At 67.8% G+C, this 44,200-nt stretch carries 33 protein-coding genes (1 of these 33 cut by a window edge); 15 read left to right on the top strand and 18 right to left on the bottom strand.

The window, feature by feature from the left end; all coding sequences use genetic code 11:
- Positions 1–185 precede the first annotated feature (185 nt).
- The 10 genes from LZ199_RS29520 to LZ199_RS29475 all read right to left on the bottom strand — a co-directional run bounded on the left by LZ199_RS29520 (position 186) and on the right by LZ199_RS29475 (position 18,365).
- On the bottom strand, positions 186–1,514 hold the full coding sequence (locus LZ199_RS29520; RefSeq protein ID WP_253997117.1) for a SpvB/TcaC N-terminal domain-containing protein: 1,329 nt from the start codon (positions 1,512–1,514) through the stop codon (positions 186–188).
- A 29-nt stretch (positions 1,515–1,543) separates the two neighbouring features.
- On the bottom strand, positions 1,544–3,142 hold the full coding sequence (locus LZ199_RS29515; protein ID WP_253997116.1) for a putative metal-binding motif-containing protein: 1,599 nt from the start codon (positions 3,140–3,142) through the stop codon (positions 1,544–1,546).
- 303 nt (positions 3,143–3,445) lie between these two features.
- Positions 3,446–3,898 (bottom strand): hypothetical protein, encoded by a 453-nt coding sequence (locus LZ199_RS29510; RefSeq protein ID WP_253997115.1) that lies wholly within the window; start codon positions 3,896–3,898, stop codon positions 3,446–3,448.
- Between the two features lie 40 nt (positions 3,899–3,938).
- Positions 3,939–4,268, bottom strand: a complete 330-nt coding sequence (locus tag LZ199_RS29505) for a hypothetical protein (RefSeq protein ID WP_253997114.1) — start codon at positions 4,266–4,268, stop codon at positions 3,939–3,941.
- Between the two features lie 732 nt (positions 4,269–5,000).
- Entirely contained in the window at positions 5,001–5,435 is a 435-nt protein-coding gene (locus LZ199_RS29500; protein ID WP_253997113.1) for an SMI1/KNR4 family protein, read from the bottom strand.
- A 174-nt stretch (positions 5,436–5,609) separates the two neighbouring features.
- Positions 5,610–6,341 (bottom strand): methyltransferase, encoded by a 732-nt coding sequence (locus LZ199_RS29495; protein ID WP_253997112.1) that lies wholly within the window; start codon positions 6,339–6,341, stop codon positions 5,610–5,612.
- A gap of 237 nt (positions 6,342–6,578) precedes the next feature.
- The gene (locus tag LZ199_RS29490) at positions 6,579–7,385 is read right to left on the bottom strand and encodes a barstar family protein (RefSeq protein WP_253997111.1); all 807 of its coding nucleotides are present in this window, start codon (positions 7,383–7,385) and stop codon (positions 6,579–6,581) included.
- A 697-nt stretch (positions 7,386–8,082) separates the two neighbouring features.
- Positions 8,083–15,144: an RHS repeat-associated core domain-containing protein gene (locus LZ199_RS29485; RefSeq protein WP_253997110.1), complete on the bottom strand. Its 7,062-nt coding sequence runs from the start codon at positions 15,142–15,144 to the stop codon at positions 8,083–8,085.
- Between the two features lie 30 nt (positions 15,145–15,174).
- Positions 15,175–16,716, bottom strand: a complete 1,542-nt coding sequence (locus LZ199_RS29480; RefSeq protein ID WP_253997125.1) for a putative metal-binding motif-containing protein — start codon at positions 16,714–16,716, stop codon at positions 15,175–15,177.
- A gap of 287 nt (positions 16,717–17,003) precedes the next feature.
- Positions 17,004–18,365 (bottom strand): amino acid permease, encoded by a 1,362-nt coding sequence (locus LZ199_RS29475; RefSeq protein WP_253997109.1) that lies wholly within the window; start codon positions 18,363–18,365, stop codon positions 17,004–17,006.
- A 251-nt stretch (positions 18,366–18,616) separates the two neighbouring features.
- On the opposite strand from LZ199_RS29475, the gene LZ199_RS29470 reads away from it, so the two are divergent.
- Positions 18,617–19,804, top strand: a complete 1,188-nt coding sequence (locus LZ199_RS29470; RefSeq protein ID WP_253997108.1) for a DUF6183 family protein — start codon at positions 18,617–18,619, stop codon at positions 19,802–19,804.
- Positions 19,805–19,813: 9 nt separating this feature from the next.
- Here LZ199_RS29470 and LZ199_RS29465 read toward each other — a convergent pair whose 3' ends face one another.
- On the bottom strand, positions 19,814–20,131 hold the full coding sequence (locus tag LZ199_RS29465; protein ID WP_253997107.1) for a hypothetical protein: 318 nt from the start codon (positions 20,129–20,131) through the stop codon (positions 19,814–19,816).
- Between the two features lie 140 nt (positions 20,132–20,271).
- Here LZ199_RS29465 and LZ199_RS29460 point away from each other — a divergent pair, with 140 nt between their 5' ends.
- Together LZ199_RS29460 and LZ199_RS29455 are read left to right on the top strand one after the other, a co-directional pair.
- Entirely contained in the window at positions 20,272–20,892 is a 621-nt protein-coding gene (locus tag LZ199_RS29460) for a DedA family protein (protein WP_253997106.1), read from the top strand.
- Positions 20,893–20,960: 68 nt separating this feature from the next.
- Positions 20,961–23,126, top strand: coding sequence for a hypothetical protein (locus LZ199_RS29455; protein WP_253997105.1), 2,166 nt, complete (start codon positions 20,961–20,963; stop codon positions 23,124–23,126).
- A 1-nt stretch (position 23,127) separates the two neighbouring features.
- Here LZ199_RS29455 and LZ199_RS29450 read toward each other — a convergent pair whose 3' ends face one another.
- Positions 23,128–26,271: an ABC transporter substrate-binding protein gene (locus LZ199_RS29450; RefSeq protein WP_253997104.1), complete on the bottom strand. Its 3,144-nt coding sequence runs from the start codon at positions 26,269–26,271 to the stop codon at positions 23,128–23,130.
- 65 nt (positions 26,272–26,336) lie between these two features.
- Between LZ199_RS29450 and LZ199_RS29445 the strand changes: the two genes are divergently transcribed.
- Positions 26,337–27,362 (top strand): lasso peptide biosynthesis protein, encoded by a 1,026-nt coding sequence (locus LZ199_RS29445; RefSeq protein WP_253997103.1) that lies wholly within the window; start codon positions 26,337–26,339, stop codon positions 27,360–27,362.
- A 20-nt stretch (positions 27,363–27,382) separates the two neighbouring features.
- Here the strand turns inward: LZ199_RS29445 and LZ199_RS29440 are convergent, their stop codons facing one another.
- Complete coding sequence (locus tag LZ199_RS29440) at positions 27,383–28,408, bottom strand: arginine N-succinyltransferase (protein WP_163868957.1); 1,026 nt, start codon at positions 28,406–28,408, stop codon at positions 27,383–27,385.
- 356 nt (positions 28,409–28,764) lie between these two features.
- Between LZ199_RS29440 and LZ199_RS29435 the strand changes: the two genes are divergently transcribed.
- Positions 28,765–29,751: a polysaccharide lyase gene (locus LZ199_RS29435; RefSeq protein WP_253997102.1), complete on the top strand. Its 987-nt coding sequence runs from the start codon at positions 28,765–28,767 to the stop codon at positions 29,749–29,751.
- A gap of 79 nt (positions 29,752–29,830) precedes the next feature.
- Here the strand turns inward: LZ199_RS29435 and LZ199_RS29430 are convergent, their stop codons facing one another.
- The gene (locus LZ199_RS29430) at positions 29,831–30,586 is read right to left on the bottom strand and encodes a hypothetical protein (RefSeq protein ID WP_253997101.1); all 756 of its coding nucleotides are present in this window, start codon (positions 30,584–30,586) and stop codon (positions 29,831–29,833) included.
- Positions 30,587–30,715: 129 nt separating this feature from the next.
- On the opposite strand from LZ199_RS29430, the gene LZ199_RS29425 reads away from it, so the two are divergent.
- The 4 genes from LZ199_RS29425 to LZ199_RS29410 all read left to right on the top strand — a co-directional run bounded on the left by LZ199_RS29425 (position 30,716) and on the right by LZ199_RS29410 (position 33,665).
- Complete coding sequence (locus tag LZ199_RS29425; RefSeq protein ID WP_253997100.1) at positions 30,716–31,180, top strand: MarR family winged helix-turn-helix transcriptional regulator; 465 nt, start codon at positions 30,716–30,718, stop codon at positions 31,178–31,180.
- Between the two features lie 252 nt (positions 31,181–31,432).
- Positions 31,433–31,927, top strand: coding sequence for an Hsp20/alpha crystallin family protein (locus LZ199_RS29420; RefSeq protein WP_253997099.1), 495 nt, complete (start codon positions 31,433–31,435; stop codon positions 31,925–31,927).
- 120 nt (positions 31,928–32,047) lie between these two features.
- Positions 32,048–33,277, top strand: coding sequence for a hypothetical protein (locus LZ199_RS29415; RefSeq protein WP_253997098.1), 1,230 nt, complete (start codon positions 32,048–32,050; stop codon positions 33,275–33,277).
- 61 nt (positions 33,278–33,338) lie between these two features.
- Positions 33,339–33,665, top strand: coding sequence for a hypothetical protein (locus tag LZ199_RS29410; RefSeq protein WP_253997097.1), 327 nt, complete (start codon positions 33,339–33,341; stop codon positions 33,663–33,665).
- 1 nt (position 33,666) lies between these two features.
- Here LZ199_RS29410 and LZ199_RS29405 read toward each other — a convergent pair whose 3' ends face one another.
- Positions 33,667–34,611: a haloalkane dehalogenase gene (locus LZ199_RS29405; protein ID WP_253997096.1), complete on the bottom strand. Its 945-nt coding sequence runs from the start codon at positions 34,609–34,611 to the stop codon at positions 33,667–33,669.
- Positions 34,612–34,678: 67 nt separating this feature from the next.
- On the opposite strand from LZ199_RS29405, the gene LZ199_RS29400 reads away from it, so the two are divergent.
- Positions 34,679–35,617, top strand: a complete 939-nt coding sequence (locus tag LZ199_RS29400; RefSeq protein WP_253997095.1) for a LysR family transcriptional regulator — start codon at positions 34,679–34,681, stop codon at positions 35,615–35,617.
- Between the two features lie 83 nt (positions 35,618–35,700).
- Here the strand turns inward: LZ199_RS29400 and LZ199_RS29395 are convergent, their stop codons facing one another.
- Complete coding sequence (locus tag LZ199_RS29395; RefSeq protein WP_253997094.1) at positions 35,701–37,143, bottom strand: hypothetical protein; 1,443 nt, start codon at positions 37,141–37,143, stop codon at positions 35,701–35,703.
- A gap of 155 nt (positions 37,144–37,298) precedes the next feature.
- Between LZ199_RS29395 and LZ199_RS29390 the strand changes: the two genes are divergently transcribed.
- The 5 genes from LZ199_RS29390 to LZ199_RS29370 all read left to right on the top strand — a co-directional run bounded on the left by LZ199_RS29390 (position 37,299) and on the right by LZ199_RS29370 (position 42,678).
- Positions 37,299–38,822, top strand: a complete 1,524-nt coding sequence (locus LZ199_RS29390; protein ID WP_253997093.1) for a pyridoxal-dependent decarboxylase — start codon at positions 37,299–37,301, stop codon at positions 38,820–38,822.
- 167 nt (positions 38,823–38,989) lie between these two features.
- Entirely contained in the window at positions 38,990–40,582 is a 1,593-nt protein-coding gene (locus LZ199_RS29385; protein ID WP_253997092.1) for a serine hydrolase domain-containing protein, read from the top strand.
- Positions 40,583–40,641: 59 nt separating this feature from the next.
- Positions 40,642–41,925, top strand: a complete 1,284-nt coding sequence (locus LZ199_RS29380) for a TIGR04013 family B12-binding domain/radical SAM domain-containing protein (RefSeq protein WP_253997091.1) — start codon at positions 40,642–40,644, stop codon at positions 41,923–41,925.
- Between the two features lie 61 nt (positions 41,926–41,986).
- On the top strand, positions 41,987–42,325 hold the full coding sequence (locus tag LZ199_RS29375; protein ID WP_253997090.1) for a hypothetical protein: 339 nt from the start codon (positions 41,987–41,989) through the stop codon (positions 42,323–42,325).
- Positions 42,326–42,426: 101 nt separating this feature from the next.
- The gene (locus LZ199_RS29370; RefSeq protein ID WP_253997089.1) at positions 42,427–42,678 is read left to right on the top strand and encodes a hypothetical protein; all 252 of its coding nucleotides are present in this window, start codon (positions 42,427–42,429) and stop codon (positions 42,676–42,678) included.
- A 3-nt stretch (positions 42,679–42,681) separates the two neighbouring features.
- On the opposite strand, the gene LZ199_RS29365 is transcribed toward LZ199_RS29370, so the two are convergent.
- Together LZ199_RS29365 and aceA are read right to left on the bottom strand one after the other, a co-directional pair.
- Positions 42,682–43,116 (bottom strand): hypothetical protein, encoded by a 435-nt coding sequence (locus LZ199_RS29365; RefSeq protein WP_253997088.1) that lies wholly within the window; start codon positions 43,114–43,116, stop codon positions 42,682–42,684.
- A gap of 200 nt (positions 43,117–43,316) precedes the next feature.
- Positions 43,317–44,200: the 3' portion of an isocitrate lyase gene (aceA, locus tag LZ199_RS29360; protein ID WP_253997087.1), read on the bottom strand. The gene runs 403 nt beyond the window's last position; 884 of the gene's 1,287 nt are visible here — the last part of the coding sequence; its start codon lies off the right edge, out of view; it ends in the stop codon at positions 43,317–43,319.

Here is a 44,200-nt window from a genome sequence, read left to right as displayed (position 1 = left end):
ACGGAGGGCGCGGGAGCCAACACCGAGAACGCGCGCTCCACCGCCGCCTTCACCAGCCGTTGCTGCTCCACCAGGTGCTCGTGGACCAGTCGTTCAATCTTCGATTCCAGCGTCGCAGTGGGTTTCGTTTGCATCCGCCACGGGTTGCACACCGCGACGACGGCCTCAACACCACCCCTGAACGGTTACGCCGGCATGTAGTCGAAGTCCCAGGAGCCCTGCTCCCAGTCAAAGCGAATGGGCGTCTTGCAGACGTCGCGGCCATCGCACTCGCGCAACTCGGTCAACAGACTGCGCCGACTGACGGCGCCGGGGTGGTACTGCAACTTGTAGGAGCGCAGCAGGACCGTGGAGACCGTGTTTCCACCTGGAGAGAGGCCCGGGCCTTTCATGTTGATGCGTGACAGCCGGAAGTCGCGTCCGACCTTCACGCCGGAGAGGTAGCCGGTGAAGGTATCGGGCCGGGACTCGTACTCGAAGGTGACCTCACGTCGTCCGTCTTCGGCGGTGACCGGCGTCGAACCGGGCTCCGGGTCGACGGCATCACCGCGGAAGCTGGAGTAGACGATGCGTGATGGTCGATGCCAGGCGACGGACGTCGCGTCAACGGCGGGCGCTTGGTCATAATACACATCCATTTGGTTGCCGAAGCGGTCCTTGATGGAGGCGAGCGCCCAGGTGATGGTCGCGACACCTGAGTCGGTCGTCTCGATGTTGCCTGTCTCGAAGATGCCTGTACCGAAGACATCATCGACGGTCTCTCGCTTGAATCCCCTGTGAAAGCCCCGGAGGAGTGCGTCATCTCGCGACGCTCCCTGGACCGTGGTCGCGCGCCCGTAGGTTCGGATGAGCCCATCGCGTCCACGCACCTCGAAGGTCTCTGGATTGGCGGGCATGTTGCTGTCGGGGATGCGGATGGTGGCGTAGGCATCCTGCTCCAGCTTGAATGCACGAGTGCCAGCAGGCGCCAACCGCGCGCCGTCCAGGCAATAGACTCGCTTGTAGAAGTCGAAAACCTGGTTATCCGACGGGAGCAGCCAATGGCGGAAGTCCACGGCCTGGAGGATGCCGTCGCGCGCGAAGGAGTTGGGGCAGAGGGTGATCTGAGACAGGCCTGCCAGATTGAAGCCTGGGCCGAGCAGTCCGTCACTGCCCTGGCTGTCATAGACGATGGAGAGTGAGGGTTGGATTCCCGCACGTCCCGGGGGAACCCAGAGCGGAATCGAGACGGCGGCCGAGCCGTTGGCCGTCACGTTCGCTGTGAAGGGGGTGATGCCAGGAGCTTCGGGCGTGGCGGAGGTGGTGGCGAGAATCGTGTCGGGGCGCAGCTCGAAGGGAATGGTGTCGAGCGCCGCACGGGCACGCACGACCTCCGCGGAGTTTCCCTCATTCGAGGGTGAACCTGCGGGCACGCAACTGCTCAGCAACTGCGTGCCGTAGAAGAACAGCGTGAGGTTCGCCGCGAAGCGCTTGATGCGTCCCGGAGGGCGCGGGGATTGAGAGTCGTGTCTCATGATGGATGTTCACGAAAGAAGAATGCGGGTTATTGGCAGAGGGACTGGTCGCAGACGTTGCCTTCGTCGGGCGACCCCGAGCAGTTGTTGTCGACTCCGTCGCAGACCTCGACAGCGCCTGGCTTCATGTCAGCCCGGGTGTCGTCACAGTCGCCTGGAGTCCGGGATGTATTCGCGGGCTGTCGACAGGCGCTCAGGGGCTCCCAGTTGGCGCCATGGCCATCATGGTCCTGGTCCGCGAAGAACTGGACCCAGGTGGACGTGTCGCTGGCGTCATCGGGCGAGCCATTGCAATCTTCGTCGAGGCCGTTGGCACAGACCTCCGCACGAGGCTGTCCTGGAACGCAGACACCATGGTCTCCCCATTCGCACACCTGCCTTGGAGGTTTGCCGTCCTCGGTCTCTTCCTCCCAGCAACCCATTGCGCATGCGGCAACGCTGCGAATGCAGGCACCGACGCCGCACGTCTTGGGCGGAACGTCGTCCACCTGCCCGTTGCAGTCGTTGTCGACCTGGTCGCAGGACTCCGTCTGGGGAGGACGCGGTGTACAGGTCTGCTCGGCGCCGTTGACGCAGGACTGGATGCTGGCCGCGCAGGCTCCCACACCACAGTGCTTCAGAGCACCTGGGCGCACCGCTGCGTTGGCATCGTTGCAATCCAGGCCGCTGGAGGACGTCCCGGCAGGCAGGCTGCAACTGGTTCCAATCGGAGCCCCCGCTCCATGCCCATCACCGTCCCCGTCGCGATAGAGCGTCAGCAGGACGCCTTCATCAGTGGTCCCATTACAATTGTCGTCCGCTCCGTTGCAGACCTCGGCTCGAGGCGTGCCCGGCTGGCAGATATTTGCTCCCCAGGTGCACACCTCAACGGGCGGTTTCCCATCGCGGGGCTCCTCCCACTCACAGTGGTTGGCGCAGGCCGCCACGGTTCGCTGGCAGAAGCCCACACCACAGGAGACCGGCGGCAGGTCATCCACCAGTCCATTGCAGTTGTTGTCGACCTGGTCGCAGACTTCCGTGGTCGCGGGCTTGGGGATGCAAGCTGACTCGGCACCGTTGACGCATGCCGGGATGCTGTTGGTGCATGCTCCAATCCCACAGGACTTGAAGGCGCCGGGCTTGATGGATGTCGAGCCATCGTTGCAGTCCGTGGCATCCGTGACGTAGCCGGCAGGCTTTCCGCACGCATCCTTCCAGTTGCCTGGGGCTCCGAAGCCGTCGCCGTCCGCGTCGCGGTAGTACCTCACCCATTGCCATAGGGAGGAATTGTTGTCGTCACAATCACTGTTGTTGGTGACCCACCCCTGGGCAAGGCAGCCTTGTCGTCCAGGGCCGGCGCCTTTCTGGTCTCCATCCGCATCTCGATAGAGGGTGAGGGTGACTCCCTCGTCGATGAGGTCGTCGCAATCGTTGTCGAGCCCATCACAACGTTCGGGCTCGCAGACCTCCGGCTGCGGTTCGCAGCCGTTGCAGCCCATGGGGACCGCGCTCGTTCCCGCATCCAGTGAGAGCGGTGTGGCTGCTGGCTGCGCTGCCAGCGTCGGAAGAGCCATGGTGATGGCGAGGAGTGCGAACCGACGGGCATGGAGGTGCCACTGCCGCGTGTCGGCACAGGAGGTTCGAGGCATGGTGGGCTTTCAGAGCTGGCGAGGAAATCGTCTCGCGAGACGTCTGGCTGCAGGCCGAACCTGCCCGGCTCCCGCCGGTGGAGGACTCAGCGGTCGCCAGATGCGCTCGCGGTGTCCACGTGTTCAGCAATGGACGTGCCGAGAGCTCTTGGGGGCGCGTGCCCACATTGCGGGCGGGCAGTCCGTCCACGGGGCTGGACGTGCATCCAGCCGGCGCTGGGTGGGCAAAGACCTACGCTGAGATCAGCTTGGCTCCTCTGGGCACGAATGGCTCATGACGGCCAATGCGCTGCCAGCGGGCAGTCAGGGGAGCGGCTGTCCGGGCCGGGCCCGCAGCAGGTCCTCACTGATGGACTTGAGCGCCGAGAAGCGGAGGCCCCGGTAGACGAGCTGCCCCGCGACGCGTGCCGCCGCTTCAGGGAGGTCGCTGAGCCGCACGGGGTCCGTTGGTGCGGCGGTGAGTTGATAGAGGCCACCGTGGAACGAGGAGTCGAAGGCGTAGAGCCCTCGCGCTGCCATCTGTTGCCAAGGGTCCCCAGGTTCGGAGAGCTGCCCAGGTTCAGGTACTGGCTCCGTGCACGGCGCCATGGACCGGATGACGGAAATCGCCTGGTCGTGTGCGTGGACGTCCTGGAGGAACTCGTCCGGCGCATAACCACCGCCCGCGGTGCTGAAGAAGCCTACGAATCCTTCCTGGTCGCAGGCCAGCCAGTCGTACTCAAACCCCTGAATGGAATCTTGGGTCTCTTGGGCCATGGGGGTCTTGTCGGCTGGCGTCGGGTTGGATTGGAGGGACTCAGCGTGACGATTCGGACCGCAGCGGGTCCTCGCGCAGGATTCGCTGGTGCCACTCCAGGGTCTGACGCAAGTGCCACGCCTCATTCTCCTCCAGGGTCAGGCCCTTCGGGATTGATGCATCAAGCTGCTGAGCTTCGCCATGGAGCTGCAGGAATGTCGCGCGCCACTCCCAGCTGTCGAAGCACGTCAGGTGGAAGCATCCATCGGAATAGGTCCACAGCGAATGTCCGCGTGGAATGAAGGCCGGGAACATTCTCAAGTCATTGGTGGACTTGAAGATGCGCTCACAGATGCGACACATGCTGTGTCCCGAGAAGAAGTGTGCCATGGCGGAAATACTCCCCAGCGTCACCTTGTAGAGAGCGTATCGGGCTGGGCGTGGCCCGGCTTCGTGCCTCTCTCACACTTAATGTGGTGCCCCTCGGGCGTAAAAGGGAAATGCGGCGAATTGCCGACCGACGCCATTGGGCGGGGAGGTCAGGTTTTGCTCCGTCGTCCCCCGTACCGAGCTGCTCTTTCAGCCGGTATGGTTATCGAATCGTGTTTGCATCCTCTTCATTGTACAGGTCGAAGACGGTGCCCTTGCCATACTTCTCCTGGAGAAGCACGTAGGCCTCGTCACCGTCGGTTGCCATCACGGTTACCGGTAGACCAGGCTGAGTCTGAGCGCGGCCCCCGAGCAGGATGATTGCTCGATACTCTCTCAAGTTCTTTTCGGTCATTGGGAGCCATCTACGAGAAGATTGAAGCGAGGACTCCTCGGCGCAGATGGGGGGCCTACGTACCTCCTTGCGTGTTCGAGTTCCTCTATCAACGTGCGGAGCTTCTCGAAGCGTGGCCAGGCTGCCACATGGGCCGAATGGAGTCGATTCCTCACGAAATGGGGGAGTGAGGCGCCAAGTGTCTCATTGATGGCCTCCTCACAGATGCCGCACTTGTTTCCGCGAATGAATGCCATGGCTACACCGGAGGCTACTTGGAGAGGAGAGCGGCGCACTTCGCTGGCGCTCACGTTGAGTTGATGGACCCGTAGCTTCTCGGGAGCTTGCATGCGAGGTGCTCAGAGCGCATAGCGGTCCGCGTACTCGGGGCGCAGCGTACCTCGATACCAGCCATCAAACGAGTCGAAGACCTGAGTTGGCTCACCCGTCCGCTGGCCGAACCAGGCAAGGCGCCCGTCAATCGGGTGAAAGGCGGAGAGACCGAGGCCGACATGGAAGACGACCCAGTCGGGCGGAAGTCCTGCCCTCCGACAACTGGAGGTGACGCCGTCGATGTCGTCTCCGGTTGCTGGCTCTCCAATGGGGGAGAGAAGCGTCTCCGTTTCAAACGCCTCTCCGCCTCCCGTCGACGACCAGAACCGCAGCAAGTCCGGTGGGACACTTCCGTGTCGCATGGCCCAGTGGCGGAGCGTGTCCTCGGGTAGGGGACTCCTCCAGCGGAACAGCAGGGGCCGCTTCACGGCATCTGTCTCGATGGCGCTGGTGGGACTCAAGGGGCTCCTCCCGAGGGCTGACCTGTAGCCCCAGCGACCAGCATACCCACGTGAGTCCAGGGCTGGGACGTGCTTCGACCTGGAACCCCTATATGGAGGTCGACACGGAGGAGGTGGGAGGCGCGGCCTGCGGCGCACGCCTGCCCTTCGCTCACGAGCGCCGTCGATAGAGCTTCAGCGCTTTGCCTCAGGCTCGAAGCGGGCAAGGAAGACCTTGAACTGCAATGAGACGAAGATGGGGCGCGGGGCCACCAGTGAGGTCCGTGCGAGCATCTCGAACATGGCCGCGTCGGACTCGATGGGGCGAATCTCCACCATGCGCTTGCGCCGATTCTCCAGCGCCTCGGAGGGGACTCCATGGGCCCGCAGCCGCCGGAACTCCACGTTCGTCAGCTCGGGGTCATTGCCGACGCGGCAACCCACGACGAAGGGCGCTCCGGGCTTGAGTCTTCGGGTCACCTCTCGCAGCAACTCAAGGCGGGCATCCGCTCCCTCCACGTGGTGCAGCACCCCCATCATCTGCGCGCCGTCGAAGAGTGGGCCGGGAGGCAGGGTCTTCAGCTCGCCCACGTGCAGGTGCGTCCGAGAAAGCAGGCCCTCGGTCTCCAGGCGCCTACGTGCGACATCGAGCATGGCCTCGGACGGGTCCACTCCCGTGAAGCGCCAGCCGGGGACATCGAAGCGCAGATAGGGCAGCAGCTCCGTGCCCGTGCCCATGCCCACGAAGAGCAGGGAGGCGGCCTCCTGCCCGTCGAGCTGGGCGGTCAGCGCACTGACACCGAGTTCATACATGGCCTGGGCGCCGGCGAGATTGATGGCGGCCTGGGCGTCGTAGTGGGCGGCGCGGTCGGCGCCGAAGCCCGGCACGATGTGGTGGGCGGAGTGCTCGGCGTGTTCATGGGCCATGACGTGTCCTCGATGAGCCCGCTGGAGGCGGGACATTGTTCGAGGATGCGCGTCGGGAGGCCAGGCCGGTAGGGCGGGGATTCAGGCCGCATCGGCGGATTGTCTGGCGAGTTCGGGCTCGCCGCCTTCATCCAAGGCTGGCTCCGGGCCGGCAGGCAGAGCGGCAGGAGAGGGGTGGCATGCCGAGTCGGAAGATGCCGGCCACCCACGCGCGAAGGGCCACTGAAGGCGCGATGGTCAGGACATTCGCGCGAGGTGCTTGCGCGCGACGGCCTCTGTATTCTCCTGGACGCCCAAGGCAAGGGCCTTGTGAAGGAGCGCCGCGCACGAACGAGCATCGTCGTACGGGATTCGTTCACCGGGGGCCATCCTGTTCAAGTCGAGCAGGATGAGGAGGATGCGTACGGCAGTCTCCCTCAGTCCGCGCTCTTCGTAAATGCAGAGGCTGGGGAGTGCTCTCGCAAGACGTGTCCGGTCCCAATGTCGCATCGTGAATGCCATCGAGAGCGCATTTGCGAGTTGACGCGTTGACCCGTCACGCTGCTCGACGATGCTCATCACGAAGTCGAAGCCCTCGGCCTTCAGTGAGGTGAACTCACGCTCGACTGGATAGGAAAGGCCGCCAGCCCTGGCCAGTTCCGCCTTGAGCCGTCGCCAGGGAGATCTGGGACGGAGGTCGCCGAGTGGCGCCAGGACCCGGTGACGACAGCTCCGCGGAAACACCACATCCAGCGAATAGGCCTCCCCAGGCCGCCAGCTCCGGGAGGCCTCCTCCAACACGCGCACGTAGGCACCGAGGTCTTCGGTGGAGAGGGTGGGAAGTTCGTGGTGGAGGAGGGAGATCTTTCCTGCGGGAAGCCAAGAGAGGTCCCTGAGCGCATCCGAGAGCGCGTCCCAGTTCTGCCCGAAGTAGGCTGGCAACCGGAGCGCTGCTTCGAGCGCGTTCATCAACTGCTGCTTGCTCGAGATGCCGGCGGAGATGCGTCCGACATGCGCCCCGGCGGGCTGGAGTTCTCCCGGCTTCTTGACGAAGTGAAGTGGCATGGGTGCGCTATCAGCTCACGTAAGAAAGCTCAGGATATTCCAGGCACCATGACTCCGTGCAACGTCCGGGCCATCAGGCCTCCTTGATGCGCCGATCCAGCGCCCGAAGTAGGCATCGCCGAATCTCGGCAAGATGGGGCGGACCGCGTGCGCCACGACCGCTCACGTGCGCAACGCATCGCGCGACTGGAACCCGGCCTCACAGGTAACACGGCGGGCCTATGAGTCGGTGAGATGACTTCGACTTTGAGGTCCTTCGCGTTCGCGTCCGTGCTCTCCCGTTCGCCTGTTCTGACTCAAGCAACTGCTCCGCATATCAGCCCGCTATTGGGGCCAACATGCGGAGCCAGAAGACCTTCTCCCTGTGAATGGCTCGCCCGGTTAAAGGGCCGTAAAAATGTGCTTGAGAATGCTCACCGATGCACCAAGAGGCATGACCTCCCTCTGACTTCATCGGCGTCGAGCGGAACTCTGGCTTCTACGGCCCGCAGCCCTGGCTTTCCTCTGCCCCCCATTCGCTCTGACTCAAGGTGAATAACGCCTTTTGAGTGCCCATCAACGAATAGTTCGGCTTCGCATGGAGCCAGCACGGATGGCAATCCCGATTGCAGGTGCCCCACGAACACCATCACGCCAGTGCCGAGCACGAAGACGTCTTCGACGCTCAACGTGAACGGAGAGATCTCGCGAGAAGTCTTCACAAACCGGCCTCCATCAGTTGCTGCAGTGCGGCTACATCCGGTCCACTGAGACCGAGCATTCGCTGATGCCGTATCATGAAGCTCTTCACATGGGTTTCAGCTTTTGGGACGCCAAGGCGCTCAATGATGCCTAGCCGCCACTGCGTCCCATGAAGGAACTCTTCGAGAACGGCGGCTTTACTAGGATTCTCGCGCAGAAGGATGTGCGTGAGGTCGGGCCCGCCGACGTTCGCTTCGGCCCCAATGTAGTCAAGGTAGCGAAGCTCTTCGCTCCCCGGGGTAGCAAAGTCGACCGTCCTGCCCTGACTCCGAATGCTGGATATCAGCTCGGGCGAGGCGCGTTCGACCCCCATCGCGAGGTTTGAGCTATTAAGCGACAGTCCCTTTGCGGACCGCATCGCCTTCGCCATGCCACCACGGGCAGTCCTTACGGCGCCTCGAAGGGAGGATGCGATTCCTCCTCCCGATTCGAGGGCGGAAAAAATGCTGGCGCCAGAGGCGAGCGTGTAGAAGGTCGCCTTCCCCGATGCGACGACGCAGCCGCCGACAGCGCCGCTCCCGCATGCCGACTTTGCATCCAGGACGCTCTGTCCCGCTGACACGAACGGGATGAACTCGTTGATGGCGAAGCTGGCCGCCGCGAGCTTGCTGACGGGCGCATACCTGTCATAGGCCTCCGAGGCCGCGACCATCGACTCGAGCTGTCCCTTGGCCATGGACATGCTGAGCCGGCAGTTGAGGTCGAACCCACACGGGACCTTGTCCGCGATGGTGTTCATCGCGCCCGAGGCAGTGGTCAGCAGCGACGTCAGGCCGGACCTGGACGAGCCCGAGCTCTGACCGATGTCGTTGCTGTGACGCGCATCGGGTTGGGTCCTCGTGTCGTCGAGGGACTGGACGCTGGGCACCTTGAAGTCGACGCTGGGCAGGTACAGGGACGGGCCCGGCATGGACAGGTGCCGCTCCAGCGCGCTCATGATGAAGCTCTGGTTCGACTGGGGCGCTCCCGTCCAGCCACTCCCCCACGTGCTCACCAGACTTCCCCCATAGGGCGTGAAGCCGCTGGGGTCGGTGTAGCGGGTGGGGTTGTTGAGCACGTACGAGTACGCGTTGTACGCCTGCGTGGAGCCTGGCTCGGCGATGACCGGGTCCACGCTGAGGAACTTCATCAAGCGAGGGTCGTAGATGCGCCCGCGCATGTTGATGAGACCCAGCTCGTCATCCTGCTCGTGCCCGGTGTAGCCCCTGCGCGCGCCCGAGTGGTTCGTCGTGGAGGCCTGGGCGAGGTTCGTCGCCTGGCGCTTGCCACCGAAAGGCTCGTACTTGATGCGCTCGAGGACGGTGCCCGAGGCGTCGGTGACGGTGTCGGGGCTGCCCTGTGGGTCGTTGAGGAAGTAGCGCGTGGACTCGGAAGTGGAGCCTTCGTTCCACGACAGCTCGGCGACGACACCCTCGGGGCTGGGGATGCTGACGATGTGGGTGACCGTCAAACCCTGCTTGCGGCGCTGATAGAGGCCGCCGACGTAGACGGTCTCCTCCAGGCCATCATCGGAGCGCTTGCGGACCCGCGTGCCGGAGGCGTCGTAGTCGAAGAGGACGGTGCCACTCGACGAGGTGATGTTCCCGGGCAGGTTGAAGGGGGTGTACTGCACCGAGCGCACCAGCGCGCCCTGGGCATCGCGAGTCGCGAGCTGGTTGCCGCGGTGGTCGTACTCGTAGGTGAAGGACTCGGCGCCGAGCTGGGCCTGCTTGACGGCGTGAGGTCCACCCGAGGTTCCGCCCGTGTACTGGAGGTTCGCGGAAGGCTCCCAGCCGGAGACGGGCGAGCGGCTGAGCATGTTGCCGAGCTTGTCGTACTGGAACTGGACGTCGAGCGTCTGGCAGTTCTGCTGCACCTTCCAGTGCTCGAGGCGGTCGAGCGCGTCGTAGGTGTACTTCTGCGTGACGCCGACCACGAGGTCATGACGCGCGGCGAGGTTGTCATTGGCCGTGTATTCGTAGGCCAGCCGCTGGACCTCGGTGAGGTTCTTCTTGGCCTCGGTGAAGCGCAGGCGTCCCTGGGTGTCATAGCGGAAGGCACGCGAGACACCGTTGCCGTAATGCGCCGTCTTGAGCCGGCCCGCACTGTCCTTCTCGTAGGCCCTCCAGTAGTTCGTGAAGTAATTGGGGCGATAGACGTTCGAGAGCTCACCCTGGTTCGTGTACGAGTAGCCAATCGAGAAGGGCTGGCCGTTGAGCTGCGCGGGGTAGGTGAGGCGACTGACCCGGCCGTAGTCGTCATACTCACGACCGAGGTCGAGCGTGGTGCCACCCACCTGCTGGGAGATGCCCGTCTCGCGGCCGAAGGCGTCGTAGAGGTAGCGGGTGTCGACGAGTCCGCCAGGGTTGCCCACCGGCGTGCGGCTCGCATGGGTCAGTCGGCCCTTTCCGCCCGGCCCCTCGTCATACCAATACCGGAGCGACTCCTGCTCGTTCGTGGCCACGACGACCCGGCCGAGCAAATCCCGCTCGAACGTGGTCGTGAGGCGACCGGCCGCGCCCACGGGAGCATCCGAGTGGCCCTTGAGTTCGCCGAAGGCGTTGTAGACGAAGAGCCGCGTCCCCGCGTTGGGGTCGGTCGTGCGCTCCAGTCGCCCCTTGGCGTCATAGAAGCGGGAGCTGCGGTGATTGGCCGGGTCGTCGGTGTGCTCCAGACGGCCGAAGGGGCCGTAGGAGTACGTCATGGTCGCTTCCTTGGCGGTTCCCACGGCCTCGGTGGCCTGGGTCATCAGTCCCCGGAAGTCGACCAGCGTCTTCTTCACCTGCCCGAGCGCATCCGTGGACATCGCCTGCGAGACGTAGGGCGCGGGCGAGACGTAGCTGAAGCTCTCGACGAGCCTGCCGGAGAGACCCGTGGTGCCATCGCCGAAGCGGCGCGCGGTGACGCGGTTGAGCGCGTCGTACTCGTGGATCTCCCAGGTGGGCTGTTCGGAGCTGGTCCGCGGGCTCTCCGTCCTCACCACGCGCCCGAGGGCGTCGTAGGTGAGCGAGGAGGTCACCGGCTGACCATCCATACGCGAGGACTCGGTCGTCACCGGACGGCCCAGGGTGTCGAACCGGGTGATGGTCTCATCCACCGTCCCGCTCTGGGTGGCGACCCGCGCCCGGTGCCGCGGCAGCGTGCCTCCCCACTCGTAGAACGTCTCGACGATGGACTTGTTCGCGGGGGCCACCGAGGGCCCCTGGTACAGCGGCGTCACGATGCGCTGACGGCCGAAGCCGTCGTACTGGAGGCGCACGTGGACACCGTTCGGGTCGGCTGTCTGGGCGAGGACGCCCAGGCCCGGATGGAAGAGGTAGCGCCAGGTGAGGCCCTCTGCGTCCGTGGTGGTGGCCAACTGCGTCTGGTCGCGGCTGTCGTAGGTCACGGACTCGCTGCGAGTGATGCCATTGGCCCCGTGCTGGGAGACCTTCTCGACGAGGCCCTTGGCGCCGCGGTCGAAGACCGTCTTGAGGTACGTCTCCGAGGTGGTGGCGGTCACGGCCTCACCGAGGAACGACGGCTCGTTCTCGGCGCTTTTGACCTGACCGTGCGACTCGTATTCCACGTGCTGCGTGCGAACGTTGGCGGCATCGGGCGGTCCCGAGCAGCCGACCCCGGGTGCCCTGGCGCAGGACATCCAGGACGTGGTGACGACCCAGGTGCCTTGGGACAGCCAGTCGGCGGTGTTGAAGTTCGGCGTCGTGATGGACGTCACCTGCTCGGTCGTCGCCGCGCCGTGGGTGAGCACGGTCTGCGACACCGGCGTGCCGTGGGCATCCAGTGAGGTGAGCGTCTCCGTCTCGGAGACCACCGTCGCGGAGCCGTTCTTGATTTCGCGACCCGTCTCGACGACGCGCGTGGCGTACTGCTGGTAGCTCGCGGTGTGGGGTTGGGTCGTGCGTGCGTACGTCCACTGACGCTTCGTCTCGAGCCGCGTGTTCGCGTCGAGCGGCACCTCGGTCAGCTCCTCCGTCGGAAGATGAGCCAGGGGCGCCATGGCCCTGCGCTCCGCCCCCTCCACCGAGGAGACGTTGTCGTAGGTCGTCGTGGTGCGAGTGCCCGTCGCCTCGTCGATGACGATGTGCTGACCGAAGCCCTTCCAGCCCAGGCCCCGCGTGTCGGAGAGCCCGGTGCGATAGAGATGCCGCCAGCTCCGCATGCGCTGCTCGTTGGAGTGGATGGACATGCGCGAGACGACGCGCATCGACTCGGGCGCCAGGCGCAGCCACGGCTTCGTCGTCGTCTCCGTGTAGCTCTTGGCGTAGAAAGGCTCGCTCGGTGTGACGGCGCCGTGCGGGTTCTCCTGGGAGAGCGGCGCGTACTCGAACGAGTAGCTCAGGCCGGAGTAACCCTGGTAGGTGGCGAGCTGGATGTTGCCGTGCACCCGCTTGAGCTCGTCCACCGGCTTCTGACGGCGCGCGATGCGCAGCTCGTTGCCCACGCGATAGGTGAAGTCCAGGACACCGTCGTTGTTGACGTCGACGACCTGCGACCACTCCTTGTTGTCCCCGCTGGGGACAATCGACAGGTTCATGAGCTGGGTGAACTGCCCCTGGGGACCCGCCAGCAGCAGTTGGACCGGCGAACCCTGCCGGAAGATGGCCAGGTCCACACGGCCATCGCCGTCGAAGTCGCCGTGCTCCGTCTTGGCGCCCAGCAGCACGGTGGTGAAGCTGCTGGGGAGCACCGTCTCCCGCACCTCGGCGAAGCCCTTGCCGGTGTTGAGTTGGACCAGGAGCTTGAGGCTGCTGTCGGTCGCCACGGGCTGACCCAGCGTGACTGCGTCCTGGAGGCCGTCACCATTCACGTCGATGAAGTCGAAGGTGAACGCGAACAGGTTCGGGAAGAACGGCGACCAGTTGGCGGGCTTGCGCAACGTGGTCCGTACGACGTGCAGCTCGCCAGCGGTGGAGGTGCCCGAGGAGACCTCCCGGAAGCTGACCGCATCCAGGTACGTGCTCCCGTTCGTGCCCAGGCCCACCAGGCTCATCTTGCCGGTGCCATCCAGGTCCGCCACGCGCACGCCGATGCGTGAACTCTGGTTGTAGACCGTCGGTGACTTGGAGTTCGCCCTGCTGGTCTGCACCGAGGGCGGCCGGAGGGTGGTGGGAATGGGTTTGTCGACAACGACACGACGCGTGATGGAAGGGTCCGGGATGGTCGGATTCTGGAGGTCGTCCTGGTGGCGCCCCACCCACACGCGCTCATTGCGCCGGTCACCATCCACATCCAGCCAGTACTGGGGATTCAGCTCGGTCCCGACGACATAGAGAGCATCGTTCTGGGGATCGACTTTGTGGCCGTACACGGGAGTGTAGAAGGGACTCCCGTCGAACAGGCCCCAGCCACACGAGAGCCCGACCACGGTGGAGCGGCCTGAACCATCCCAGTCCGTCACCAGGGGAAAGAGATTGCGGTCCGCGCGATTGCCACAGAAGTGGTTCGAGCTTCCGCCGCCGACAGGGTTCCCATCATTGTTGAAGTAGGGGTACCAGACGACGTGACCGCTGCTATCAGAGGGAGTGAGTGTGGTGGAGGTGGCGTCCGGATACTGCAACAACCGCATCCGGTCCTCCCAGTGCTGCACGGTGTAATCCGTGGGATTGTTGTAATCGTTCTCGTCCTTGAGGACGGAGCCCGTGAAGTACGCGAGGCCCTGACGGCCGGCGCCCAGGCCGAAGGCACTGAGCCCCGCGCCCGCCTTGGCATTGCTCACGTTGATGGTTGGCAGGTAGTCGAACTCCCAGGAGCCCTGCTCCCAGTCGAAGCGAACGGGCGTCTTGCAGACGTCGCGGCCGTCGCACTCGCGCAGCTCGGTCAGCAGGCTGCGCTTGCTGACGGTGCCGGGGAAGTACTTCAGCTTGTAGGAGCGCAGCGGGATTGTGGAGACCGTGCTCGCACCGGGAGCGAGGCCAGGGCCTTTCATGTTGATGCGCGACAGCCGGAAGTCGCGTCCGACCTTCACCCCCGAGAGGTAGCCGGTGAAGGTGTCCGGCCTGGACTCGTACTCGAAGGTGACCTCACGTTGGGCGTCCTCGACGGCGACCTCCGGTGCTTGGGTCTCCGGGTTGACGCCTTCGTGGCGGAAGCTGGTGTAGGTGATGCGCGACGGGCGATGCCAGGCGACGGAGTTCGCGTCGACGGCGGGCGCCTGGTCGTAATACACATCCATCTGGTTGCCGAAGCGGTCCTTGATGGAGGCGAGCGCCCAGGTGATGGTCACGACACTTGCGTCGATTGTCTCGATGTTGCCTGTCTCGTAGGTTTCTCCGAGGACATCGACGGTGCCTCTCTTGAAGCCCCTGTGAAAGCCCCGGATGCGCGCGTCGTCTCGCTGGGTCCCGGAGACCGTGGTCGTCTTGCCGTAGACGCGGATGAGTCCATCGCGTCCGCGCACCTCGAAGGTCGCCGGGTCGAGGTGGCTGTCGCCGCTGGGAATGCGGATGGAGGTGTACGAGTCCACCTCCGTCTTGAACTCATACGTGCTGGGACGCACCAGTCGCGCGCCATCCAGACAATAGACGCGCTCGTAGGCGCCGGGTCCCGACGGCAGCACCCAGTGGCGGACGTCCGCGGCCTGGAGCCTTCCGTCGCGCGCGAACGAGTTGGGGCAGAGCGTGATTTGAGACAGGCCCGCCAGGTTGAAGCCCGGACCGAGCAGCCCATCACTGCCCTGGCTGTCGTAGACGATGGCGAGCGAGGGTTGAATGCCCGCGCGTCCCGGGGGAGTCCAGAGCGGAATCGAGACGGCGGCCGAACCATCGGCCGTCACGTCCGCGGTGAAGGGCGTGATGCCGGGCGCCTCGGGGATGGCGGAGGTGGTGTCGAGAATCGTGTCCGGACGCAGCTCCAAGGGAATGTTGTCCGTCGAGGTGGACCGGGCACGTGAGGATTCCACGGCGCCATTGCGTTCCGAGGGCGCGCCCGAAGGCACACAGCTGCTCAAGAGCTGCGTGCCATAGAGGAGCAGCATGGTGTTCGCGGCGAACCGCTTGAGGCGTCCAGGGGGACGCGGAGAGCGTGAGTCGTGTCTCATGTGAAATGGACCAGGATGAGTCGAAAGGGGTTACTGGCAGAGGGACTGGTCGCAGACATTTCCTTCGTCCAGCGACCCCGAGCAGTTGTTGTCGATGCCGTCGCAGATTTCAGCGGCACCTGGCTTCGTGTCGGCCCGGGTGTCGTCACAGTCGCCTGGATTCCTGGACGTGTTCGGAGGCTGCATGCACTGGGTCGTCGCGTCCCAGTGGGTGCCGTAGCCGTCATGGTCCCGGTCTGGATAGAAGGTGGACCACTTCGAGCTGTCGCTCGAGTCATCGGCGACGCCGGTGCAGTCCTCGTCGATGCCATTGGCGCACGCTTCCGGAGTCGGAGTGCCCGGCGTGCACGTGCCGTACTCACCCCACTCGCAGAACTGCTTGGGCGGCTTTCCGTCCCCGACCTCGACCCACTCGCACAGATTGCCGCATGCAGGCGCGCTTCGCTGGCAGGCGCCCAGTCCGCAGGAGATGAGGGGAAGGTCGTCCACCTGCCCGTTGCAGTCGTTGTCTTCCTTGTCGCAGATCTCCTGATGCGGGGCGTACGGCGTGCAGGGCTGCTCCACGCCGTTGACGCAGGCCTGGACGCTCCTGGCGCAGGCACCGACGCCGCACTGCTTCATCGCTCCGGGCTTCACCGCGGCGTTCGCGTCGTTGCAGTCCAGGCTGTTGGTGGCGGTGCCGCCGGGCGCGCTGCACGCGCTGCCGAGCGGAGCGCCGGCGCCGTAGCCGTCCCCGTCGTTGTCCCGGTAGTACGTGAGCAGGACGCCTTCATCCACGGTGCCGTTGCAGTTGTCGTCCGTGTTGTTGCACGTCTCCGTGGAGGGAAAGCCCGGCTCGCAGGCGTTGTCTCCCCACGTGCACACCTCCTTGGGTGGCTTGTCGTGTCCGACCTCCACCATCTCGCAAGTGTTGCCGCATGCCGGAACGGTGCGCTGGCAGGCTCCGGTGCCGCAGGAGATGGGCGGAAGGTCATCCACCTGGCCGTTGCAGTTGTTGTCGACCCTGTCGCAAATCTCGGGGGAGGCCGCGTAGGGGACGCAGGCCTGCTCCACGCCGTTGACGCAGGCCTGCACACTCCGGGCGCAGGCTCCTACTCCACACTGCTTGTTGACTCCCGGCTTGACGGTGGAATTGCCGTCATTGCAGTCGGTGGCATCCGTGACGTAGCCAGCAGGGCGGCCACAGGCGTCCACCCAAATGCCGGGCGCGCCGTAGCCATCTCCGTCCGCGTCCCGGTAGAACCGCCCGCCCTGCCATACGGCGGCGTTGGAGTCGTTGCAGTCGTTGTTGTTGAGCGCCCAGCCCGGCTCCAGGCAGCCCTGCTGGCCTGCCCCCGTGCCATGCCCGTCTCCGTCCGCGTCGCGATAGATGGTGCGCCTGAGACCCTCGTCAATCTGGCCGTCGCAGTCGTTGTCCACCCCGTCGCAGTACTCCGGCTCGCAGTTGGGGTCTGGCTCACAGCCAGGGCACTCGGGAGGAATCAGCTGTGGCCCCTCCGGCTGGGAGCTGATGGCGGAGCTTGTCGCGGGGGCGGCGAGGGCGGCGGGTCCCAGGGCCAGCAGCGTGAGCACTGTCAATAAAGACGTGCTGAGACGCCACGGCCATGCGTGGGCCTCGGGAGTTCGAGACATGGAGAACTTTCGTGGTGAGCGAGGAGAGACTCGCGGCCAGGGATGCGGGTTGGGGGGCACCCCTCCATGGCGAATACGCAGCGACGCATCCAACCGGGTCGTGACATTCCGTCGATGCGGGCGTCGACGACACATCGGGACAGCGCGTGCGCGCGCTCTCGCCATGCGCGTGAATGCGCGGCACCGCGCGAGGAGCGACCAGGCAGGCGTCTTGTTTCAGCGGGGGACTACGGGTGCGGCTGTCGCCACTCCGGCCGTCTGCGCGCGTAGATCACGAAGGGCACGGCGGCCAGGGTGAACACGAGTCCTCCGAGTCGCGCCACATAGGCGATGGGTTGTTTCACCTGGAGCTGCTTGGGGGGCACGAAGCCCACGATGAAGGCCAGGGTGCAGGACACGATTCCCACCCAGGCAAGCAGGGGCAGGGCGGGGGCCCGGTAGCCTCGCGGGACGTCGGGGCGCGTGCGACGCAGCTTCAACGCCGACACGAACAGCAGCCCATACATGGGGATGTAGAGCTGTGTCGTCATGGCCGCGAGCGCCCAATAGACTTGATTGACGTCCTTCGCGACGAAGAACGCCAGGGCGAGCAGCGCCACCAGCACGGTCTGCGTGGCCAGGAGCGCCGTGGGAGTGCCATGGACGTTGGTGCGCTGGAAGAACGGCGGCAGCAATCCCTTGCGTCCCACCAGCAACAGGCTGTGATTGGGGCCCAGTATCCAGGTGAGCACCGTGCCCAGCGTGGCGAGCAGGAACAGCAGCGCGAAAACCGACGCCACCCGCTTCAATCCATACACAGACAGGTACGTCTCGAAGGCCTGGATGAGCCCCGCGCTCAAGTCCAGGTCCTTGCTCTGGACGGCCACGGCGACGCCCAGCGTGGAGAACACGAAGATGAGCGTGGCGAGCAGCGCCATCAGCACCATGGCCTTGGGGTAGCCATGGCGCGCGTCCTTCATCTCCCGGACGTGCACCGCGCTCACCTCCACGCCGCCGTAGGCGAGGAAGTTGCCCACCACCAGCACCAGTCCGCCGATGCCGGACCACGGCGGCAGGAAGTGACTCGCCTCCAGCGGCGTGGCCGACGCGTGGCCCCCCAGGAGGTACAGCGCCGCCAGCACCGTCAGCAGCACCGTGGGGAACACGAGTCCCAGCACCACGCCCCACACGGAGAACCGCGAGGCGTGACCGACGCCGCGTATGGCCACCGCCGCGCACAGTCCGAAGCCCGCGAGCACGAAGACGCCATTGAACGGGCCGCTGCGCGCCAGCTCCGGCGAGACGACGTACGCGAGGTTGCCCGCTGCGAAGGACAGCAGCAGGGGATAGAAGATGACGTTCTGCACCCACTGCTGCCATGCGGCGCAGAACGCCCACTTCTCCCCCAGGGCCTCATGGACCCACGTGAAGACACCTCCGGGCCAGGTGCTGCCCAGCTCCGCGGCGATGAAGGCCGCGGGCAGCAGGAAGACCAGCGCGGGGATGAGGTACAGCACCACCGAGCCCAGCCCGTACTCGGCCATCGCCGCGACGTTGGTCAGGTTGATGACGGCCGAGGCCGACAGCAGCCCCATCGCTGGCCAGTTCATCCCCTGACCAGGGCGGCTCGCGGGGGAATGGGGAGACGGCCCTGTCATGTCGGTCTACCTCTCGCCAGGGAGTTCCCAATGACGCTGCCGTGCGTCAAGGGAGCCACCTCGCACGACGTGCGCGATTGAATGTCCGGCCCACCGCGATGGGGTGTGCAGCGCGTTGCCTCGCACCCCGGGCAGTCCCGAGCGTTGGCTGTCATTCCTTTTCCGCGCCACCCCCGACGCCTGTTCCTCTAGGCTGCCCGGCCATGAATTCGACGGTGAGCGCGCTCCTCGACGAAGTCAGCACCTCCTCCGGCCTGAGGGAATTGCTCGCGCGCGTCGAGCGACTGGGCGAGCAGGGTGACTTCGAGACGCTGGTGGCGCTCGCCGCTGGACTCGAGGCGCGCCAGGAGTCCACGCCCTCCGAGGAGCGCTGGCGGCTGCACTCCCTCTCCGACCGGGTGGAAGAGGTGCTCGCCCGGAACGCGCGGCTCGAGAGTGCCCTGGCCCTGCTGGAGCTCGCACGCCAGCCCCGCGACTCGCGCTTCCAGGGACGGCACTCCTCCGCGCGACGGGCCCGAGACTTCGCCCACCTGCTGGCCTCGCACCGCTCCGCCGCGACGTTCGTCGAGCTGCTGGCGCGACGTCAGGGCCCCGACGACCTCAGGGAGGTGTTCGCCTGCGCCGTGCAGGAGCTTGTCCTTCGTGGCGCTGCCTTGGACCAGGAGCCACTGGTGCGCGAGCTGTGGGCGACGCTCGCCGACCAGGAGCATCCGCTGGCGGTACTTCCCTTGACGCGCATGCCCTGGGAGTCCGCGCTGGGGCGGGAGCTGGGCGTCGACGACCTCGCCTATGCGGTCGGCTCTCTCTCCGCTGCCATGTCCGGTGCTTCGAACGAGGATGACGAGGACGAGATGACCACGCCCAACGTCAAGCTGGTGGTGCGAGACGAGCCCGTGCCTCACGCGCTCGCCGCCGTCATCTCGGGACGGGGGGATGATGGCTTTCCCAGTCAGGTCGAGCAGCGCGTGCTGAAGCTGCGCCCCGCGCTCCCCCTGGCCCCTCCCGACAGCATCACCTCGCTGCTCGTCGACCTGGACCTGGAGCTGCTGCGCGGCGATTCGCCCGTGGACTGTGAGCGGACGAAGCCCGCTGAGCTGGTGCCGGAGCTGTTCTCGCTGGCGGCCCTGGGCGCGAGCGGGTGGCAGGGCGCGGAGGGCGCGGCGTACGGACGGCTCGCGCTGTGGCGCACGCTGGCGGGGCTCAGTGGCTTTGACGCACCGCTGGAGGCGTCGGCACTGTCGGCCCGGCTGAAGGGCTGCAGGTGGTACCGCTTCCAGGTGCCACGGGTCGACCCCTCGCGAGGGACTCCGTGCTTGGGTGTCGTCTGTCTGCGTCCCGGAGGCACGTCGCTCGCGCTGCTCGCGGTGCGTGACGAACCCGAGGCCCCGTAGGGCCATGCGTCACGCGGGCGTGTTCCTGCGCTTCCACAGGAGGAACGCGCGCTTCGAGGCGCGCCCCTCCGGGTCCTTCGGGTGGATGCGCTGCACGAGGTGCTCGTGCGTCAGCTCCGTGGAGATGAAGCTCACCGGACCGCTGCCCGTCGGGTGGTCCATGTCCCGGTTCCTTCGGACGACGTCCTCGAAGAACCGCAGGCCGTCCTCCGAGTCCTCGGTGAACCCCTGGTAGACGAGGAACCGCCACGCCTCCTCGGGATTCCCGTTGAAGTCGACGGCGTGCAGGGCCGCGGTGAGCCTGTCCCAATGGCGCGGAAGAATCATGGCGATGGGCGCGAAGCATAGCCGACGTCCTGGCACTCGCGCGCTCCTGGCTCTGTTCACCATCCACCACCAACGCTTTCCCCTCCGCCGGGGCCGCCTTATGACGGGTGTCTGGCACCCGGAGGAGGTTGTTCGCGCGGATGGTGGAATACATCGACCAGCTCATTGGAGCGCTCGGCCCGCTGGGGCTGTTGGTGCTGGGGCTGGCGGCGGCGCTGGAGTACGTGGTTCCACCCTTCCCCGGAGACACCATCACCCTGCTGGGGGGCGTGTACGCGGTGCGCGGCTCGCAACCGTGGCTCCTCGTCTTCCTCGTCGTGACGGCGGGCAGCGTGGTGGGCGCGGCCATCAACTACACGGTGGGCCACTGGCTGGCGGGGCGCTTCGATGCGCACCCGGGCCGCAGCTACTTCGGCATCACCCACGCGCGCCTGGAAGAGGTGCAGGCCCGGATGCGGCGCAACGGGCCGTGGCTGCTGCTGGCCAATCGCTTCCTGCCGGGCATCCGAGGCCTCATCTTCGTCGCCGCGGGCGCCGCGCGCATGCCTCGCGTCAACGTCCTGGGCCTGGGCGCGGTGTCGGCCATGGCGCACACGGGCCTGGTGCTCGCGCTGGGTGTGGCGGTGGGCGGCAACCTCGAGAAGCTGACGGCGCTGATGAGCCGCTACCAGTACGCGGTGGTGGGCCTGGTGGCGGTGGGCGTGGTGGCGGTGCTGGTGCGCATGTTCGCTCGGCGACGGGCGCCCGCCCCCGGGCCTTGAGTCCATGGGCGGACTGCCTTCCACGCCGACATTGCGTGGCCCCGGTCCGGCGCGGTTGAGTCACCTCCATGGCCTCGCGCATCCACCCAGGGACTTCGTTGCTCGTCGCGCTCGTGCTGTCCGTGGCGGGCTGCCGCTGTGGAGATGACCCGGGCACAGGAGGCGCGCGCCAGGGCTTCCGTCCCCAGGAGGAAGCGGTCGACTTCGGTCGCGCGCTGGAGGGCTCGCTGACGCGGCGTCAGGTGACGTTGCTGGCCACCGGGCGCGCCAGCGTCACGGTGCAGGCCTCGTCTGGCTCGCCCTTCACGGTGGACGTCGCCGAGGTGACGGTGCCTGGCAGTGGCACCGTCGCCGTCGACGTGGACTTCCTCGCGGGCAACGGCGCGGCGGAGGGCACGCTGACGCTGACGGGCGCGGGACGCACGGAGACGGTGCGCCTCACGGGGCTCGGCGTGAGGCCGCTCAACTGCGTCCCCTCCAGCCCCTGTCATGAATCGAGCTTCGACCTGGCCACCGGCACCTGCGTGGAGCGGGCGCTCGGGGATGGCGCCACCTGCATCCCCACCAGTCGCTGCCAGACGAACGGCCGCTGCGAGTCGGGCGCGTGCGTGGGCTCTCAACGCTCGTGTGACGACGACAACCCTTGCACGGTGGATGGGTGCTCGCCCGCCCTGGGGTGTGTGACGTCTCCCGTCGCGTGTCCGGTGCCGAAGAACCCGTGCAAGGTGGGCGTGTGCGACCGCGACAACGGCTGCGAGGAGGTGGACGCGAAGGACTTCATCCCGTGCGGCCCGGTGGACTGCAAGCAATCCAACCTGTGCTTCAGGGGCTCATGTCAGGAGTTGCCCACGCCGGATGGCGTGGTCTGCGCGCCCGCCACCGCGTGCCAGGGTGAAGGCACCTGTCAGGATGGCGAGTGCGAGAAGCCCGATGCGGGAGACCTTCCGGTCGACTTCAGCCAGGACCTGGGCGGAGCGCCCGTGGGCCAGCCCGCGCTGCTGGTCCAGGAGGGCTCCCTGTTCACCTCGGTGTGCGGCGGTGACGCGGGCTGCCGGCTCGTCTCCTTCACGCAGGGCGGCCTCTTGCGCTACGAGTCGCCCTATCCCGACGGAGGCTCCCGCACGCTGCTGGCCGCGTCGGATGCGGGCGTGGTGGTGCTCGCTCCGCAAGGACTGGAGTCCTATGCCCCTCGCGGGCCGGGCGCTCGACAGTGGGAGGCTTCGTGGGAGTCCATGGGGGCTGACGTGGACGCGGGAGCGTGGGTGGGGCATGTCGCGGCGGGGCAGGTCGCGCTGAACTCGAGCGGCGAGGTCGTCGCGCACGTGTCCTGGGGTCCCATGCCCGAGGAGGACCCGGACGGCGGCGTGGGGCCTCTTCCGAGGCCCAGTCGCGAGCGGTGGGTCTGGCTCTCCGGACGTGGCGAGGACGCGGGCTCGCTCGTGCGCGCGGGGCCCGTCGACCTGTGGAGAGGGGAGGCCCGCGTCGTGGTCGACGTGGAGGACACCGCCTTTCGCTTCACGGGGAACCAGCGGCTGGAGCGCGCCGACCTGTCGCCGGACGGCGGTACGCAGGTGACCCTCACCACGCTCGGGATGGATGGCGGCGTGGCGCAGGGCCTCGCGTCGCTCGCGGTGGCGGGGGGCCGGCTGATGGTGGGCGCGCGGGAGTTCTACGTCGCGGATGGGGGCTTCCAACAGGCCGTGGAGTGGGATGCGGGCACGCGCACGCTGACGCCGCTGGCCGAGCCCGCGCTGCTCACGGCGGAGGGCACCCCGGGCTATCTGTTCGCCCAGTCCTGCGACCGCGTGGATGGCCTGCCGTGCACGCCCGAGGAGCAGCGCACGGTGCTGCGCGCGGTGGACTCGGCGACGGGACAGGTGGCGTGGGAGGTGGACGTGCTGCCCTTCGCGACGGAGCCCGGCACGCTGCATGACGCGGCGCTGATTCAGGGCGGCGCGGTGGGCGTGCTCTCGGACACGGAGCGGCCGGATGGGCGGCAGGTGTGGCTCCAGCTCTTCGCGCAGGGCCAGAAGCTGGGGATGTGCCCGCTGCCGGGGCGCCCGACGGTGGTGGCGGGTGCGTCCTTCTTCGAGGACAAGCTGCTCGTCGTGCTGGAGCGCGACGGCGTGTGGAAGCTGGAGTCCTACGGCATGGGCCCCGGCATCCAGGTGGAGCCGCGCGGCTGGCCCCAGCGACACGGCACGCCGGGGAGCACGCGGCGCGAGTCGCCGTGAGTCACTCGGCGCTGTTCGGGTCCACCCACAGGTCCTCGTAGCGGACCTGCGGTGGCGTCTGGTGCAGGCGCAGGCCCTGCACCGTGGCGCTGGCCGCCGCGTGGACCCGCTCGTGGTACAGCGGGATGAGCGGACAGTCGTCGCGGAAGAGGTGCTCGGCGCGCACGTAGAGCTGCTGACGCAGCCCGGGGTCGATGGACACGCGCGCCTCGGCGGTGATGCGGTCCAGCTCCGGGTTGCGGTAGCCCAGCGGGTACACCGTCTGCGCGCTGGAGTGCAGCAGGAAGTAGAGGAACGTGTCGGGGTCCGGGAAGTCCGCCAGCCACAGCGTGCGGAAGGCCGGCACGCGTCCCTCGCGCAGCCGCGCCGAGTACTCCTCCGGCGCCATCTCCACGTGCTTCAACTCCAGGAGGCCCGCCTGCAACAAGGGGCGGAAGAGCACCGCGTCCTCGGCCGACGTGTCCCGCCCCGCCGGGTGGTGCAGGGTGAGTCGCAGCCGGCGCAGGCCCGCGTCGCGGAGCAGCTGCTCGGCGAGCGCCACGTCGGGCGCGGGCATGGGCCCCACCTCCGCGCCGCCCATCAGCTCCGGCGGGGTGAGCGTGCGCGCCACGCGGGCGCCCGGGTGGAACTGCTCCACCGCGCCGACGATGTCCATGCCCGCGCGCAGCGCGCGTCGCACGCGCACGTCGTCATAGGGCGGCTCGCGCAGGTTGAGGGCCACGAAGGCGGTGGAGGGCGTGGTGCTGGCCAGCACCTGGAAGGCCTCCAGGCCCGGCACCTCCACGTGCTCGGCGGAGAGGAAGGACACCAGGTCCGCGGCGCCCTCGCGCAGCCGCGTCATCGCCTCCTGCCGCGAGTTCACCAACTGGAACTCCAGCCGGTCCAACAGCGGCGCGCCCGTGCGCCAGTAGGACGGATTGCGCTCCAGCACCACGCGCTCCGGCTCCAGCGACATGACGCGGAAGGGGCCGGTGCCCACCAGCCTGCCATTCGAGTCCACGCGCGCCACCGCCGTGGGCGTCAGCGCCATCAGGTGCAGGAAGAACGCCTTGGGCTCGCGCAGCCGGATTTCCAGCGTGGCGTCGTCCAGCGCCTCGATTCCCGACACCTCGCGCGCCAGGCCCGACGTGTACTCGGGCGCGCCCTCCACGTCCTCCAGGAGGCTGCGGTCCGGAGAGCGCACCGCCGGGTCCAGCAGCCGCTCCAGGTGGCGCTTCACGTCGCCCGCCGTCAGCAGCGCGCCGTCGTGGAAGGTGACGCCCCGGCGCAGATAGAAGCGGTAGCGGCGCGCGGAGGGGTCCGCGTCCCAGCGCTCGGCCAGGTCCGGCTCCAGCCCGCCGTCCTCCAGGCGCACCAGCCCGGAGAATGCGCACGCGGTCAGCTCCGACAGCTGGTTCTCCACGCTGAACAGCGGGTCCACCGCCTGGCGGTTTCGCAGCGAGGCCGCCTGGTGCAGCACCACGCGCAGCATGCCGCCCGTGCGCGGCTCCGGCAGCCGGAAGCGGAAGACCTCCGTCTCCAGGCCCAGCGCCTCGTGGCCCAGCTGGTCCACCGTGCGCGTCAGCCCGTCGCCGATGCGGATGACCCGGCGCGCGTCCTCGCGCACCTGCGCCACCTCCTCGCGAATGGACGAGTCCGCCTTGGTGAGCACCACGTTGGCGGTGCGCAGCTCTTCAATCGCCGCGCTCAGGCGCACCACGGACTCCGACAAGTCTCGGCCCGTGCGCGCCTGGTCCTCCGCCTTCTGTGAAGCGCCATGGCCCACGCGGGCCATCTCCTGCGTCTGCCGCACCAGCTCGCGCGCGTGACCGGACTGCTCAATCGCCATGCGCGTGACGTCCTCCACGCGGCGGGCCACGCGGCGGCTGGCCTCCACCACCGTGGCGCCCTGGGCCTCCAGTCGCTGCGTCTCCATCACCGTGGCCTCCACGGCGCTGAAGGTGCGCTGGGTAATCGAGCGAATCTCCACCAGCGCCTCGGACGCGCGGTCTCCCAGGGCCACGCCCGCGGTGGCCTGCTCGCGGCCCTCGTGCACCAGCGCCACCGCCGTCAGCACCGCGTCGCGCACGCCGGACACCATGGCGGCGATTTCGCGCGTGGAGCGCGTGGTGCGCTCGGCCAGGTTGCGAATCTCGTTGGCCACCACGCCGAAGGGCCGGCCGTGCACGCCCGCCTGCGCGGCGATGATGGCGGCGTTGAGGGCGAGCAGGTTCGTCTGGTCGGCGATTTCCTGGATGACGTCGACGATGCGGCCAATCTCCGTGGAGCGCGAGCCCAGCGTGCCCATCAGCTCCGCGGCCTTGCGCACCGTCTCCTCCACCCGGTACATGCCCTTGACGCTGTCGGCCACCAGCACTTCGCCGCGCTCGGCCGTCGCCGTCACCGCGAGCGCCAGCTGGTTCGTCTCGCTGGCGCGGCGGCGCACGGAGTCGATGCCGCCCTCCACCAGCGCCACGAAGTCCTCCGCCTCGCTCGCGAAGCGCGCCAGCTCGTCACCGGAGGAGGCGATGTTGGCCAGCCGCTCGCTCATCGCCTGCATCAGCGACGTGGTGTGATTGGCGAAGTCGTTCACCTGCGACAGCGACTCCACCACCTGCTCCAGCCGCTCGGTCATCTCCAGGAGCGCGCCCGTCGTGTCGACGGCGAACACCTCCAACTGGTGCACGCGCTTGCCCACCACCTGGAGGCTGCCGCCCATGCCGCTGACGGAGTGCAGCGTGCGCTCCACCGCGCCGCCCTGGCGCCGCGCCGCCTCCAGCAGCATGCGGGCCTGCTCGCTCACGTCCGTGCTGGTGCGGTGCAGGTTCGCCGTCACCCGTTGCACCTGGGACAGCGCGCGGCGCAGCGACAGCACCAGGCGGCGCACGTCCTCGTGCCCCTCGTACTTGTGCCCGCCCGTGGTGGTGAGGTCTCCCTCCGCCAGCCGGGCCATGACGCGCCGACGCGCCAGCCGCCGCAGCGCCGCCCAGCGGAACCACGCCAGATACCCGCCCGTCAGGTACAGCACGGGCGTGGCCAGCAGGAGCGCCAGCCACGAGGACGCCACCATCTGCTGACCGCTCAACTGGAGGACACCCCCCAACACGAGCGCGGACAGCAGGCCGGCCGCCAGGCCGAACGCGAAGAGGTACCGTTTGGCGCCCATGGAAGGGCTGAGGCTACCCCGCCTTCTCGCGCCGGTCCGCAAAACGCCGCAGACTGGGGAGCCCCGTGTCCGTCCTGCTCGCCCTCCTCGTCCTCGGTCTCCCTGTGAATCCCGCCAGCCCTGAAAGCGGGGGTGGCGCCCGTCCCCCACGGGCCGAGGAGGCGCGCTTCGTCTTCTCCTGGCGCGGGGTGCCGGTGGGCACGGTGACGTTGACGCAAGCCGCCGGACGTTTCACGTATCAGAGCCGGCACCTGCACACGCGAGGAGGCGAGTACGGGGAGCGCAAGCGCGAGGCGACGTTGGAGGTGGACGCCGCGGGTCGGCTGGCGGGCCGGGCGGTGGTGCCCCAGTCGCTGTGGCTGTGGCGGGGGCCTCCCGCGCCGGGCTGCGTGACGGGGCGCGAGGAGCTGTCCGGCCGCGAGGGCCCCCACTGCGTCACGGGCGGCACGGCGCCGTGGGTGGAGGGCACGCTGCTCGGGGCTTCCTTCCGGGCGCGCTACGACGCGGGCGGGCGCATGGACATGCTGGAGGTGGGCGAGTCGCGCTTCACCGTGGCGGCGCCGGGCGAGCGGCTGCGGGCCCCGCCGGACCTCTTCGCCCAGGGGCTGCCCGTGGAGGGCGAGACGGGGGCGCTGGCCCTGGTGCCGCCACTGGAGGTGCCCTCACGCCTGGAAGGCATGACGCCCTGGACGGTGGGGGCGGCGCGGGCCCTGTCGGCGCGGGTGCACGCGGCGTTTCCGGAGAAGGGACCCGGCGCGGCGGACTGGAGCGAGGACGGTGCGGGCGAGGCCGGAGGCTGCCTGGCGCACGCGCTGCGCTTCGCGGCCTGGGCCCGGGAGAAGGGCGTGAAGGTGGCCCTGGTGCACGGGCTGCTCGTGGTGGACGGCGGACCGGCGCGGCCTCACGCGTGGGTGCGCGTGGCGCTGGTGGGCGGGGGCACGCTGGAATTGGACCCCACGTCGCTGGATGACGTCCGAGCGGACACGCACCTGTCGGTGGCGCTGGAGGACGCGCGCGGCCCGGCGCTGGAGGCCGGGGCACGGTGGCTGTCGCTCCTGCGCGGGGCGCACCGGGTGGTGCGCCGACGGTGAGGCCCGCTCGCGGAAGCGGGCTACTCGAAGGGGATGATGGACAGCTTCGCGCCCGCGTCGGCGCCGAGGATTTCCTTGGCGCGGGCGGGCAGGTAGGCCACCTGGTTGTCGAGCCGCGCCTGGCAGCGGACCGAGCGGAAGCGGTTGCGACCGGACTCCCGCTCGAAGGCGACGAGGATGTCGTCTCCCTCCAGTTCGAAGTCCTCGTCCGCCAGCTTCACGGTGCGGTACTTGCGCACCAGCGACACGTCCGCGGTGTTGGCCTCGAAGTGCGGCCCGCCGTCGAACGGGTCGATGCGCTCCACGTACCGGAAGCCGATGCGCTCCAGCATGCGCTGCACTCCGCGCGTCTGCGGCCCCACCTCGCCGAGCACCTTCTGCACGCGGTCCGGGAAGAGCGACGCGTAGATGTCCGACGCGGGGAACAGCTCCTTGATGAACTCCTTGTTCTGCCGGCTGAGGCGGTCCGCCTCCAGGTACGTCAGGCCGGTGAACTTCTTGCCGCACGCCTCCCACAAGAGGCTGCGCCCGTCGGGGAGCAGGGGCGGGAGCAGCTCCGCCAGCACGCGCGGGCGGAAGAGCCGCCGGTGCATGGCGAGGAAGAGGAAGCGCACATAGGACAGCTGCTTGCCGGGCTTGTCCGGCGTGGCCCGGTAGGGCGGGTCGACGACGAGGCCGCCGATTTCGGTGGGGCCCTCGTAGTTGTAGGCGATGGACAGCACCTTGTGCCTCAGGTGCCGCTCCAGGGAGGCGGAGTAGTGCTCCCGCTCGCTCACCTCGTAATAGATGTGCGGCGCCTCGTACGTCCCGTGCTGGGCGATGATCATCGACGTGCCGATGATGAGCCCGTTGCGCACGTCCTCCAGGACGAAGAGGTACTCCCGCTCGAAGGGGTTCTTCACCTTCCCGGCGAAGCTCTTCACCGACTTGTCGATGATGTTCTCGAGCGTCTCCTCGTTGTTCGGCAGGTTCACCGTGTTGAGCACGGCGGCGAGCCGCTTGAGGCCGGCCAGGTCGGTCTTCTGGACGTCACGCAGGACAAGCATGGGTGCACCCGGGACGCCCCTGGAATGGGCGCCGGAAGGGGTGGGGACCATACACCACACCACCTCTCGGCGGTCAGCCCGCGCTCGCTTGTTTCCTTTCGTGACGCGTCGAGTCATTAGGTGAACTGACCGCCCTGGCAGGCTCGCGTGGCGCTCTCCAGGGGCTCGCGGAGGTGAAACATTTATCAAACGTCCAACCCCCTGCCTGGATGCTCGCCCTGTTGTCAGGCGAGTGGGAACAACTCGAAGGGGGAATGAAGCCTGGAAGGGTTTCGGCTACGGTGCGTCGACCGTTTGCCTTCAAACCTTCGCAAGGACGCGTGCCTTTGAGAGTCTTTGTTCCTGGATTGCTTGCGATGTGGATGGTTCCCAGCCTGGCGTTCGCTGGAGTCGTGTGGCGCGGCGACTTCGAGACGGGCAACCGCTCACAGTACTCAGGCGAGCAGGTGGTCAGCTCCGACCGCCTGCTGGTGGTGACGAACCCGGTGGCGGAGGGCAAGTACGCGCTCAAGGTCACGGTGAAGCAGGGCGACGACCCCATCAACTCCAGCGGCAATCGCAATGAGCTCGTGTACCAGGGGCGAGAGAAGGAAGGCTCCGAGTACTACTACCGCTGGAAGGTGATGTTCGCGACGGACTTCCCCAGCGTGGACACGTGGCAGCTCTTCACGCAGTGGCACCACGACGGGTGCTGCGGCTCACCGCCGCTGGAGTTCTACGTGCGCGGGGAAGAGATTCGAATGGCGCTCAACTCCGACTCCACCATTCCGTGGCGCGGCAAGCTCCAGCGCGGCGTGTGGCACGAGTTCATCCTGCACGTGAAGTGGTCCGCCAAGGCGAGCACGGGCTTCGTGGAGCTGTGGCACAACAAGGAGAAGGTGCTGGCGAAGCGGAGCGCCGCGACGATGTACGCGGGCCAGAACAACTACCTGAAGCTGGGCCTGTATCGCAGCGACACGGTGAAGCCGGTGGGCGTGCTGTACCACGACGGTTTCATCCAGGCGACGACGCTGGCGGACGTGCTGGACACGACGCCCACGCCCACGCCGGACGCGGGCACGCCGACGGATGCGGGCACTCCCACGCCGGACGCGGGCACGCCCACCGTGGACGCGGGCTCCGACCCAAAGCCGGAGGAGCCCACGGACGCGGGCACGCCGCCTGGCACCGATGCGGGCACGTCGCCGGAGGAGGGACCTGGTGGAGTGCTGCCTCCCTCGGGGGTGTCTCCGGACAGCTCGGACGATGAGGCCGCGGGGTGCAACAGCTCCGGTGGGCCGCTGGCGGGGCTCGCGCTGCTGGGGTTGATGGGCCTGGCGCGAGCGCGTCGTCGGCGCTCGTGAGGCTCGTCCTGGAGCGCCAGGCTCAGCGAGGTGGACTTGGGGGCTTGTCGTTGAAGCTCCCGAGTCTCGGGGCCCAAGCTCACAGCTCCTGGGCCTGCTCGTACTTGCGCTCCAGGTCCCCGTCCTCGGTCTCGGGCCGGTTGCTCAGGTGCGGCTCGAGGAAGCGGCTCACGTAGTCCAGGCTGAGCCGCTTGGAGTCGGGCTGTTGCCAGGCGGAGAGCTGGAGCTTCGTCTCCGAGTCCTTCCACGTCTTCTCCAGCACGTAGTCCGACCTGGCGGCGAGCGCCTCCATGCGAACCCGCTCCTCGTAGGCGCGGTCGTCCCCGGTGGTCCTGGAGCGGCTCGTGCCTTCGCCCAGGCTCCGGTTGTAGGACTCCGCCGTGCGCAGGCGCTGCTCCGCGATTTCGACGGAGTCGTGCCGCGAGGTGGGCGCGCCGTACTTGATGCTCAAGAGCTCCGCGAGTGCATCGAAGTCCTCGCGCAGGGGCGCGTCGGTGTCGAAGCGCAGGGACACGGCGGCGAGCTTGTTCATCGTGAACTTGAAGTCCACCGTTGCCGGGCGGTCCGTGACGCGGGTGGCGACGCGGAGGTCGCCCTGGGACGACGTCGCCCTGGCCCCGGGATAGAGCGCGGCGACCTCGTCGGAGGACATGCCCCAACGGGTCTCCTGGAACCCGCTCTTGCTCCGGTAGTTGGCGAGCTCCTCGATGGCGAAGGCTTCATTGGAGGTGCGGATGGCCTCCCTGCGTTCCAGCAGTTGCTGATGGCGAGCCGAGGTTCCGCAGCCGGTGGCGAGCAGACACAGGGGGAGAAGTCCGGCGAGGGGGCGAAGCATCACGGGCTCCGGGTGACGAGGGTGCGCTTCCTGGACGCCACGGGTCCCCGGAAATTCACGGGAGTTTCGGGAGTGCGGGGAGAGGAGGTTTGTTTGACAGCCATCTGTCAATCAGACAGCCTTCTGTCCATGGCGAAATACACGACGGCCGGGTCGACCTTCACCGACCTGGTGCTCGAAATCTTCCGGAACAACGGCCTGCTGCTCGCGGCGGGGGAGCTCCTCTCCGAGCCGTCGGGGCTCACGAGCGCGCGCTGGCAGGTGCTGGGGGTGGTGGACCATGAGCCGACGCCGGTGGCGAACGTGGCGCGCACCATTGGATTGACGCGGCAGAGCGTGCAGCAGACGGCGGACGCGCTGGAGGCCGAGGGGCTGGTCGAGTACCAGGAGAACCCGCACCACCGCAGGGCCAAGCTCATCGCGCTGACGACGAAGGGGCGCGAGCGGCTGCGCGAGGTGGAGGCGCGCCAACTGGCGTGGGCGAACAAGGTGGGAGGCCGGGTGTCCGTGGCGTCGCTGAAGACCGCGCTGACGACGCTCCAGGATGTTCGCGAGGCGCTGGAGCAGGACGCTGACGCAGCCAGCGAGGCCTGAGCCGGAGTCTGGCCTCCCGGTTGCTCACGGACCCGCCCGGCGCGCGGTGACCCCGGCGGCCCGCCGGTCCTCGCGGTGGAGTTCACCCAGGGCTTCCTCCGGGGAAGCGGGCATCCTCCCGGTCCTCACCGCCCGGAGCAGGCGGCGTCCGGTGCCCTCGGGACGCCCGCTGGCCTCTTCCGCGAACTGGCACCCGCGCTCACCTTTCCAGTCGGTTCCGCGGAGCACGTCGGAACACACGGAGGTGGCGCGATGGCAATCATTCGAAGAGGCGAGTCGGAGAGAGGAATCACGGGACGACGCGGATGGGACCCGTTCGAGGCGATGCAGGACCTCATGCGGTGGGACCCGCTCAGCGCCCTTTCCCGAGGCACGAGAGACGTCGGACAGGGAGGCGAGTTCCTGCCGGCATTCGAGGTGAAGGAGACGAAGGACTCCTACATCTTCAAGGCGGACCTGCCCGGTGTCGAAGAGAAGGACCTGGACATCGCGCTCACCGGGAGCCGGCTCACCATCTCCGGACGCCGCGAAGAGGAGAAGAAGGACGAGGGAGACACCTACTACACCTATGAGCGCAGCTACGGCGGCTTCTCCCGTTCGTTCACGCTGCCGGACGGGGTCGACATCGACCATGTCCAGGCCGAGCTCAAGGATGGGGTCCTGTCCGTCGTGACTCCGAAGCGAGCGGAGGTGCAGTCGAAGCGCATCGAGTTGAAGGGCAAGGGTGAGGGCAAGGTGAAGGCCTAGCGTCCCTGTACGAACGAGCTGACTGGCGCCGCTCCCCGCGCGGGAGCGGCGCTCCACCGCTCCCATGGAACAATCCACACGCAGGGTGAATACAGGATGGGAGCGTGCGTCATCAGGCGCATGCCCGACATCTTGCGCAGCACGGTGCTGACCGCACTGCTGGCCACGTCCGCGACGGTGTGGGCCGAAACCCCCGAAGCTCCCAAGACCCCTGTCTCCCCAGTGCCGTTGATTGCATTGGTCCCCGGGAAGGTCCTCTATATCGATTCGCAGGGCTCCCGAACCCTGGCGGACTGCGAACAGGTGGAGGAGCGCCGGATGCTGGCCGGGCCCGACAAGGGCAAGTTGTTTCGGGAGACCGAGCCGTGTTCGCTCTGGTACCTCGCCGTGCACCCGCCCACGGGCCGCTGGGCGATGGGTGTCTCGGTCAGCGGGGATGTCGGTTCGACCCGGCTGGTGAGCATGACGCTGTCGGGCCGCAGGGTGGATGTGCCCACCGACAAGGCGGGCCGCGCCAAGGAGGGCAACCTGCTCGTGATGGGGGACCTGGAGGGCGTCGTGGCGGTCACCCCCGGAGCTCCGGCGCAGTGGACGAGCAACAACATCCAGCGCTCGCAGCGTCCCGAGCAGTTCATGGCCGACGGCTCTCGCGTGCTCGTCGCCAATGGGACGGTGACCACGGCGGACTGGTGGAGCTGGAGCTTCGGGCCCAAGCCCGAGGGCATTCACGTGTTGCCCATTCACGTGACGGACACCGCGAGCAACGACCTCGTCCTTGGGGAGTCGCGCACCGTGATGAGGCACGAGCGCGGCGGCGTGCGCATCGCGACGATGGACCCCACGGGCACGAAGCCTTGGAAGCTGGGGCCGCCCATGAAACAGAAGCGGAAGGGACTCCTGTCGCCCATGGTGCTGGGCGACTCGATGGTCTTCTACCGTGAGGGGACGCAGGACGAGGGCCTGAACTGCGAGGGGGCGGACTCGGCTACCTATCGTCGCCTCGATCTGCGCACCGGCCAGGAGAAGGTCTGGGGGACCCACGACACCTACTGCAGCGGCGGCGAGCTCCTGGCGGCGAGCTCGCGGCGCAAGACGGCGTACTTCATCCAGAGCCACTACTTCTCCACCGGCGTCTCCAAACTGTACGAGTACTCGCTCGACCGGGATGAAGTCCGTGAGCTGAAGGCTGAAGGCATGGAGGGGGTGCACGACCTCAGCGAGGATGGGCGGAACCTCATCCTGAACGCGCGAGGCGGTGTCATCGGCGTGTATGACAACGACACGGACGAGTTCACCTGGTTGACGGGCCTCGAGAAGGTCACCGACGCGGGGTTTCTCGACGTGCGCTGAATCGCGTGGACACGGACGCGCGAGATGGACCCGGGAGCGGGGCCTGGAGATAGTTGGCGCCATGGGAACGCAGGGTGATGCTCCAGCCGCTCCGGACATGGTGGCGCTCGTGGGTTGCGCGCGCCGCATGGCGGAGCAGGCTGGGGGCGATGATGTGACGGACGATGAGCTGCACCAGGTCATCGACCGTGTCCTGTTCGGCGCGAAGGATGGCTGGGCGTGCGCGTTGGAAGGCCTGCTGACCCGGACGGAGACCGCCAATCTCGTCCTGGCGCATCTCGAGTCCTGGCTCATGGACCGCACGGGACGGAGCTGGGATGCGACGATGTCGTTGGGCGGCGACTCGCTCGTGACGGAGGTCGAGCGGGCTTTGTTCGGCGCTTGGTGAGTCACCAACCGTGGCGGTCGAGCCAGCCCTGGAGGGCGCGGGCGATGTCGTCGGGCGCGTCCTCCGGCGCGTGGTGTCCCGCTGGGGTGAGCGGAACGATTTCGAGACCTGGGAGTGTGGTGCGTGCCCACTCGATGACTCCGGGTGCGCTGAGGCCGGCATCGCCGAAGGTCAGCAGGAGCGCTGGCTTCGCGGACGGATGCGCGAGCCACGCGTCGTAGCGCTCGATGACGGCGGCGACGTCGGCGGGCTCTCCGTCGATGGGAATCTCGCGCGGCCACTGAAGCATGGGGCGCCGTGACGCCGCGTCGGGATAGGGGGCGTAGTAGGCCTCGCGGGCGCTCTCGGTGAGGCCCGTCTTGACGCCATGGCCGAGCGAGCGCACGAGGAACTGGTTCTGCTCCAGCACCAGCTTCTCTCCGACGCCAGGCGTACGCAGCGCGCGGAACATCTGCTCACCCTCCGGCGACCAGTCGCTCCAGTGCATCGGCCGGAGGAACGTCTCGAAGACCACGACGCCGCGCACGCGGTCCGGATGCCGTGAGGCCCAGTCGAGCGCGAGCACTCCACCCCAGTCGTAGCCGACGAGCACGACGTCGCGCAGGCCGAGCGCGTCGAACCAGGCGTCGAGGTACCGCGCGTGGTCCCCGAAGCGATAGGCGATGTCGGGCTTGCCGGAGCTCCCCATCCCGATGAGGTCGGGCGCGAGGCAGCGCCCGCGGTCGGCGAGCTTTGGCGTCACGTTGCGCCACACATACGAGGACGTGGGGTTGCCGTGCAGGAACACGATGGGCGAGCCGGCTCCTTCCTCACGATAGGAGATGAAGGAGTCGAGGACGGGGACCTGGTGGGTGGTGGGCATGGGCGTGCGCTGGGGAAGGACAAGGGGAGTTGAGTGGCACGCGATGAGCGCGCCGGTGAGGAGCCAGCCGAGCAGTCTGTGCATGCGCCCAATATGTGGCCGGGGATACCTTCCTGGCCGTGATGGTTCGTGAGCAGTAACCTCACGCATCATGAGTATTCAGATAGGGGCCATCGACCTCAATCTCCTCCTGGTCCTCCACACCGTGCTCGCGGAGCGCAGCGTGGTCCGCGCGTCCGAGCGGCTCCATGTCACGCCGTCCGCCATCAGCAACAGCCTGGCGCGGCTCCGCGTCCTGCTCGGAGACCCGCTCGTGACTCGCAAGGGACGTGGCATCGTCCCCACGCCGAGAGCGCTCGCGCTGGCCCCCGCGATTGGCCGTGGGCTTCGGGAGATGGAGCTCGCGCTCCATGAAGTCCCTTTCGAGCCCCTGCGGTGCAAGCAGACCTTCACCCTGGCCGCCGCCGATGCGGGACAGCTCACGTGGGTGCCCCGCATCGCGGTGCTGGTGAGCAAGGAGCTGCCGAATGCGCACCTTCGCGTGGTCGGTATCGATTCCCTCGTCTCGCTGGGGGACCTGGGGTCGGGAGAGGTGGATCTCCACCTGGGCGTCGCGGGACAGGGGCCGGGTCTGCACACCGAGCCGTTGTTGACGGAGCGCACCGTGCTCGTGGCGCGTCGGGGACACCCGGTGCTGGGCAAGCGACTGTCGGCGCGGATGCTGGGAGGACTCCGACATGTCCGCGTGGAGATGGTGCCGGGCAAGAGCTTCCGTGACGCCGTCGGTGCCGCCTACGCGCGCGCGGGTATCCCCCGAGAGGTCGTCATGACGGTGCCCTCATTCACCGCCGCGGCGGCGGTGGTCGCCGCGACCGAGTTGGTCGCGACGTTGCCGGAGTCGCTCGTGCTGGAGCAGGGGACTCGCTTCACGGTGCAGGCGGTCGACGCACCCCATCCCTCACACTCCGTCAGAATCTCCATGTGCTGGCACGAGCGCACCCAGTTGGACCCGGCGGCGCGCTACTTCCGCGAGCTGGTGCGAAAGGGTGTCCTGCCGAGTGAGGAGGACCGCGCGGGAGCAGGACGCTGACGTGGGGTTGCTCGACCTGCGCTGAAGCGGCCCGGGCACGCCAGCGTTCGAGGTGCTGGCGTGCGGACGGGCGAGGCGCGGTGTCAGCGCTGCCCGGACTCCAGGCCCGGGCGGTCCTCGAAGAGCTGGACCCAGCGCCCGTCGAAGCCGCCGCTCGTCGGCGAATACCACGCGCCCGGCAGCCAGAAGCCGTGCTCCACGCCGTCCTTCGAGTCCGTGAAGCCCGTGTGCACGAAGTAGTCGTGCTGCCACCAGAAGGCCCCCGGCGAGGTGGTGTAGCCACTCGCGCTCGCCCGCGTCTGGCCGCGTGAGTCCGCCACGCTGCTGGCATAGGCGTTGTCGTGGAACGCGTTGGAGCCACCGCCGCCGAAGTCGGAGGCGCTGTCGTTCAGCTCGAACGTGCCGAGCAGCCACTTCTTCGCGATGTAGCCCTCGCGGTCATCCTCGTTCTCGATGTCGCGCGTCTGCGGGAAGAAGCGCTGCATCCCCGCGCTCACCTCCGCCTGGCCCACCTCATTGACGATGGGGCTCTCCAGCCAGAAGTCGATGGGGGACGTGTCCTTCCAGTGCGTCGTGTAGCCGCCGTATTGCCAGTGCGTGGGCAGGATGTCCGCCAGGTCCTGGAGTTCGTAGGTGATTCGCTTCACGCCGGGCCAGGTGATGGACTTCCCGTTGTCGTAGCGGCTGGCCAGCGCGTCCGCCGTCGCATACGTGAGCGCCTGCGCGCCAAACGCCGTCACCGCATCCGCGGAGCCCTCCGGCACGAAGGCATAGTGCACGTTCTTCCTGCCGTCGTTGTTGACCCCGGCCTCCGCCTTGCCCGCGCTCGCCATGCGGCCCGCGAAGAACGAGTAGGGGTCCGTGCAGAAGCGCAGCTCCTGCCCGTGCGCCGCCGCCAGCTTGTCGGACCACTCCGCCTGCCAGATGAGCAGATGCTTGCCCGTGGCCGTCTGCATGAAGTTGAGGTCCACGTGCCCCGCGCGGCGCACTACGTTGCGCTTGTGCTGCGTCACCACCGCGTACGCGACGGACTCGCCGCTGCCCGGGTTGCCGACGACATTCTGGACGAGCATCTCCACCCGCTCCCAGTCGTGGAGCTGGTAGTCCCCGGCCGCGTTCTTATCGAGCGCGTGATACACGTGGTAGATGAGGACGAGGTTCTTCCCACCGTCCATGAACTCGATGAGCGACGTGTAGAGCGTCGGGCGGATGCGCCAGCCGGAATACGCGCTGGGGCCCGTGCGAGACGCGTCGATGTACTGGGGGATTTGCTTCCAGTTCAGCTTGTTGTTCGAGAAGTTCCCATCCCGGTCGAAGTCGAAGTTCGTCACCCAGTCGTAGCCATGCCGGCCGTCGTTCCCGTTGCCGCGCTTGAGGATGACGGGCGCGTAGTACTGGAGGAACGCCTGTCGCTGGGCGCTCGTCAGAGACCACGCCTGCGCCTGGGCCTGCGTGGGCCAGCACAGCGCGACGAAGGTCAGCGCGAGTACGCCGTACAGGCCGAGCCCTCGAGTCAATCGATACATCGGTGCACGTCTCGTGGTGTCTGGAGTCATGCCCCCGAGCAAACCATGAGTCTTTCCATAACAATGTGTGGAAAACGTGAATAAGTCCGTTTCCCGAAAGGAGGGTGCCCTGGGTCGCGCTTGAAGCTTCACGGGGCCCGTGCCAGGAACCGCGCATGCGTGACGACTCGACGGGTGGTGATGGAGGCGTGCCCCACTTGAGCCCTGAGGAGTTCCGGAAGCTCGGCCACCGGATGGTGGACTGGATTGCCGACTATCAGGCGCGGCTGGAGTCCTTCCCCGTGCGCTCGCAGGTGGCGCCCGGTGGCGTCGCGTCGAAGCTGCCCGCGCATCCTCCCGAGGAGGGGCTCGCGGGGGAGTCCGGCTGGGAGGACATCTTCAAGGACCTGGAGGACATCATCCTGCCGGGGCTCACCCATTGGCAGTCACCGTCCTTCTTCGCCTACTTCCCGGCGAATGCCTCCGGGCCCGCCGTGCTCGGGGAGCTGCTGTCAGCGGGCCTGGGTGTGCAGGGCATGCTCTGGTCCACCAGTCCCGCCGCGACGGAGCTGGAGACGCGGGTGCTCGACTGGCTCGGGGAACTGACGGGCCTGCCCGACGACTTCCGCTCCACCTCCGCCGCCGGAGGCAGCGTCATCCAGGGCACCGCGAGCGAGGCCACGCTCGTCGCCATGGTGGCCGCGCGTGAGCGAGCCCGTCGTCACGGCGCGCCGGCCGACTCCGAGTGGGTGGCCTATGCGTCCACGCAGGCGCACTCCTCCGTGCTCAAGGCGGCCATGTTGTGTGGAGTGGCGCACGGCGCCGAGGACACGAAGCACGTGCGGCTCATCGAGACGAATGCCCGCTACGGGATGCGGCCCGAACTGCTGGAGCGCGCCATCAGTGAGGACCTGGAGGCAGGGCGCAAGCCTTTCTTCGTCTGCGCCACGGTGGGGAGCACGTCCTCCGGCGCCGTGGACCCGGTTCGCGCGATGGGCGAGGTGATGGCGCGCACGCCCGTACGGGCCTCCGGCGCCTGGCTGCATGTCGACGCTGCCTGGGCTGGCGCGGCGCTGGTGTGCCCCGAGCACCGGGACCTGCTCGATGGCCTGGGGAGGGTGGACTCGCTCGCCTTCAATCCGCACAAGTGGCTGCTCACCAACTTCGACTGCAATGCCTTCTACACGCGGGACAGGAAGGCGCTGCTCGATGCGCTCAGCGTGACGCCGGAGTACCTGCGCAACGCCGCGAGCACGAGCGGCGCGGTCATCGACTACCGCGACTGGCAGGTGCCGCTGGGTCGCCGCTTCCGCGCGCTCAAGCTGTGGTTCGTCCTTCGCCACTATGGTGCCCAGGGCCTGCGCGCCCACATCCGTGAGCATGTGCGGTTGGGCGAGTGCTTCGAGTCGTGGGTCTCGAAGGATGAGCGCTTCGAGGTGGCCGTGCCCCGCTCCTTGTCGCTGGTGTGCTTCCGCTTGAAGCCGCTTCCGGCAGAGACACCCCAGGCCACCGATGCGCGCAATCGGGAGCTGCTGGAGCGGGTGAATGCCTCGGGCAAGGTGTTCCTCTCGCACACTGTATTGCCGGCGGTGGAGGGGACACCTGCTCGCTACGTGCTGCGGATGGCCATCGGGGCTTCGACGACGCAGGAGCGGCACGTTCGCGCCGCGTGGGAGCTCCTCGCCTCCGCCGTCGGCTGACGTCCTCCGGGAACAGAGCCAAGGGGTTCGCGGTGCGAGGGGACACGTCGGTGTGTCCCTTTACATGGCGAAATGAAATGCATCGGAAGGCGGGTCGTTCTCTCGCCAGGCCACCGCTGCTGGTCGCGGTACCCCACACCCCATTCCTGGTTCCCCTGGAGTCTTCCATGTCACGACGTGCCCTGTTCCTGCCGCTCTGCGTGCTGCTGGCCTGTGCCCACTCCCAGCCTGTCTCTCCTCCAGCGCCCCCTGCCTCGGCGGAGCTCACTCCCGAAGCCACCGCCGCCATGACGCGGGCCTGGCTGGCCCGGAGCGAGGGGGATGCGGCGAAGGGATATGCCGAGCTACAGCAGGCCTGGGAGGCAGGTCACCAGTTCGAGGAGGTGGCTCGCGCCGCCGCGAGCATGGCGATAGCTTCGGGCGACACGGCCATGGCCATGACCTGGTTGGAGCGGGCCCTCGACAAGGGACTGTCCAACCCGGGGGGCCTGCTTCACGCAGAGGGGCTGGCCCCGCTGCGCACGCTGCCGGGGTACGACGCGCTGGTGGAGCGCGCTCGGAAGAACGCACTGGAGGCCCGGCGCGCTTGGGGCGTGGGCGCTGGACTGGAGCGGAGTTCTCCCAAGGAGGCCGGACTGTCCGAGCCCGCGTTGGAAGAACTGCTGAAGGCCGCTGAGAAGTCTGGCTCCGCGGGACTGGTGCTGCTGCGCCACGGCAAGCTGGTGGGGGAGTGGTACTTCGGCGGCGAGACGCATCGCATCGAGTCCATGTCCGCCACCAAGGGCATGGTGTCGCTGGCCATCGGCCTGCTTATCGACGAGGGGAAGATTCCGTCCGTGGACACCCCGGTCTCCGCCTTCTTCCCCGAGTGGAAGGGCGGCCTCAAGGGCAAGGTGACGCTGAAGCACCTGCTCAATCACACGTCGGGGCTGGCCGCGAAACGCACCGCCTACGACATCTACGAGTCCAAGGACTTCGTGCGCTACGCGCTGGACTCGGAGGTGGTGGACGAGCCGGGCAGCAAGCACGCGTACAACAACAAGGCGACCAATCTCATCGCGGGAATCGTGGAGCGCGCGTCGGGTGAGAAGATGGATGTGTATCTTTCGCGGAAGCTCTTCACGCCGCTTGGCATCCGTGACTTCCGCTGGGACAAGGACCCGTCTGGCAACCCCGTGGGCATGTCGGGCTTGCAACTGCATCCGGTGGACTTCGCCAAGGTCGGCCAGATGCTGCTCCAGGGCGGCACGTGGAAGGGCCAGCGCATCCTGAGCGCGTCGTACATCCAGGCGCTCGGTGGTGCTCCCACGCAGCCGCACACGCCGACGGCGGGACTGCTCTGGTGGCTCATCTACGAGGAGGGCATGTCCGTCACGCTCGGCAGCGACGCGCTGGAGCAGGCCCGTCGCAATGGCTTCCCCGAGGCTGCTGTGGCCCGGCTGCGTGAAATCGCGGACCGTCCCATTCCGCAGGGCGCGTTCTTCACCACCTTCGTGGAGAAGCTGGGAGACGCCTCGCTGCTTGAAGACTTCCTGGAGAAGTCCGCCCCCTACAGCTTCAAGCAGCAGGTGGAGGGCCCGCCGAGCGGCTTCGCGGCGATTGGCCAGGGCGGACAGCGCGTGCTGGTGCTGCCGAAGTACGACCTCGTGGCCGTGCGCATGTCGGACTATGACGGGCGCGTTCCCGAGGACGTCCTGGAGTTCTCCGAGTTCACCGGCAAGGTGCTCGACCTCGTCCGGCCCACGCCCGCCGCTCGCTGAAGCGCCTGCTCTCTCGGCGTCCTCGTGGACTGGGGCGTGTGGCATCATGGTGGGCGCTCATGGTGCCGCACCGTCCTGTCTCTCTCGTCCTCAGCTATCAGTACCCGGGCAAGTACGCCTTCACCGTGCTGGCGGGCGCCGTCGAGTCGGACCCGGCGCTCGCGGACGTGAAGCTGTTCTTCCCTCGCGACCGGGAGACGCTGCTCTCCACCGTGAAGGAGCGCGCGGACGCGGGGGACACCGTCGTGGCCGCGTGGTCCTTCTACTCGGCCAGCTTCGCCGTCTCGGCGGAGGAGCTCGCGTGGGTGCGTGAGCGACTGGAGGGCCGCTCCGTCCTCTGCATCGCCGGCGGGGTGCATGCGACGGCCGAGCCCGTCCAGACGCTCCAGGCGGGCTTCGACCTCATCGCGATTGGGGAAGGGGAGTACTCGCTGCGCGAGCTGCTCGGCCGCGTGCGGCGCGGAGAGGACCCGCGTGACACGCACGGCGTGGCCCACCTGAAGGACGGCAAGCTGGTGCAGCACGGGCGGGGCGAGGGCGTGAAGCTCGACGACTTTCCTCCCTTCGCCGCGCGCAACGCCATGTACGGCGCCATCGAAATCACGCGCGGCTGCATCTACGCGTGCCGTTTCTGCCAGACGCCCTTCATGAGCAAGGCGCGCTTCCGCCACCGCTCCGTGCCCAACATCGCGCACTGGGCCCGGGAGCTGCGGCGCTCGGGACGGCGGGACATCCGCTTCATCACGCCCACGTCCATGTCCTACGGCACCGGCGACGAGACGATGAACCTGGCCGCCGTGGAGGAGCTGCTCGCCGCCGTGCGCGAGGCCATGGCTCCCGACGGGCGCGTGTACTACGGCACCTTCCCCTCGGAGGTCCGCCCCGAGCACGTCACGCCGGAGGCGCTCGCGGTCCTCAAGCGCTACGTCCACAACGACAACCTCATCATCGGCGGCCAGTCCGGCTCCGAGCGCATCCTCCAGGCCACGCGCCGGGGGCATGACGTGGAGACGGTGGTGCGCGCCACGCGGCTCGCCGTGGAGGGCGGCTTCATCCCCAACGTGGACTTCATCCTCGGCCTGCCGGGTGAAGAGCCCGAGGACGTGGAGGCCACCGTCGTCCTCATGGAGCGGCTGGCGGAGCTGGGGGCGCGCGTGCACGGACACACCTTCATGCCGCTGCCCGGCACGCCCTATCGCGATGCCGCGCCGGGGCGGGTGGATGAGGAGACGCAGCGCAAGCTGGACAAGCTCGCCTCCCAGGGGCGGCTGTATGGCCACTGGAAGCAGCAGGTGGCGCTGGCGGAGGGCATCGCCTCGCGACGCAGGCCCCGGGCGGGCTAGCGTCCCCCTCGCGTCACTTCGTCGGGCCCGCGAGCGCCCAGGCGCTTAGGATGGAAACGCGATGTCCTCCGACGAGACCCCTCCCTACTGGTTGCTCATCTCCGTCCTCTTCAGCTCCCAGCCGCTGACGCCCTCGCTCGCCATGACGCTGCACCAGACGGCGTACGAGCTGCACGAGCGCGGAGAAGGCGCCAGGGACGTCGCCGGGGACATGCTGAGCGGCAAGGTGCGCAACCTGCGCAAGGACGTGGCGCTCGGCGGAATCGCCGGCCCTGCCTTCGAGGCGGATATCGAGACGGAGCGCGGCTCCGGCGTGGTGCGCTTCATCCTCACCCGCCAGGGCCTGGAGATGATGCGTCAGCAGCCCGCGACGCCGCCTCGCCCGAAGTACCTCAACTGAGGTGACGAAGGCCTGCTCGCCGGCTCCCTCGCTGCGCGAAGTGTCCGGTCATCCCCACCTTCGAGTCACGGGCTGAAGCCACACTCGAAGGAGCGACACCCATGGACCCGAAGGAATATCTCCAGAAGTCACTCGGCATTCCGCTGGACCCCGAGAAGCAGAAGGACCCGGAAGCGGATGGCGACCACGTCCCCGCCGAGGGACGCGCCGAGTTCCTCAACGACGTCGGTGGCCAGGACGGCGGCCAGCGCACGGAGGTCGGGCATCCGTATGACGGGGAGGGAGACCTGCAGCAGGGCCAGCGCGCCGAGTACCTCAAGCGCGCCGAGCGCAAGCCCACGAAGAAGCGCTAGCGACTACTCGCGCTCCAGCGACACCTTCATGCGGTTGCCCATGTGGAAGATGGAGTTGTTCAACGTCGCGGCCGACAGCTCCGCCAGCTCCGTCATCACCTTCTGCTCCTCCGCTTCCTTGGAGCCCGCCGCCGGCGTGGACGTGGCCTGCGCGCCGTTGGCGGAGCTGGCGTCCTTGGCGACAGGCGGACGGCCCACGGCCGACAGGTAGGAGTTCAGCAGCCCGCCGTGCGAGGAGCCCCCCACGGAGTTGAGCGCCGACTGCACCACGAGGCCACCCGTGGACATCAGCGGGTCACCCGGGCGGTTCGCCGCCGACTGCATGTTGTTGTTGTGCTGCTGCAGCACGGAGCCGAAGCCCGCGCGCGAGGACGCGGCACTTGCCTGCGGCGTGGGGACCTGGACCCGAGGACCCGTGAGGTTGTTGATGCGGCTCATGGTGCGCTCCTTGGCGGTCCGAGGGCGCACGAAGCGCGATTCTCGGAGGTCTGCCCACATTATCGCCCAGCCCCGGGAGAAGTTGCGTCCCGGCGCTCGGAGCCTGCCTGCCCGGCGGAAAAACGACCGAAGGCCGCGGACTTACGGGCACGGTGCCCAAGTCCACGGCCCTCGGATGGATCAGCGGAAAATGCGCCCGACTAGAACTGGTGGGCCTCGGTGGACTCGTGCAGGGCCAGGGTGCTGGCGGAGCCGCCGGAGATGACCTCGGCGACCTGGTCGAAGTAGCCGGTGCCGACCTCGCGCTGGTGACGCGTGGCGGTGTAGCCGTCCTTCTCCGAGCCGAACTCGCCCTGCTGGAACTCGCTGTAGGCCGCCATGCCGCGGTCCTTGTACTTGCGGGCCAGCTCGTACATCGAGTGGTTCAGCGCGTGGAAGCCGGCCAGGGTGACGAACTGGAACTTGTAGCCCATGGCGCCCAGCTCGCGCTGGAACTTGGCGATGGTGGCGTCGTCCAGGTTCTTCTTCCAGTTGAAGGACGGCGAGCAGTTGTAGGCCAGCATCTTGTTGGGGAACTTCGCGCGGATGGACTCGGCGAACTTCTTGGCCTGGGCCAGGTCCGGGGTGCTCGTCTCGCACCACACCAGGTCCGCGAAGGGCGCGTACGCGAGGCCGCGGGCGATGGCGCAGTCGAGGCCGCCGTTGAGGCGGTAGAAGCCCTCGGAGGTGCGGCCATTCTTCCGGTCGATGAAGGCGTGGTCGTACTCGTCCGAGTCGCTCATCAGCAGCTTGGCGCTGTCGGCGTCCGTGCGGGCGACGAGCAAGGTGGGCACGCCCATGACGTCGGCGGCGAGGCGCGCGGCGGTGAGGGTGCGGATGAAGTGGTTGGTGGGTACCAGCACCTTGCCGCCCATGTGGCCGCACTTCTTCTCGCTGGCGAGCTGGTCCTCGAAGTGGACGCCCGCGGCGCCGGCCTCAATCATGCTCTTCATCAGCTCGAAGGCGTTGAGCGGGCCACCGAAGCCCGCCTCGGCGTCGGCGATGATGGGGGCGAACCAGTAGCGGTCGCTCTTGCCCTCGGCGT

The sequence above is a fragment of the Myxococcus qinghaiensis genome (genome assembly GCF_024198215.1).
Lineage (GTDB): Bacteria > Myxococcota > Myxococcia > Myxococcales > Myxococcaceae > Myxococcus > Myxococcus qinghaiensis.
The sequence above is the reverse complement of the archived record's forward strand: the minus strand, read 5'-3'. Positions and strand labels throughout refer to the sequence as shown.

Excerpts from the sequence above, each read along its gene's own strand:
- LZ199_RS29520 (WP_253997117.1), bottom strand. The coding sequence starts at position 1,514 with ATGAGACACGACTCTCAATCCCCGCGCCCTCCGGGACGCATCAAGCGC.
- LZ199_RS29515 (WP_253997116.1), bottom strand. The coding sequence starts at position 3,142 with ATGCCTCGAACCTCCTGTGCCGACACGCGGCAGTGGCACCTCCATGCC.
- LZ199_RS29510 (WP_253997115.1), bottom strand. The coding sequence starts at position 3,898 with ATGGCCCAAGAGACCCAAGATTCCATTCAGGGGTTTGAGTACGACTGG.
- LZ199_RS29505 (WP_253997114.1), bottom strand. The coding sequence starts at position 4,268 with ATGGCACACTTCTTCTCGGGACACAGCATGTGTCGCATCTGTGAGCGC.
- LZ199_RS29495 (WP_253997112.1), bottom strand. The coding sequence starts at position 6,341 with ATGGCCCATGAACACGCCGAGCACTCCGCCCACCACATCGTGCCGGGC.
- LZ199_RS29490 (WP_253997111.1), bottom strand. The coding sequence starts at position 7,385 with ATGCCACTTCACTTCGTCAAGAAGCCGGGAGAACTCCAGCCCGCCGGG.
- LZ199_RS29485 (WP_253997110.1), bottom strand. The coding sequence starts at position 15,144 with ATGAGACACGACTCACGCTCTCCGCGTCCCCCTGGACGCCTCAAGCGG.
- LZ199_RS29475 (WP_253997109.1), bottom strand. The coding sequence starts at position 18,365 with ATGAACTGGCCAGCGATGGGGCTGCTGTCGGCCTCGGCCGTCATCAAC.
- LZ199_RS29470 (WP_253997108.1), top strand. The coding sequence starts at position 18,617 with ATGAATTCGACGGTGAGCGCGCTCCTCGACGAAGTCAGCACCTCCTCC.
- LZ199_RS29465 (WP_253997107.1), bottom strand. The coding sequence starts at position 20,131 with ATGATTCTTCCGCGCCATTGGGACAGGCTCACCGCGGCCCTGCACGCC.
- LZ199_RS29460 (WP_253997106.1), top strand. The coding sequence starts at position 20,272 with ATGGTGGAATACATCGACCAGCTCATTGGAGCGCTCGGCCCGCTGGGG.
- LZ199_RS29455 (WP_253997105.1), top strand. The coding sequence starts at position 20,961 with ATGGCCTCGCGCATCCACCCAGGGACTTCGTTGCTCGTCGCGCTCGTG.
- LZ199_RS29450 (WP_253997104.1), bottom strand. The coding sequence starts at position 26,271 with ATGGGCGCCAAACGGTACCTCTTCGCGTTCGGCCTGGCGGCCGGCCTG.
- LZ199_RS29440 (WP_163868957.1), bottom strand. The coding sequence starts at position 28,408 with ATGCTTGTCCTGCGTGACGTCCAGAAGACCGACCTGGCCGGCCTCAAG.
- LZ199_RS29435 (WP_253997102.1), top strand. The coding sequence starts at position 28,765 with ATGTGGATGGTTCCCAGCCTGGCGTTCGCTGGAGTCGTGTGGCGCGGC.
- LZ199_RS29430 (WP_253997101.1), bottom strand. The coding sequence starts at position 30,586 with ATGCTTCGCCCCCTCGCCGGACTTCTCCCCCTGTGTCTGCTCGCCACC.
- LZ199_RS29425 (WP_253997100.1), top strand. The coding sequence starts at position 30,716 with ATGGCGAAATACACGACGGCCGGGTCGACCTTCACCGACCTGGTGCTC.
- LZ199_RS29420 (WP_253997099.1), top strand. The coding sequence starts at position 31,433 with ATGGCAATCATTCGAAGAGGCGAGTCGGAGAGAGGAATCACGGGACGA.
- LZ199_RS29415 (WP_253997098.1), top strand. The coding sequence starts at position 32,048 with ATGCCCGACATCTTGCGCAGCACGGTGCTGACCGCACTGCTGGCCACG.
- LZ199_RS29410 (WP_253997097.1), top strand. The coding sequence starts at position 33,339 with ATGGGAACGCAGGGTGATGCTCCAGCCGCTCCGGACATGGTGGCGCTC.
- LZ199_RS29405 (WP_253997096.1), bottom strand. The coding sequence starts at position 34,611 with ATGCACAGACTGCTCGGCTGGCTCCTCACCGGCGCGCTCATCGCGTGC.
- LZ199_RS29400 (WP_253997095.1), top strand. The coding sequence starts at position 34,679 with ATGAGTATTCAGATAGGGGCCATCGACCTCAATCTCCTCCTGGTCCTC.
- LZ199_RS29395 (WP_253997094.1), bottom strand. The coding sequence starts at position 37,143 with ATGTATCGATTGACTCGAGGGCTCGGCCTGTACGGCGTACTCGCGCTG.
- LZ199_RS29390 (WP_253997093.1), top strand. The coding sequence starts at position 37,299 with ATGCGTGACGACTCGACGGGTGGTGATGGAGGCGTGCCCCACTTGAGC.
- LZ199_RS29385 (WP_253997092.1), top strand. The coding sequence starts at position 38,990 with ATGTCACGACGTGCCCTGTTCCTGCCGCTCTGCGTGCTGCTGGCCTGT.
- LZ199_RS29380 (WP_253997091.1), top strand. The coding sequence starts at position 40,642 with ATGGTGCCGCACCGTCCTGTCTCTCTCGTCCTCAGCTATCAGTACCCG.
- LZ199_RS29375 (WP_253997090.1), top strand. The coding sequence starts at position 41,987 with ATGTCCTCCGACGAGACCCCTCCCTACTGGTTGCTCATCTCCGTCCTC.
- LZ199_RS29370 (WP_253997089.1), top strand. The coding sequence starts at position 42,427 with ATGGACCCGAAGGAATATCTCCAGAAGTCACTCGGCATTCCGCTGGAC.
- LZ199_RS29365 (WP_253997088.1), bottom strand. The coding sequence starts at position 43,116 with ATGAGCCGCATCAACAACCTCACGGGTCCTCGGGTCCAGGTCCCCACG.